This window comes from Wolbachia endosymbiont (group A) of Norellia spinipes (assembly GCF_964273535.1).
The window spans coordinates 1-57,671 of sequence record NZ_OZ187006.1 but is presented as its reverse complement, the minus strand read 5'-3'; the positions used below and the strand labels follow the sequence as shown (position 1 = coordinate 57,671).

49 protein-coding genes, 3 tRNA genes, 1 other RNA gene and 6 pseudogenes (1 of these 59 running past the window's edge) are annotated in these 57,671 nt (G+C 35.6%); 25 read left to right on the top strand and 34 right to left on the bottom strand.

Features of this window, described 5'->3' with window-relative positions:
* Positions 1 to 63, bottom strand: the 5' end (the start) of a protein-coding gene (trxA, locus tag ACFZP3_RS00295) for a thioredoxin (RefSeq protein WP_253309585.1). It extends 261 nt beyond the left edge of the window; the window shows 63 of its 324 coding nt (coding positions 1–63); its start codon is at positions 61 to 63; its stop codon lies off the left edge, out of view.
* 125 nt (positions 64 to 188) lie between these two features.
* Complete coding sequence (locus ACFZP3_RS00290) at positions 189 to 809, bottom strand: ribonuclease D (protein WP_264687899.1); 621 nt, start codon at positions 807 to 809, stop codon at positions 189 to 191.
* Positions 810 to 989: 180 nt separating this feature from the next.
* Between ACFZP3_RS00290 and ACFZP3_RS00285 the strand changes: the two genes are divergently transcribed.
* The 4 genes and pseudogenes from ACFZP3_RS00285 to ACFZP3_RS00270 all read left to right on the top strand — a co-directional run bounded on the left by ACFZP3_RS00285 (position 990) and on the right by ACFZP3_RS00270 (position 4,875).
* A tRNA-Gly gene (locus ACFZP3_RS00285) sits at positions 990 to 1,062 on the top strand.
* A gap of 620 nt (positions 1,063 to 1,682) precedes the next feature.
* Positions 1,683 to 2,819 (top strand): ankyrin repeat domain-containing protein, encoded by a 1,137-nt coding sequence (locus ACFZP3_RS00280; protein ID WP_386086520.1) that lies wholly within the window; start codon positions 1,683 to 1,685, stop codon positions 2,817 to 2,819.
* Positions 2,820 to 3,178: 359 nt separating this feature from the next.
* Complete coding sequence (gene era / locus ACFZP3_RS00275; protein WP_386086518.1) at positions 3,179 to 4,063, top strand: GTPase Era; 885 nt, start codon at positions 3,179 to 3,181, stop codon at positions 4,061 to 4,063.
* Positions 4,056 to 4,875: pseudogene (locus ACFZP3_RS00270) on the top strand (3'-5' exonuclease). Before era ends, ACFZP3_RS00270 begins: the two are co-directional and overlap by 8 nt.
* Before the next feature lie 43 nt (positions 4,876 to 4,918).
* On the opposite strand, the gene ACFZP3_RS00265 reads toward ACFZP3_RS00270, so the two are convergent.
* The gene (locus ACFZP3_RS00265) at positions 4,919 to 6,259 is read right to left on the bottom strand and encodes a lipase family protein (RefSeq protein ID WP_265016682.1); all 1,341 of its coding nucleotides are present in this window, start codon (positions 6,257 to 6,259) and stop codon (positions 4,919 to 4,921) included.
* Positions 6,260 to 6,596: 337 nt separating this feature from the next.
* Here ACFZP3_RS00265 and ACFZP3_RS00260 point away from each other — a divergent pair, with 337 nt between their 5' ends.
* The 4 genes from ACFZP3_RS00260 to ACFZP3_RS00245 all read left to right on the top strand — a co-directional run bounded on the left by ACFZP3_RS00260 (position 6,597) and on the right by ACFZP3_RS00245 (position 10,103).
* Positions 6,597 to 8,609: a porin gene (locus ACFZP3_RS00260; protein ID WP_353270886.1), complete on the top strand. Its 2,013-nt coding sequence runs from the start codon at positions 6,597 to 6,599 to the stop codon at positions 8,607 to 8,609.
* A 127-nt stretch (positions 8,610 to 8,736) separates the two neighbouring features.
* Positions 8,737 to 9,027, top strand: a complete 291-nt coding sequence (locus ACFZP3_RS00255; protein WP_253309591.1) for a GIY-YIG nuclease family protein — start codon at positions 8,737 to 8,739, stop codon at positions 9,025 to 9,027.
* A 151-nt stretch (positions 9,028 to 9,178) separates the two neighbouring features.
* Positions 9,179 to 9,985 (top strand): DUF2163 domain-containing protein, encoded by an 807-nt coding sequence (locus tag ACFZP3_RS00250; RefSeq protein WP_264687893.1) that lies wholly within the window; start codon positions 9,179 to 9,181, stop codon positions 9,983 to 9,985.
* 31 nt (positions 9,986 to 10,016) lie between these two features.
* Positions 10,017 to 10,103, top strand: a tRNA-Ser gene (locus tag ACFZP3_RS00245).
* 260 nt (positions 10,104 to 10,363) lie between these two features.
* Here ACFZP3_RS00245 and ACFZP3_RS00240 read toward each other — a convergent pair.
* Positions 10,364 to 11,407 carry a class I SAM-dependent methyltransferase gene (locus ACFZP3_RS00240; RefSeq protein WP_386086515.1) on the bottom strand — a complete coding sequence of 348 codons (1,044 nt, stop codon included), beginning with the start codon at positions 11,405 to 11,407 and terminating at the stop codon, positions 10,364 to 10,366.
* Between the two features lie 101 nt (positions 11,408 to 11,508).
* Here ACFZP3_RS00240 and ACFZP3_RS00235 point away from each other — a divergent pair, with 101 nt between their 5' ends.
* A complete protein-coding gene (locus ACFZP3_RS00235; RefSeq protein ID WP_353273101.1) occupies positions 11,509 to 11,880 on the top strand; it encodes a hypothetical protein in 372 nt (123 codons plus the stop codon).
* Positions 11,881 to 12,165: a DUF2610 domain-containing protein gene (locus ACFZP3_RS00230; protein ID WP_007549418.1), complete on the top strand. Its 285-nt coding sequence runs from the start codon at positions 11,881 to 11,883 to the stop codon at positions 12,163 to 12,165.
* A gap of 6 nt (positions 12,166 to 12,171) precedes the next feature.
* Here the strand turns inward: ACFZP3_RS00230 and dapD are convergent, their stop codons facing one another.
* The gene (gene dapD, locus ACFZP3_RS00225) at positions 12,172 to 13,002 is read right to left on the bottom strand and encodes a 2,3,4,5-tetrahydropyridine-2,6-dicarboxylate N-succinyltransferase (RefSeq protein ID WP_386086512.1); all 831 of its coding nucleotides are present in this window, start codon (positions 13,000 to 13,002) and stop codon (positions 12,172 to 12,174) included.
* Between the two features lie 73 nt (positions 13,003 to 13,075).
* On the opposite strand from dapD, the gene ACFZP3_RS00220 reads away from it, so the two are divergent.
* Together ACFZP3_RS00220 and rpe are read left to right on the top strand one after the other, a co-directional pair.
* A complete protein-coding gene (locus tag ACFZP3_RS00220) occupies positions 13,076 to 13,504 on the top strand; it encodes a zinc-ribbon domain-containing protein (protein WP_264731275.1) in 429 nt (142 codons plus the stop codon).
* Between the two features lie 117 nt (positions 13,505 to 13,621).
* A complete protein-coding gene (gene rpe / locus ACFZP3_RS00215) occupies positions 13,622 to 14,302 on the top strand; it encodes a ribulose-phosphate 3-epimerase (protein WP_386086509.1) in 681 nt (226 codons plus the stop codon).
* 202 nt (positions 14,303 to 14,504) lie between these two features.
* Here rpe and pnp read toward each other — a convergent pair whose 3' ends face one another.
* Genes pnp through truB form a run of 3 tightly spaced genes read right to left on the bottom strand, consistent with a single transcriptional unit; the run spans position 14,505 to position 18,016 of the window.
* The gene (pnp, locus tag ACFZP3_RS00210; RefSeq protein ID WP_253309920.1) at positions 14,505 to 16,778 is read right to left on the bottom strand and encodes a polyribonucleotide nucleotidyltransferase; all 2,274 of its coding nucleotides are present in this window, start codon (positions 16,776 to 16,778) and stop codon (positions 14,505 to 14,507) included.
* A gap of 14 nt (positions 16,779 to 16,792) precedes the next feature.
* Positions 16,793 to 17,065 (bottom strand): 30S ribosomal protein S15, encoded by a 273-nt coding sequence (gene rpsO / locus ACFZP3_RS00205; RefSeq protein WP_386086506.1) that lies wholly within the window; start codon positions 17,063 to 17,065, stop codon positions 16,793 to 16,795.
* A 12-nt stretch (positions 17,066 to 17,077) separates the two neighbouring features.
* Complete coding sequence (truB, locus tag ACFZP3_RS00200) at positions 17,078 to 18,016, bottom strand: tRNA pseudouridine(55) synthase TruB (protein WP_386086504.1); 939 nt, start codon at positions 18,014 to 18,016, stop codon at positions 17,078 to 17,080.
* Between the two features lie 130 nt (positions 18,017 to 18,146).
* On the opposite strand from truB, the gene ACFZP3_RS00195 reads away from it, so the two are divergent.
* Positions 18,147 to 18,866, top strand: coding sequence for a hypothetical protein (locus ACFZP3_RS00195; protein WP_265045367.1), 720 nt, complete (start codon positions 18,147 to 18,149; stop codon positions 18,864 to 18,866).
* Positions 18,867 to 18,923: 57 nt separating this feature from the next.
* On the opposite strand, the gene ribD is transcribed toward ACFZP3_RS00195, so the two are convergent.
* Together ribD and ACFZP3_RS00185 are read right to left on the bottom strand one after the other, a co-directional pair.
* Positions 18,924 to 20,174 (bottom strand): bifunctional diaminohydroxyphosphoribosylaminopyrimidine deaminase/5-amino-6-(5-phosphoribosylamino)uracil reductase RibD, encoded by a 1,251-nt coding sequence (ribD, locus tag ACFZP3_RS00190; protein WP_386086502.1) that lies wholly within the window; start codon positions 20,172 to 20,174, stop codon positions 18,924 to 18,926.
* Entirely contained in the window at positions 20,174 to 21,355 is a 1,182-nt protein-coding gene (locus ACFZP3_RS00185) for a deoxyguanosinetriphosphate triphosphohydrolase (protein WP_386086500.1), read from the bottom strand. The genes ribD and ACFZP3_RS00185 overlap by 1 nt, the downstream gene beginning before the upstream one ends.
* 47 nt (positions 21,356 to 21,402) lie before the next feature.
* Between ACFZP3_RS00185 and ACFZP3_RS00180 the strand changes: the two genes are divergently transcribed.
* Together ACFZP3_RS00180 and ACFZP3_RS00175 are read left to right on the top strand one after the other, a co-directional pair.
* Positions 21,403 to 21,864, top strand: coding sequence for a HesB/IscA family protein (locus ACFZP3_RS00180; RefSeq protein WP_386086498.1), 462 nt, complete (start codon positions 21,403 to 21,405; stop codon positions 21,862 to 21,864).
* Positions 21,865 to 21,903: 39 nt separating this feature from the next.
* Positions 21,904 to 22,578 carry an ABC transporter ATP-binding protein gene (locus ACFZP3_RS00175; RefSeq protein ID WP_386086496.1) on the top strand — a complete coding sequence of 225 codons (675 nt, stop codon included), beginning with the start codon at positions 21,904 to 21,906 and terminating at the stop codon, positions 22,576 to 22,578.
* A 246-nt stretch (positions 22,579 to 22,824) separates the two neighbouring features.
* Here the strand turns inward: ACFZP3_RS00175 and ACFZP3_RS00170 are convergent, their stop codons facing one another.
* Complete coding sequence (locus tag ACFZP3_RS00170) at positions 22,825 to 23,523, bottom strand: alpha/beta hydrolase (RefSeq protein WP_386086494.1); 699 nt, start codon at positions 23,521 to 23,523, stop codon at positions 22,825 to 22,827.
* 155 nt (positions 23,524 to 23,678) lie between these two features.
* On the opposite strand from ACFZP3_RS00170, the gene ACFZP3_RS00165 reads away from it, so the two are divergent.
* Together ACFZP3_RS00165 and ACFZP3_RS00160 are read left to right on the top strand one after the other, a co-directional pair.
* Positions 23,679 to 24,815, top strand: coding sequence for a cysteine desulfurase family protein (locus ACFZP3_RS00165; RefSeq protein WP_253309913.1), 1,137 nt, complete (start codon positions 23,679 to 23,681; stop codon positions 24,813 to 24,815).
* A gap of 697 nt (positions 24,816 to 25,512) precedes the next feature.
* Positions 25,513 to 25,804, top strand: a pseudogene (locus ACFZP3_RS00160) (IS4 family transposase); the annotation flags it as partial.
* Between the two features lie 81 nt (positions 25,805 to 25,885).
* Here the strand turns inward: ACFZP3_RS00160 and fumC are convergent.
* The 5 genes from fumC to ACFZP3_RS00135 all read right to left on the bottom strand — a co-directional run bounded on the left by fumC (position 25,886) and on the right by ACFZP3_RS00135 (position 30,723).
* Positions 25,886 to 27,280, bottom strand: a complete 1,395-nt coding sequence (gene fumC / locus ACFZP3_RS00155) for a class II fumarate hydratase (RefSeq protein ID WP_253309912.1) — start codon at positions 27,278 to 27,280, stop codon at positions 25,886 to 25,888.
* A gap of 342 nt (positions 27,281 to 27,622) precedes the next feature.
* Positions 27,623 to 27,964 carry a hypothetical protein gene (locus ACFZP3_RS00150; protein ID WP_264687880.1) on the bottom strand — a complete coding sequence of 114 codons (342 nt, stop codon included), beginning with the start codon at positions 27,962 to 27,964 and terminating at the stop codon, positions 27,623 to 27,625.
* A 111-nt stretch (positions 27,965 to 28,075) separates the two neighbouring features.
* Positions 28,076 to 29,356, bottom strand: coding sequence for a flavodoxin-dependent (E)-4-hydroxy-3-methylbut-2-enyl-diphosphate synthase (gene ispG / locus ACFZP3_RS00145; RefSeq protein ID WP_386086491.1), 1,281 nt, complete (start codon positions 29,354 to 29,356; stop codon positions 28,076 to 28,078).
* 25 nt (positions 29,357 to 29,381) lie between these two features.
* Complete coding sequence (locus tag ACFZP3_RS00140; protein ID WP_253309909.1) at positions 29,382 to 30,002, bottom strand: TRP75-related protein; 621 nt, start codon at positions 30,000 to 30,002, stop codon at positions 29,382 to 29,384.
* 196 nt (positions 30,003 to 30,198) lie between these two features.
* Positions 30,199 to 30,723: a GAS domain-containing protein gene (locus ACFZP3_RS00135; RefSeq protein ID WP_253309908.1), complete on the bottom strand. Its 525-nt coding sequence runs from the start codon at positions 30,721 to 30,723 to the stop codon at positions 30,199 to 30,201.
* 111 nt (positions 30,724 to 30,834) lie between these two features.
* Here ACFZP3_RS00135 and ACFZP3_RS00130 point away from each other — a divergent pair.
* A protein-coding gene (locus tag ACFZP3_RS00130; RefSeq protein ID WP_386086489.1) for an IS630 family transposase occupies positions 30,835 to 31,696 on the top strand; the annotation gives its coding sequence in 2 pieces (ribosomal slippage) (positions 30,835 to 31,160 and positions 31,159 to 31,696; 864 coding nt in all).
* Between the two features lie 123 nt (positions 31,697 to 31,819).
* On the opposite strand, the gene ACFZP3_RS00125 is transcribed toward ACFZP3_RS00130, so the two are convergent.
* The 6 genes from ACFZP3_RS00125 to ssrA all read right to left on the bottom strand — a co-directional run bounded on the left by ACFZP3_RS00125 (position 31,820) and on the right by ssrA (position 35,888).
* Positions 31,820 to 33,943 (bottom strand): FtsK/SpoIIIE family DNA translocase, encoded by a 2,124-nt coding sequence (locus ACFZP3_RS00125; protein WP_386086487.1) that lies wholly within the window; start codon positions 33,941 to 33,943, stop codon positions 31,820 to 31,822.
* Positions 33,944 to 34,222 carry a YggT family protein gene (locus ACFZP3_RS00120; protein WP_006279515.1) on the bottom strand — a complete coding sequence of 93 codons (279 nt, stop codon included), beginning with the start codon at positions 34,220 to 34,222 and terminating at the stop codon, positions 33,944 to 33,946.
* A 142-nt stretch (positions 34,223 to 34,364) separates the two neighbouring features.
* Positions 34,365 to 34,676 carry a type II toxin-antitoxin system RelE family toxin gene (locus ACFZP3_RS00115; RefSeq protein WP_264687877.1) on the bottom strand — a complete coding sequence of 104 codons (312 nt, stop codon included), beginning with the start codon at positions 34,674 to 34,676 and terminating at the stop codon, positions 34,365 to 34,367.
* The gene (locus ACFZP3_RS00110; protein ID WP_386086483.1) at positions 34,657 to 34,878 is read right to left on the bottom strand and encodes a hypothetical protein; all 222 of its coding nucleotides are present in this window, start codon (positions 34,876 to 34,878) and stop codon (positions 34,657 to 34,659) included. Before ACFZP3_RS00110 ends, ACFZP3_RS00115 begins: the two co-directional genes overlap by 20 nt.
* 214 nt (positions 34,879 to 35,092) lie before the next feature.
* Positions 35,093 to 35,530 (bottom strand): ClpXP protease specificity-enhancing factor SspB, encoded by a 438-nt coding sequence (locus ACFZP3_RS00105; protein ID WP_265016675.1) that lies wholly within the window; start codon positions 35,528 to 35,530, stop codon positions 35,093 to 35,095.
* Between the two features lie 22 nt (positions 35,531 to 35,552).
* Positions 35,553 to 35,888: a transfer-messenger RNA gene (ssrA, locus tag ACFZP3_RS00100) on the bottom strand.
* Between the two features lie 311 nt (positions 35,889 to 36,199).
* Here ssrA and ACFZP3_RS00095 point away from each other — a divergent pair.
* A pseudogene (locus tag ACFZP3_RS00095) lies at positions 36,200 to 36,387 on the top strand (hypothetical protein); the annotation flags it as partial.
* 125 nt (positions 36,388 to 36,512) lie between these two features.
* Here ACFZP3_RS00095 and ACFZP3_RS00090 read toward each other — a convergent pair.
* Entirely contained in the window at positions 36,513 to 37,154 is a 642-nt protein-coding gene (locus tag ACFZP3_RS00090) for a hypothetical protein (protein ID WP_264687874.1), read from the bottom strand.
* A 211-nt stretch (positions 37,155 to 37,365) separates the two neighbouring features.
* On the opposite strand from ACFZP3_RS00090, the gene ACFZP3_RS00085 reads away from it, so the two are divergent.
* Positions 37,366 to 37,563 carry a hypothetical protein gene (locus ACFZP3_RS00085; protein ID WP_253309883.1) on the top strand — a complete coding sequence of 66 codons (198 nt, stop codon included), beginning with the start codon at positions 37,366 to 37,368 and terminating at the stop codon, positions 37,561 to 37,563.
* 346 nt (positions 37,564 to 37,909) lie between these two features.
* Here the strand turns inward: ACFZP3_RS00085 and ACFZP3_RS00080 are convergent, their stop codons facing one another.
* Entirely contained in the window at positions 37,910 to 39,343 is a 1,434-nt protein-coding gene (locus ACFZP3_RS00080; protein ID WP_386086481.1) for an ankyrin repeat domain-containing protein, read from the bottom strand.
* A 100-nt stretch (positions 39,344 to 39,443) separates the two neighbouring features.
* On the opposite strand from ACFZP3_RS00080, the gene priA reads away from it, so the two are divergent.
* Positions 39,444 to 41,447 carry a primosomal protein N' gene (priA, locus tag ACFZP3_RS00075; protein WP_253309901.1) on the top strand — a complete coding sequence of 668 codons (2,004 nt, stop codon included), beginning with the start codon at positions 39,444 to 39,446 and terminating at the stop codon, positions 41,445 to 41,447.
* Between the two features lie 9 nt (positions 41,448 to 41,456).
* Here the strand turns inward: priA and petA are convergent, their stop codons facing one another.
* The 4 genes from petA to ACFZP3_RS00055 form a co-directional block, all read right to left on the bottom strand.
* Positions 41,457 to 42,056: a ubiquinol-cytochrome c reductase iron-sulfur subunit gene (gene petA, locus ACFZP3_RS00070; protein WP_253309900.1), complete on the bottom strand. Its 600-nt coding sequence runs from the start codon at positions 42,054 to 42,056 to the stop codon at positions 41,457 to 41,459.
* Between the two features lie 86 nt (positions 42,057 to 42,142).
* Positions 42,143 to 44,851: a DNA gyrase subunit A gene (gene gyrA / locus ACFZP3_RS00065; RefSeq protein ID WP_253309899.1), complete on the bottom strand. Its 2,709-nt coding sequence runs from the start codon at positions 44,849 to 44,851 to the stop codon at positions 42,143 to 42,145.
* Positions 44,852 to 44,903: 52 nt separating this feature from the next.
* Positions 44,904 to 44,976: transfer RNA gene (locus tag ACFZP3_RS00060), tRNA-Val, on the bottom strand.
* A gap of 81 nt (positions 44,977 to 45,057) precedes the next feature.
* Positions 45,058 to 45,933, bottom strand: coding sequence for a tetratricopeptide repeat protein (locus ACFZP3_RS00055; RefSeq protein WP_253309898.1), 876 nt, complete (start codon positions 45,931 to 45,933; stop codon positions 45,058 to 45,060).
* Between the two features lie 459 nt (positions 45,934 to 46,392).
* Between ACFZP3_RS00055 and ACFZP3_RS00050 the strand changes: the two are divergent.
* Positions 46,393 to 47,408: pseudogene (locus ACFZP3_RS00050) on the top strand (IS110 family transposase).
* Positions 47,409 to 47,636: 228 nt separating this feature from the next.
* Here ACFZP3_RS00050 and ACFZP3_RS00045 read toward each other — a convergent pair.
* Positions 47,637 to 48,339 (bottom strand): annotated as a pseudogene (locus ACFZP3_RS00045) (transposase); the annotation flags it as partial.
* Between the two features lie 501 nt (positions 48,340 to 48,840).
* Positions 48,841 to 48,996: a hypothetical protein gene (locus ACFZP3_RS00040; RefSeq protein ID WP_253309621.1), complete on the bottom strand. Its 156-nt coding sequence runs from the start codon at positions 48,994 to 48,996 to the stop codon at positions 48,841 to 48,843.
* Positions 48,997 to 49,249: 253 nt separating this feature from the next.
* Here ACFZP3_RS00040 and ACFZP3_RS00035 point away from each other — a divergent pair, with 253 nt between their 5' ends.
* Both ACFZP3_RS00035 and ACFZP3_RS00030 read left to right on the top strand, forming a co-directional pair.
* A complete protein-coding gene (locus ACFZP3_RS00035; protein ID WP_386087090.1) occupies positions 49,250 to 49,894 on the top strand; it encodes an alpha/beta hydrolase in 645 nt (214 codons plus the stop codon).
* 5 nt (positions 49,895 to 49,899) lie between these two features.
* The gene (locus tag ACFZP3_RS00030; RefSeq protein WP_253309623.1) at positions 49,900 to 50,715 is read left to right on the top strand and encodes an SDR family oxidoreductase; all 816 of its coding nucleotides are present in this window, start codon (positions 49,900 to 49,902) and stop codon (positions 50,713 to 50,715) included.
* A 291-nt stretch (positions 50,716 to 51,006) separates the two neighbouring features.
* On the opposite strand, the gene ACFZP3_RS00025 is transcribed toward ACFZP3_RS00030, so the two are convergent.
* From ACFZP3_RS00025 to carB, 3 genes are all read right to left on the bottom strand, one after another.
* On the bottom strand, positions 51,007 to 52,281 hold the full coding sequence (locus ACFZP3_RS00025; protein ID WP_386086479.1) for a hypothetical protein: 1,275 nt from the start codon (positions 52,279 to 52,281) through the stop codon (positions 51,007 to 51,009).
* Positions 52,282 to 52,310: 29 nt separating this feature from the next.
* On the bottom strand, positions 52,311 to 52,472 hold the full coding sequence (locus ACFZP3_RS00020) for a hypothetical protein (protein ID WP_264688451.1): 162 nt from the start codon (positions 52,470 to 52,472) through the stop codon (positions 52,311 to 52,313).
* 129 nt (positions 52,473 to 52,601) lie between these two features.
* Positions 52,602 to 55,904, bottom strand: coding sequence for a carbamoyl-phosphate synthase large subunit (gene carB, locus ACFZP3_RS00015; RefSeq protein ID WP_253309625.1), 3,303 nt, complete (start codon positions 55,902 to 55,904; stop codon positions 52,602 to 52,604).
* A 384-nt stretch (positions 55,905 to 56,288) separates the two neighbouring features.
* On the opposite strand from carB, the pseudogene ACFZP3_RS00010 reads away from it, so the two are divergent.
* Positions 56,289 to 56,914: pseudogene (locus ACFZP3_RS00010) on the top strand (IS110 family transposase); the annotation flags it as partial.
* A gap of 243 nt (positions 56,915 to 57,157) precedes the next feature.
* Here ACFZP3_RS00010 and ACFZP3_RS00005 read toward each other — a convergent pair.
* On the bottom strand, positions 57,158 to 57,671 hold a 514-nt coding region (locus tag ACFZP3_RS00005), incomplete at its 5' end, for a transposase (RefSeq protein WP_386086476.1).

Sequence of the window (57,671 nt, the reverse complement as noted above, 5' to 3'; positions counted from 1 at the left end):
TTTATAGTCAGTGACTTCAGATTTGAAATTTTGATCATTTACTGATATAATGTCATCACTCATAAAATACCTAAACTTAGAACGATTGCTTGTAAAATATAGCGCATCAATCAACAGTTAATCAACTAAATTCTTCTGAAAAATTGCCCTAAAGTGTCTTGCACAAACAAAAAACTTCTCACAAATGGTTATATCTGATGATTAAAGATATCCACGTTTTCCCAACCCATTAAGTCTAACTCAATGCGAGTAGGAAGAAATTCAAAGCACTTTTGGGCCAATTCTTTTCTATTTTCACGTTCCAACATTAAATCTAGCTTTTCCTTTATCTTATGGAGATACAAAACATCAGATGCAGCATAATTTTTTTGTTTGTCTGTCAAATTTTCATTTCCCCAATCAGAAGATTGCTGCTGCTTATTTAATTTGGTATCAAGTAGTTCTAAGCACAATTCTTTTAAGCTATGATTATCTGTGTAAGTGCGAACTAAACGTGAAGCTATTTTTGTGCAATAGCACGGAAGTGCCCAAATTTCCAAGTAATAACGTATTATGCTTACATCAAATCGCGCGAAGTGAAATATTTTAGTTATATTTTTATCCTCTAATATTTTTCTCAAATTTGGCGCTGTGTAATCGTTCTTGAGTTGAACTAAGTGAACGTTGCCATCATTAAAAGAGAGCTGCACAAGGCATAATCTATCTCTGCTATGAAGTAGCCCCATTGCCTCGGTATCAACAGCTATAGAACTTATATCATCTGGTATTGAACTAGCTGGCAAGTCGTCTTTATATAAAAATATTCCCATAAAATTAATACATTTTTTGGCACAATTGAAAACCTATGATAATCAAAAATGAGCCTTAAGTATACGAAAAGATCATAGAAGGAACCACGCAAATTTATGGGCTCTCACATTTTTCGTGTACACGGGGTTTACAAATCGCTGTATATGCCTATAATTAAGTAAATTTAGGTTAATTTAATTGCGGGAGTAGCTCAGTTGGTAGAGCGCAACCTTGCCAAGGTTGAGGTCGAGGGTTCGAACCCCTTCTCCCGCTCTTTACTTTCAAAATCATTTCGTCAAAAATCCCTTGACATATTTCGCCAGCGCCCTTATTATGACAATAAGGGTATTTATGACTCAAAACTTGTTTTTGACCTGCAGGCTCAATGACAAAATTCAGTAAAAAACTTAGGGTATTTATTGGCGGATTACATAAAATTATAGCGGCTGCATGTCTTTTTTATTTTTTCTACATTCAGCCAAATCGCGCTTATTTTAAGCGTTAGCACATTATTACAGCGCCACTTACAGTAATATAGAGTCAAAACTCGCTACTCGGGGCTTCTTTTGCCTTTTTTTTCATTTGGTAAATTTCTTAATGTTTATAGCTCAAAGAGAGGTGTCATTCCAGCACTTGATGCTGGAATCCAGGAATTTTATCAAGTATAAAAGTTATGTTAAAATGCACCATTTATGAAAAACTAGATCCCCAGTGTCTGGGCACTGGGATGACATCATAGGGGCGCTGGGATGACACCCTTTCCTAGATGGAGATAAATTACAATGTTTGTACAGTTATGGGATTGCGCAGTGGATGCAGTTTAACATAAAAAGCTTTGCTTTTTGAAATTTTGGGTTATACTTAGCTTAAGATATTCCAGTAGGAGGTTTATTGTGAATAGAAAGGAAGCTTTAAAAATATTAGGCTTTAGTCCAAGTGATAATCCAAGTGAATACGAAATTAGAAAAGCATATAGAAAATTAGCTCTTGAATATCATCCTGATAAACATTCAAGTGCAAGTGAGGATGTGCAAAAATACAACGAGGAGAAATTTAAAGAATTAGGTGCTGCATATGACCTTCTCACTGGAAAAGATACGGAAGAAGTTACAAAACTGACTGATGAAAATTTAGATGAAATTAATTCTCCTGAAGATTTAAAGTTTTATCTATATGAGGCTATCTCAGAGGGAAATACAGCATTTCTGAAAAAACTTTTTTCCAAGTTCAAGAGCAGTAAAGATGGAAAATTTGGTGATTATATTAATGATAATATATATGCCTATCCAGCACTGATACTTGCTATAAAAGAAGGAGGGAACATTGAAATTATAAAGCTATTCTTGGAAAATGGTGCTAATTGTGACACGCAGGACAAACAAGGTTGTACTGCGTTACACAAGGCCTGTAATAAATGTTATAATGAAATCATAGAATTACTCCTGGAGCGTGGTGCTGACCCTAATAAAAGAGATCAAGAAGGTAAATCACCACTTCATTATGCTATTTATAGTTGTTATGGCATTGCTCGTCATAAAGCTGTGGAATTACTTTTGGGTAAAGGCGCTCATCTTAATATGCAAGATAATCAAGGTAAGGCACCACTGCACTATTTGTGCAGTGGACATTTTTTCGGCGGTAGCGTTGAAATTGCGAAATTACTTCTAAAAAAAGGGGCTGATCCAGGTTTGAAGGATAAAGATGGCAAAAAACCAGTGGACTGTGTTGCTGGTGCTAGCAGTGATGCTGGAGAAATGTTTGGTGCTATTAATTATGAGAAAGCATTCTGGATTGGGTGTGCTACGCTATTAACTACAGCAGGTAGTATTGCCTTGATTTCTGGGGTTGCAGACGCGTACATAGGTAAAGTTTGGTGTTCTACTCTTGCAGTAGGTATGGCTGCTGTTGCATTATGTAGTGCGTGCTGTGCAATAAAAATTATGTTCTTTTCAAGACCCTCAACTGAGTTTACTGAAGCTAGGGCAGAGTTTCTTAATAGTCAATCACCAAATCCAGCAGGTGCAGCTTAATAATTATAGCTAAAGTAATCTAGGTTTACCGTCATTCCGCTACTTGTTAGCGGAATCTATGCTGGGATACCGCGAATGAATCGCGGTATGACGGTTAAGTAATTCGTCATCCCGCTACGTGTTAGCGGCTAAGAGATACCACGGCGGTATGACGTAGAATTGCTGTCATCCCGCTGCTTGTTAGCGGATGAGATACCGTGACAGTATGACGGTTCGCGGCGGTATGACGTAGGATTGCTGTCATTCCGCTACGTGTTAGCGGGATCTAGAGATACCGTGACGGTATGACGTAGGGGTTGCCGAGAACTTGTCATTCCAGTGCTTGACACTGGCATCCAGTTTTCTTTATAATTTCCTTTGTGAAAGAACAAAAGTGCTTATTTGTAACCATAGCTGGCTTACCAAATGCTGGGAAGTCTACATTAATTAACAGCATCATAGGCAAGAAAATTGCAATTGTTACACCCAAAGTGCAAACAACAAGGACGCAAATAAGGGGTATTGCAACATGCAACAACACACAAATTGTCTTTACTGACTCCCCAGGAATTTTCTCAGCAGAAACAAAACTTGAAAAAGCTTTAGTCAAATCTGCACGGTCAGCAATCAAGGGTGATGACATCACTTTGTTACTTGTTGATGTAAGCAATTATTTGAAAAATATAGAAAGAATTAAGACTATATTTACGCGGCTGCAGCGCACAAAAGGCAGATGCATTTTGGTTATCAATAAAACTGATTTGGTAAAAAGGCCAGAACTCAAGATGGCGCATGAGCATCTGAATTTGCTTTATAAATTTGAAAAAGTTTTTACGATATCAGCATTAAAGAATGATGGACTTTCTGATTTGATGAATTACTTGTCTGAAGTTGCACCGGTGAGCCCTTGGTTTTATGAAGAAGATCAAATAACCGATTCCTCGACAAATTTTTTATCAGCAGAAATTACGAGAGAAAAATTATTCTTGAACTTGCGTGAAGAATTGCCATACTCTACAGCTGTTATAACTGAACAATTTGAGGAAAAAAAAGATAAGAGTTTAGTCATCAAACAGATCATATTCGTGTTGAAAGATAGTCATAAAAAAATAGTGCTAGGGAAAGATGGCAGTAATATTAAAAAAATTAATATCGAAGCACGTGCTGAACTAGAAAAATTATTTGAGTGCAAGGTTCACCTCTTTTTGTTCGTAAAAGTGCGACTTTGGATCGACCGTCCTGAGGAGTATATAGGCAATGCTTAATTCTTTGTTAGTATTTGATATTGAAACTATACCAGATGTAAATTCCTGCAAAAATTTACTCAATATTAGTGATGATAGTAGTGTAGAAGAGAAAAGGGATGCATTAACAAAATACCACCTGGAAATAACAAACGGGCAAAACTCTTTTCTGCGTCAGCCCTTCCACCAAATTGTAGTTATCAGTTTTTTACTTTGCAATATAAGCCACCAGAGCGGTTATGAGGTGTTCACACTGCAAGAAATAAGATCTGGAGGCACACTAAATTCCAGTGAAAAGGAGCTAGTGAAAGGATTTTTTAACTACATATCAGAGAAAAAGCCAAGATTAGTTTCGTTCAACGGACGCACTTTTGATATACCAGTACTGAAGTATCGTGCTATGGTCCATGGCATTCAAGCAGAATACTTTCATAAAGCTGGTGATAAGTGGAATAGTTACAATCAGAGATATAGTAGTGATTGGCATTGTGACTTACTTGAAACCCTCTCTGATTTTGGAGCCTCTGCAAGAGTAAAAATGAACGAAGTTTGTGCAGCATTTAACCTTCCTGGCAAGATTGGAGTTGATGGGTCACAAGTTATGGGCTTATATGATAGCGGCAAGATACAAGAGATTCGAGATTATTGTGAAACAGATGTGATTAACACTTATTTGATTTACTTGAGGTTCATGCATCATCAGGGAAGGATTACTACTGAAAGCTACAACAAAAGCGTGGAAGAGCTGCTTTTAGAGTGCGAAAAAAAAGAACATCTAAAAAAATTTAAAGAGGAATGGTTGTGGTGGAAATTTTTATATTGAATTTAAATGAATAGATGTTATGGAGCAATCTAATAATTGCTCCATAGTAATAGTTATAAACTCCTTGCAGTAGACAAGTAATTCTCATATGCTATCTTGCTTTGCACAACTTCTGCTTGTTCAATCTGAGAAGAATTTTTATTTTTTACTTCTTCGAAAAAATTTGACCCACCAAAAATATAATTTACTGCATTGGCAGCGTAATATTGAGCATTACCTAAAACTGCAGAGTTAATTCGATTTAATATCCTAACAGGATAGTAAAAGAGAGATACGTTATTATTTGATCGAAAATCACTTTCATCCATCCTATAAACGGCCTCATGATAACCATCTATTCCATGCAAATAACTTACTAGACTAGAATATCTTTCTGGTGTCGATACTCTTAATTGTGCACCTACGTGAGCATAACCAAACGAACCAGGGCACAATGCTGGCACTGGATCTCGCTGATGGTGAGTGACCCTTATGGTTTTTTCCTGAAGAGCGTCATTATAAATTTCACTGGCAGTCAGGTCAAAAACCCTTGGATCAGCAAAAGTTGCAACATGAACATCTTCAGCGCCTTCTGTTTTGTTGAGGCATAAAGCAGCTATCTTAGCAATAGCTCCTCCCATACTGTGACCTGTGAGATTGATTTTAAAATCTTTGATTTCTGATCCTTGTTTTTCAGCATGAGATTTCAAAATGCCATAAAGATTAGGCCATGAATCTGTAAATGAATTATAAAAACCACGATGAATTCTTCCACCGTCAGGTAAAAGTTCTGAAGTAGTAAAAGATGCATTTAGATCAGTGATTGCATCATTTAAGCCACGAGTACCGTGGTAAGCTATTGTTATTTCTTCACCTTTTATGAAAACATACCCAGCATCTTCTTCGAAACTATTACCAAATGGAATGATTTTATAACCTTCGCTAAAAAGTTCAGCTCTAGTTTTATACATTTTTTTAAATTCAAAAATAATATCCTCAGAAGGATTAGTTTCTTTGTGCATTCTCCCATCTGCTTCAATAGCTATAAAATCTTCCTCACTTACATTTTTACAAGTTAATATATGATGTTTTTTTTCATCTAACTTATCGTCACTATCACCATAGCTTATTTTACAGAAATTACTCATTTCCAATAATTTCTCTTTATCAAACCCTGCAATTTCTGCGATACTTTCATCTATCTGGTAAGCAGAAGGTAAAGAATGTGGTTCATTTGGGTCAGCAGGATTTATAAATTCATAATCTTCAATGATCTCAAACTCATCATCCACCTTATATTTGCCGTTATCTGCTAAGATGGAGCTTGATTGTTCAACATCACCTAATTGTGAATCTATACTACTTGCACTAGTACCTGTGGTGCTAAACCAATTGCGTAAAAAACTAAAATCCATAACTACCTCAATCTACTATCAGCTAAACAATTTATTTAACTATAATGTAGATTGATATTATTGTCAATAGTATTTTCTATAATCTTTTTATTGCTAGAATAAAAAAATTTTACTTCCATAGAATAAATAGTAGAGTTATAATGCACTAGCAAGCAAAAAATATTAACCTTTGTGCTAAATTTTGGTTAATATAAACGTTAGGCATATTAAGAAAGTTGTTTTTAAGGTGTTGCACTTTACTTTTGTTTTCGCTATAAGATTGCTTTAAGTTGAATTTTCAACATTTTTATATATTTACATTTAAGACAATGATTTCGAAATTTTTTGGGGGCACTTCATGAAAAAATCTATTTATACTAGAACTGCTCTAGTTTCTTTATTAACTTTATGTTCTTTCAGCAGTTTTGCAGCTGACTTTCCTGATGAGAGTATGAAGGAAATAAAAAAGCAAGAGAGCACAAAAACTTCTGGAAAAACAGAAGTTATGAAAACATCAAATAAAAAACTGAAAGAAAAGATGGACAGAATATGTAATGCTGATCCAAGAAAAAAAGCTGAAGAGCTTAAGAAAAAAGAGGAGCTAAGATTAGCAGCCGAGCAGAAGAAAAAAGAGGAGATCAGGCTAGCAAATGAGAAAAAAGCAAAGCTTATAGAGGATTCAAAAGCGAAAGCTCTAAATGCTAAGAATTCTAATATAGAAAAAGGTAAAGTTTCAAAAACTAAGGCTTCTAAAACTAAGAATGCTAAAATTAAAGCTAAAGATGTAAAGAAGGATGTAAAAGTTGTTAACAAAAATACAGAGGAAAAAGGTAAGGCAAGTCCTGTTGTTTCAGTTGGTGGAGTTGATATTATCGACACCAACCAAGGAAAAGATGGCTTAAGAATAACTTTTGGTGGTGTTGTTGATGCTCAAAGCTATGGCAAAGCAGGGCCAAGTGGTGAAGAGTATAAACGTTACAACGTTATGCCAAACAGATCTATAGAGTATTATACTGCCCCTCAGGATAAGATACAAGGAGCAAATCCCGTATTCCCTAGTGGAATAGGAAATATTGGTGATTACAGCAACGATATGGGTATGACTGCTGATGCGATATTACACCTCAGAGCAGAAAATAAAAATGAAGATTTAGGTCTTCTTTATGGTGCTGACGTGCAATTTCACGTCCCAGTTACAGAAGGCAAAGGGGCTTCACAGGGTGTTTACGCTGCAAGGAGCAGGAGTGCACATGTATTTTTAAATTCAAAACATGGTGATCTAAAGCTTGGTTATCAATTTGGTCCTGAGGCTCTGATGAGACTTGATGCAACAAGAATTGCAACTGTTGACGGAGCTGCAGATAGTGACTGGTTCAGAAAAGTGAACTTAGAAGGAAGCGCTGCGAGCTTTCCATTTTATGTAACACCACGTCTTTACACTGAAAGTTTTTCGAGTGAAAGTGAAAAATTCTCTTTCCGCATGGCAGGGAAATACAACAAAGATGTTATGACTACACTGCCATTTAGAGTTGCTTACTACTCACCAAATTATATGGGCGCAAGATTTGGTATCAGCTACTCACCTCGTTATGATAGTAGCTTGTTTACTGTAAAAGAAACAGTTCCTTTCAAGGATAGTACAGATAATGATAAAATAAAACATAAGGAAGAGATAAAACATGTCGGTCCAGACTATGAGCACATAATAAGTGCTGGTGCATCATATGAATATGACTTTGATAAATATAAGGTGAAAGTTAAAACTTCTGCAGTTGGTGAGTATGGTCAAGCGAAAAAACCAAGTAAAGATAAGCATCTTTATAAGGAATTTGTAGAGTACAATGACCTTATGGGTGTTAATTTGGGTGTAAGCGCTGATTATAAGATTAATGAGGATCAAGGCATAAAATTTGCTGCCTCTTTTGCATATCTGGGCAAATCTGGTCAACCAAAAGGTATTGAAATACTGACAAAAGATGCTAATAATAAAATTGAAAAATATGAACTGCTTCCTGATGCTAACAAAAGAATGGAAGGGCTGAAAGCTCAATTTGGTGAAGATAGTATGGACACCATGTATTGGACTGTAGGAGCTGGCTATCAATATGAGAATATCTACACAAGTTTGACGTACTTTGGTAGCAGAATGAATGATGGAGATATGCTTCACGATGGCGCACTTGGCGTTCAATATGATCTATCTCCTGCATGCAGTAAGAGCAAATTTGTTCCTTACGCAGCTCTCCATTATTTTATGACTAACGAGAAACAAAACGCAAATCATAAGATTACAAAAGCAGGTAGTACCACAGAAGAGGCACCTTCTAACCAAGGAATTCTCCTTCTTACTGGTGTGAAGTTTTCTTTCTAACCAGCTAGTACACACCACAATTTAATGTGGTGTGTATCTTATTTGTTAGTGTTTATTTGTCAATCAAATAAACATATAGTGTCCTCTCTCCTGTCATCCCAGTGCGTGACACTGGGATCTAAGTTATATGCAAAATTATTACGTTTACATACTTGCAAGCAAGAATAATCGAACTTTATATACAGGTATAACATCAAATCTGATTAAACGAATCTGGGAACATAAGAGTAAAGTTATTTCTGGCTTTACATCAAAATACAATGTACATAAATTAGTTCATTTTGAAGAATTTCAAGATATAAATTCAGCTCTTAATAGAGAAAGACTGTTAAAAAGTTGGAAAAGAAAATGGAAGACTGATTTGATCGAAAAAGAAAATCCAAATTGGGTAGATTTATATGATAACATAGTCAGGTAAAATTAGATCCCAGTGTCACGCACTGGGATGACACCCTATGGTTACTGGAATGACACTCTATAGCTACTCAGATGACGGGAAAAGAACACACTGGCTTATCTACTAGCCGTATAGCTACTTTCAAATTCAATCAATTAAACAGGAGGCCCCTATGCAAACCACACTAAAAAATCATTTAGCTGGAGAATTACTTACCACTGCTACGTGCTGGAAATTAACGCTTGCAGGTGGAGAAGTAATGGGATTCACTGACTATGATGAAGATTTAAATATTAATAATATACTCTATAAATCTTCAAGTGGATTTACAGCCAGTAGTATAATATTAAACAGCGATTTAAAAACTGATAATCTAGAAATTGAAGGGATATTAAATAGTGGTGATATTAAAGAAGAAGATGTTTTATCAGGAAAGTACGACTTTGCAAATATTGAAATATTTCTTGTGAATTATAAAGACTTGACCCAGGGAACAATGAATCTACATTCAGGAACTTTTGGTAAAGTGACATTAAGTAGTGGAAGATTTATTGTTGAAATTAGAGGGCTCTCAGCAAAGCTTGAGAGAAGCATAGCAGAATTATACTCTCCTGCATGCAGAGCACAATTTTGCGATGATAAATGCAAAGCCGATACTAAAAAATTTAGTAAAATAAGTACAATCACTAAAGTAATAGACGAAAGAAGATTTGAAGACACGAATTTAGCTGAGAGTGATGAATATTATAAGCACGGAGTAGTAAAATTCTTTGGCTCAACAGCATTTGAAGGTGTAGTAAAAGAATATAAAAATAAAGTAGTTACGTTGTTTACTTCGCCTCCATACCAAATTTCTGCTGGGGATAAATATTCAATACTCGCAGGTTGCGATAAAACATTTCCAACTTGCAGAAGCAAGTTTAACAATACTGTAAATTTTCGTGGTGAACCCTATATACCAGGTTTTTATATTGTTTAGCAGCACAATTTTCAATATTATGAATATGCATGGAAAGGTGGCTGAGTGGTCTAAAGCACACGCTTGGAAAGCGTGCACATATGAAAATATGTCGGGGGTTCGAATCCCCCCTTTTCCGCATATTACTTCTAGAATGGTATAAAACCCTCGGTCGCGCGCGCAACTCTATTCCTATAGTGAGTAGCTCCCTCTTATCTCATTTATATCATATTTTTAACTTACCCAATAACATAAATTACTTTAGCTATGCTATAGCTAAAGTGACTTAGGTTTACCTACAATTTGAAAAACAACAAATTCGTCATTCCGCTACTAGTTAGCGGCTGAGATACCGCGAATGAATCGCGGTATGACGTAGGGAAACCTTTCTTGGGCTAGCTATATCAATAGCATTGCTTTAAAAAGAGTGCCCATATTTTCAGTCAACCTTAAGAATTCACTAAAGATCCTATTCCTTTGTTCATCACTTGCGCTTTTCATTAAAGCCTGGGTTCTTTCTTTTATGCCAAAAAGATATAAAAATTCTCTTTGAGTTAAAATCTCGCAATCTACGTGTTTTAATGAATCTTTTAATGCTTGAAAGTTCACAAGTGCAGTAATATCACTATTACCAACATTCTCAAGAAAATTAGCATACTTATGTTGTTTTATCGATTGCAAAGTGCTCTTATACGCGGGATATACATAACCGTAATCTATAATCAAAGCAGCTCCTTTATTATTATGTATCTTCTTCTCAAGTTTTTTTAATATTTCAACCCCAGTTGAACATATTTCCACCACTGCACCATCGAAACTCCCTGTCATGCAAGTAGCTGACACTGGAATCCATGATTCTTTTTTTCTGGATTCCAGTGTCATGCACTGGCATGACACCAAGAGACTGCCATCATCTTGTTTTGTCACCCTATTTTCATACCACCCCTCATCACGATATACAAACTGATCTATCGGAAGAGCGTCAAAGAACTCATTTGCTAAAAAAATGGTTGGTTGTTCTGGTAGGTTGTCAATATCTTTGTGCCAATTAACACCTAAGCCTTTTAATTTTTCCTTTTGTATCTTCCGTAAAGTAGGGCTTATTTCAACTAAGTGGATCAACATTGAATTAAAAAAGCTGCTGTATTTTTTAGTGACTCTTATTATATCGTGAATGAGTGTTCCTTTGCCTGGCCCAAGTTCAACTAGAGAAAATTTTGATGGCTTTCCTAATTTTTCCCATGTATGCATTATCCAAACTGCAATTACTTCACCAAATAATTGGCTGATCTCAGGTGCAGTAGTAAAATCACCATCCTTACCAAGTGGTAATCTACTCGTATAATAGCCGTATTTTTCATGGTACAAAACGGCATTCATGAAATCACTGATGGATATTGATCCTTGACTTTTGTCAATTAATTCGTGTATATAAGTGAGCATGTTATTAATAAATGTTTAACTATAGCGTGCCATAATATAAAATAGTAGAGTATTTATATATATAGTATAAACTTAAGTTTGTGAGTAATAGTGCTTCAGTTATGGACGACAAAAACACCGATTATGTTGCCCTTATACCTCAAGATGATAGTATTGAATACAAATTTGAAGAAGCTGTCAATTTTATAGAAAACAAGGTTATAAATGCTGATGGACTAACTTTAGCGGAAGTGTTTCAAGTGCTAGTTCAAATGCTAGATGGTGATCTAGAATTGGTAAAAAAAGTACTAGCATATGCTAATATTATGGCAAAGCATGGAATGAAGGTAGCAAAAGAGTCGCAATTAAGCAGAGCTGATGTTCGCCGAGCTTTGGAAGGTAAAGAAAGTGTTGTCAATAGACAAGATTTTATAAAGAAACCACCTCTTCCACCTGCTATAAAATCGACCAAAAAGAAAAGTAGAGGTCTTTAGATGGCTGAATCTATAAAAAAATTTACTGTACAATGTGACTTCAAAGGACAAAGTTCACCTTTTGCAATATATATAGGAAATCCAAAAAGTGATGCTCATCCAATTCATCATCAAGATTCCTGGCTTGTAAAAGAACGTGGAGGGAATATCCCTAATAAAGTAAAAGAAAGTCTACAAAAATTATATAAACTATCTCAAGAAAATGGAGTCTCTTTCTCAGAGTTATGTGCGTATGCCATTACTGTGGTTAGTAATAATGATAAAAAAAGTGACGACAAGCAGTGAGATAGTTTAATCCCTCAATATTTCATTTATAGAGATTTTCGATCTCGTCTTTTCATCCACTTTTTTTACTATAACTGCACAATAGGTTGAAATGTTATTTTTAGATGGAATAGACCCTGGTACCACTACAGAATAAGGTGGCACTTCGCCATAAAATACCTCGCTAGTTTCTCTATCAATAATCTTTGTTGATGCTCCAATAAACACACCCATGCCAAGGACTGATCCTTCTCTCACTACCACACCCTCGGCTACCTCGCTACGTGCTCCAATAAAGCAATTATCTTCTATAATGACAGGTGAAGCTTGAATAGGCTCAAGGACTCCACCTATTCCCACTCCACCGGAAATATGGCAGTTTTTTCCTATTTGCGCACAGCTACCAATCGTTGACCAGGTATCTATCATTGTTCCTGAATCAACATATGCACCAACGTTGATAAAACTTGGCATTAGAACAACATTTGTACCTATATAAGCAGATCGGCGGACAAAACACCCAGGAACTGCTCTAATTTTTAACTGGCGAAATTTCTCCTCATTCCATTCACTAAATTTGTTACCGATCTTGTCAAACCAGCAATTGGTATTGTCTATTATTTTGTTTTCTTCAGTGAGAAAATGTAATAATATTGCCTGCTTTATCCACTTATGTACTACCCATTCTCCACTTGATAGCTTTTCTGCTACTCTAATTTTGCCACTATCAAGGAGCTCAATTACCTCTTTAATTGCTATTCTTGCTGTTTCCTTTAGGTTACAGTCATTAAATTTTTCTCTATTTTTCCAAATATTTTCTATCTCACTTTGTGTTTTTTTTAGTTGCAAACCTTCCATTTGTTATATATATTAATATTAAATTTATAGCTCTGTATCATTTGAGCTTGTTACCACTTTATATGTAAGTGCTATGAAAATACAATGTAATAGTTGTACTAAAACTTACTTAGTATCTTCTGAGCAAATTGGTGCATTTGGAAGAAAGGTAAAGTGTACGAACTGCAATCATATATGGCATGAACATCTAGAAGAAGCGTCAAACAAATCGCACTCTGCTAATATACAGGAAAAAAAAATTAGTGGAAGGAATTTTTTACAAAATCTAGCATTTACCACTCTAGCTTTTGCAACAGCTACAGGGTTATGCGTCGTAATTGCTAATGGCATCTTTCCTAGAGAGATGAACAAAGCATACAAAACGATCAGTTCATATAAGGATTCAATAAGCTATAAATTAGGGTACAAAAAAGAACAAACAGAAAATCCAAATGTAAAAAAACTTGTTGTAAATAAGTTTTATCAAGACTACCTTTTTTTATCTAATTTAAGATCTAGTTAAATAGGCATAAATCATCGCCGATATCGGTATCCAGTTCCTATAGCTACTCAGATGATGCAAATAGTATTAGGGTGATAGAGTCTTAAAAATAAGTTATTTTTTAGTAAAAAACAGCTCATGAGTATTAAAATTGCACCTTCTATACTTTCAGCAGACTTTGCAAAATTAGGAGAAGAAGTAAGAAAAATTAGCGATTTAGGTGTAGATTACATACACATAGACGTTATGGATGGGAATTTCGTTCCAAATATTACAATTGGTCCTAGCGTTGTCTCTGCAATACGTAAATATAGCAATCTTCCTTTTGATGTGCATTTAATGGTCAAATCTCCTGGTAACCACATTGAAAGCTTTATAAATGCTGGTGCTGATATTATCACTGTACATGCAGAAGTAGAGATACACCTTGAGAGGTTGATAAGAAAGATAAAGTCATACAAAAATGTAAACGACGCAAAAAAAACGATTCAAGCTGGAGTCTCAATTGTTCCTTCAACTTCCCCAAGTGTGCTTGAATACATAATACATGAGCTAGATATTGTGCTGATTATGACAGTCAACCCTGGCTTTGGAGGGCAGGAATTTATTCATTCACAGTTGAACAAGATATCTACTATAAAAAAAATGATACAGGAGCGTAATCTTAAAACACAAATTTCAGTAGATGGTGGAATTAACTTTTCTAACGCAACTGATATAATAAAAGCAGGTGCTGATATTTTAGTTGCGGGATCGGCGATATTCAAGGCTGAAGATATTAAGAAGGCCGTAAATGATCTTAAAAATCCATCGTGGTAATCCTATATAGCTAGTGCAGCCCTACGTCATACCGCGATTCATTCGCGGTATCTCAGCCGCTAACACGTAGCGGAATGTTGGCAAACCTAAGATCTTTAGCTAGTTAACACAAATTATTTCTATTATCTACCAATTTGAAAAAGTCTCTGGTCCAAGTAGTCAAGCTACTTGGATGACAAGAGGTAACGCAAGAAGTTTACTTTTAATAAAAGCCTGATGATGAATCATTATTACCAAATTTCGGCTTATTTCTGTTGCTGAAACCAGAACGAGGACGAGAAGGCTTCTTATGGTAACTTCCTCCAGGTTTTCTATTAAATGAATTATTGTAATAATTATCCCTGTCATTTGGACCATCTTTCCTTTCCTCGTTGTAAAGCTCACCTTCAAAAAACTCTCCCGTCTCTTGATCAACTCGACGTCTTGACAACTTTGGACACCCACCTTTTTCGAAGTCAATTACTAGTGCTTTGAAAGTATCATCTTGTTTAAGTATGCTCTCTATAGAATCTATGTGTTCATTAGCTACTTCACTTATGTGCATTTTTCCTTTTCTGCCATTAAGAAATTCAAGCTCTACAATAGACTTCTCTATTTTTACAACTTTGACATCAACTATAGAACCTTGTTCTAGTTCTGTTATTGAATCAATCATCATACTCTTTGCAATTTCAGCTTCAGTGCCACTCGTGGCAAAAACAGAAACTTTACCATCATCTCCTATTTCAATTTTTGCATTACTTCTTTCACACACACTGCGTATATTTTTTCCTTTAGCACCAATAGCTGCAGAAATTTTGTCTTTATCTATGTAAAATGATAACATCCTTGGTGCATGGTCTTTGACGTCATCACTGTGTTCTGAAATCACTGCATTCATTTTTTCTAAAATATGTAATCTTCCAGCTTTTGCCTGTTCTAAAGATTTTTCAACAATTTCAAAGCTTATACCAGAAATTTTCATATCCATTTGTAGTGCCGTAACCCCTTCACTAGTTCCTGCTACTTTAAAGTCCATATCACCAAGATAATCTTCATCACCCAATATATCGGAAAGTATCACATACTCGTCTTTATCTTTAATAAGGCCCATAGCAACTCCAGCAACAGGGGCCTTTATTGGCACACCCGTATCCATTAAAGCAAGAGAAGTCCCACAAACTGTTGCCATAGAAGAAGAACCATCAGACTCCAAAATTTCGGACACTACTCTTATTGTATAAGGAAATTCAGATTTATCGGGTAAAACAGGATGAATTGCTTTCCAAGCAAGTTTGCCATGACCGATTTCTCTTCTTCCTGGTGCACGTGCAGCAGAAGTTTCTCCAACAGCAAATGAGGGAAAGTTATAATGCAACATGAAATGCTCACGTCTATCCCCTTCAATATCATCCACAATTTGCTCATCTTGAGTAGTACCAAGAGCAGTAACAACCAATGCCTGAGTGTTGCCTCTTGTAAACAGCGCAGAACCGTGAGTTCTGGACAGAATATCAACTTCAACTTCTATCTGACGTATCTCATCATGCTTACGACCGTCTATCCTTACACCTTTCTTCCTAATTATTTCACGTACTAAAGATCTTTCAAAGTTTTTTACTGCATACGTAATTAACTTTTCATCTTTTCCAGTCTCTTTAAGAGTATTCAATATATTCTCTCTGACCGCTTCTAGAGCTTGAACTCGCTCTTGTTTTACTGTTTGCGAATATGCTTTTTCAAAATCTTTACCGTATTTTTCGAGCTCTTGTGTTATATCTGATGTATCAACAGGAGCAAAGCTTTCAGGCTTATTGCCAACTGTATCAGCAAACTCTTTTATGAGCTTAATGACAGGTTTAAGGTGTTCATGGCCAAATTTTATTGCATTAAAAACATTTTCTTCAGAGAGCTCTTTCACTTCTGACTCAACCATTAAAATCGAATTTTCATCACCAGACAAAAACAGATCCAAGCTGCTTGCTTTCATCTCTTGAACAGAAGGGTTGAGTATATAGTTATTATTTTCATCACAACCAACTATCACTCCAGCTATAGTAAAGTGAAAAGGAACACCAGAAATCGCAAGAGCTGCAACAGCACCAATCAATGCTGGCACTTCAGGAGGATTGACTGTATCATAAGTTAATAGATTACACATCACACTAATTTCATCATGAAATCCTTCTGGAAAGAGTGGCCTTACACTCCTATCTATTACTCTTGAGATTAAAGTTTCTCTATCAGATGGCTTGCCTTCCCTTTTAAAAAAACCACCAGGGATCTTACCCATGGCATAGCTTTTTGCGATAAACTGCACATTTAAAGGTAGGAAATCAACGCTTTCTTCCTTCTTTTTACGTACAACAGTTACTAAAACAGAAGTATCACCGTAATTTACAACTACTGAACCATGAGCTTGGCGTGCTATTTTTCCTGTTTCTAAAGATAAGGTACGACCACCCCACTCTATAGATTTTTTTATAATTTTAAACATACTAAATTCCTCGATTATTTTCTAATGCCTAACTTCTCTATTAATTCCTGGTAGGCTTCATTACCAAATTTACGCTTTATATAATTTAAGTGTTTGCGTCTTCTACCTATCAATATAAGTAAACCACGCTTAGAGTGATGGTCATGCTTGTGCACTTTAAAATGCTCAGTTAAGTTACTGATCCTCTCGGTCAAAATTGCACATTGTACAAAAGATGAACCTGTATCATCCTCTTTAATCGCATATATATTTATCAAACTCTTTTTCTTTTTGGATATTATCGACATCTAAACCTCATTTTAAATATTAAAAACACGAATAGGTTTCACACAACCATAAATAAAACTGCAGATTGCAATAGGTACACTACCCACTATCGTACAACAAATATCATAATTCTTTAAATTACGCAAGTTATTTAATACAACTTCCTGACCTTTTCTGATTTTCCCCGCATCTTCTGGGGAAATTTCAATTTTGAACATCGATTTTAAAGCCGATTCAATGGGAATGATGAAACTTTTTGCATTACTCCCTGTACCTTCTATTACTCCAGTATCACCTTTTGTTATCGGAGAGTAAGTTATTGTGTTTCTTTCAGCGAGCTGTTCAATTGTCACTGATTCGTTTTCTCTAAAGTCACCTACCATAGTTCTTCTTAATTTCGTAATGTGTCCAAAACAATTTAATGCAATGCCAAGATCCCGAGCAATTGATCTCACATATACACCACTACCGCACATCATAGAAAAATTTGCACTATTATTTATGGTGTCCACAGATATCAATTTCAGCTCATGTATTTTGACTTGTCGGGGTTTTATATTTACCTTTTGCCCACTTCTTGCCAATTTATACGCCCTTGCTCCTTTAATTTTTATTGCTGAAAATTGAGGAGGAGTCTGCTTGATCTCACCAATAAAATTTTTAATTGCACAATTTATTTGATTATATTCGGGTTTTATATCGCTAGTTCTAATGATATCACCACCCAAATCATCCGTTGTTCTTTGTTCGCCCCATTTTATTGTAAAATCGTATGCCTTTAAGTCACAAGATAAATACGGTACAGTTTTTGTTGCCTCGCCAAGAGCAATTGGCAACACATCTGAAGCTAAAGGATCAAGTGTTCCCAGATGAACAGCTTTCTTAATTCCAAAGATCTTTTTAACTTGGGTTACAGCTTGTGCAGAACTAATTCCTATTGGTTTATCGAGATTCAGCCAGCCGTGTATCATATGTGAATTATATACAGCTGATGACAGTTTAGGAAGCAGCTTGAAATATATACTTTAAATAATAATGTAAAAAATAGCTTGACTAACATGCATCTATTAACACATACTTAATCCTTTTAAGGGGACTATTATGACTATAAATACAAATAAAAGCATATTGAAGTGGGAAAACACTGCACATATAACAAAAATGAGTATTGAAGGTTTAGTTGCACTTGCATCTTTAGCGGGAGCAATAACGGCAATATTAATTGCTACTAAAGTAATTGCTGGACCTGCATCTTTAGCACTTGTTGCTAGCCCTGCTGGAATTGCAGTTCTATTTATTGCCGCTGTATATTTTGCCGCAGCAGCTTATGCTTCATATCAGCAAATGCAGAAGAATGAAGAAATAGGAGTGAACGGTACAAATGGTAAGGATGGTAAAGATGCAAACTTTGCTACTCTTGTCAAAGATGTGGTAAAGAGTGGTACGATTGTTGAAGAAACAGTTAAAAAAGACGGCGATAACGATGTTCAGCAATTATTCCTGACACTTCCAATTGCTGATTACAAAGAACTAGCAAAAAATAATGAACCAGTTCACATATTATTAGCAGATGGGAAAGTTGTTAAGCTTGCACACGTAGCTCCTGAAAATAATGCTACTGAATATAAGGTGCAAATAACTAAAGTTGCTGAAAAAACAACTGTTGCTGACATGAAAGCAGAGTTAGGTATGACTACTGATTCTAAGCCATCAAAAGTTGCGGTGAGTAATGAAGCTTTGGAAGCTTTAAAAGGTAAAGTAGCAACTAACTTAGCAGATGTTGCATTAGAAAATGCTATATCAAACGCTAAAAAAGTTTAAAGTTAATGAAAGAAGAGGTAGAGGTGGTTCTGCCTCTTTTTTTTCATTTGAGAAGAGTTACGGTAATCTATCCCACATCTCAACTACATCCTTACTAAACTCTATTATCTCTACTTTTTTAAATTGGTAACAGTTGTTGATGGATTGAATTCCTAAATTCCCTATAAAGGGGATGGCATCATTACCTAAAATTTTACCACTGCGGCAGATTATCAGCCTGTCGATTAAACTATGCTTCAGTAGCTCTGTGATTAACACTCCTCCACCTTCAACTAATAGCCTTGTTATACCAATTTCTGAAACAAGTTTTAATGCCATGTCTTTTAGGCAGACTTTATCGATAATGTCAGGCTCCGATGTCATTCCAGCGCGTGACGCTGGAATCCAGTTTTCATTATGCAATTGCTTGAAGTTTTCTGGATCCCAGTGTCTGGGCACTGGGATGACAGGAGAAGGCGTTAGAATGACAGGAGAGTGTGTTGGGGTGACATCTGGAATAACAGGAGGTTTGTGATTTGAATTGACTATCAAATAATTAATGTTTTTTATTTTTCTCTCTATTTCTCTGTTTGTAATCACCCAAGTTATTACTTTATCTGCAGTCTTTGCAATATTATGCTCTTCCTGCAATTTTTCCTGGCTATCAATAATTAGCCTTATTGGCGATCTACTTCCGAGTTCTGGTAATCTGCAAGTTAAGAGTGGATTATCGTTAATAAGAGTATTGCTGCCAATCATAATTGCATCATATTTTGCTCTGAGCTCATGCACCCAATTTTTCGTATCTTCACTTGTTATCCATTTGCTATCGCCTGTAAATGTTGCGATTTTTCCGTCAAGAGTTGTTGCAATTTTGCAAGCTATAAATGGTCTATGAAATTCTTTAGTGGTGAAAAAACCGACATTCAGTTCTTCTGCCTCTTTTTGCATAATACCTTGCTCAACTTCAATTCCTGCTTCTTTCAGAGCTTTAATGCCTCCACCTGAAACTCTGCTATCTGGGTCAATAGTTGCAATTACTACCCTTTTTATTCCAGCTCTTATGATTTCCGCAGTACATGGTCCTGTAACTCCAAAGTGGCAACATGGCTCGAGCGTGATATACATAGTTGCACCATGGGTTAAACCTTCTGCACTTTGCAAAGCAACCACTTCTGCATGTGGGCGCCCACCTACTCCTGTATATCCCTCACCAATGATTATACCATCTTTTACAATAACACACCCGACAGTAGGATTTGACGCAACATTCCCAAGATTTTTTTCTGCAAGCCTTAATGCAATTGACATGAAATGATCATCAGTCATTAGAAAGAAGTCATTTCATATGAAGTGTCGAATATTCTCCTGTGCTCATGTATAGCAAATCTATCTGTCATTCCCGAGATATAGTCGCATATTACTATTGAACGCTGGGATTCACAAGCAAGTTTGCTCCACTCTGTGGGAAGTAATCTTGGATTTTCATAAAAATATTGAAAAAGTTCCTGTATTATGCGTTTCGCTTTGTTCATCGTTCTACTCAGTTTATAGCTTCTGTATATTTTCTCCATGTTGAATCTTTTCATTTCTTTTGTAGCATTCGCAACTTCTGGTGAAAATGTGACTAGCATTTTATTTAGACTTCTTACGTCTTCTACACTTTTTATTTTATGATCTTCAATATTTCTTTCAGTCTGAGAAACAACATCACTTATCATAGTTCCTATAGTTCCACTCAGTGATTCATGTATGAGTTTGCTCTGAGGTAATTCTGAATATCTGCTCCTTATGTCTTTAAACATTTTTTCAATTAAAGGAACATTCAGCAAATCTTCGATGGTTACTAAATTTGCTCTGAGTGCATCATCAAGATCGTGAACACTGTAAGCAATATCATCGGCAATTGAAGCAACCTGCGCTTCAATGCTTGAAAATTCCTCAAGTTTTAGATCATATTTTTCATTATATTCTAATAACAGCTGATTATTTGTAGAAGACTCCGCGTTTTGACCAAGCAAGGGACCATTATGTTTTGCAACCCCTTCAATCACCTCCCAACTTAGATTCATACCATCAAAATCAGCATGTTTTTGTTCAAGATAAGTTAAAATCCTTATAGCTTGAACATTATGATCAAACTCATACTTCTCACTATCAACTTGAACTAGAGCATCCTCACCTGTGTGACCAAATGGGGGATGACCAAGGTCATGTGCAAGCGCTATGCATTCAGTGATGTCCTCATCTAAGCTGAGCCTGCGTGCGATGGATCTTGCAATTTGTGCAACTTCAAGGCTATGAGTCAGCCGAGTGCGATAGTAATCGTGCTCGTAATTGATAAAAACTTGTGTTTTGTACCCCAATTTCCTAAACGCATTAGAGTGAACAATGCGATCCCTATCACGCTGAAAGCAGCTGCGATTCTCATCTTCTGGCTCTTTGAAGTATCTCCCTTTTGTTTTGCTTGGAAAGCATGCATAACTTAATAGAAAATTATTGTTTGACATGTAAAATTTCTACTATAATAAATTATCAATAATAAACGGTGGTTACTATGTCAACAAATTACAACATCAACTTAACTGATAATGCACTAAAAAAAATCCACTTTCTTGCAGAGCAGGAAGGGGATAAGAGTTCCGTTTTGCGGGTTGCAGTTTCAGGCGGTGGATGTTCTGGCTTCAAATACAATTTTCTTATGGATCAAATGAATAAAAATCTATCTTTGGATGATGAAGATGATGATTACGATGATGAGTTTGATGACGAAGACGAAGATGATGACTATGAAGAAAGCGAGGACTATAGAAGCCACTCCAATTTTAGCAAAAAAGGTAAAGATATAGTAATTAATGATGAAAATGGAAACCCTGTATTAATGGTTGATAATTGTTCAGCAAAATTTTTAAATAACTCAGTTATAGATTATACTGAGGATCTCAGTGGTTCTGGTTTTCAAATAAAGAATACCCTTGCTAAGTCTCAATGTGGTTGTGGTAACAGTTTTTCGGTTTAATTATTACCAAAATTTAGATGCCTTCTGGGTCTTTTAAACATGGGTGATAATGTAGCTCTAGAACTAACTTCTGTAGATAAAAGCTTCAAGGACAATTCTGCTGTTATAAAAGACATTAACCTAAGTGTCACAAGAGGGCAAGTAGTAGCGCTGATTGGCAATTCAGGTGCAGGAAAAACAACTATATTGCACATCGCAGGCTTGTTGGACAAGCCAACTTCAGGTATAGTTACGATAGATGGAATAAATTGCACACAAGCCAATAATAAGCATAAAACCCATGTAAGAAGAAATTTTCTTAGTTTTGTTTATCAATTTCACTATTTGTTACAAGAGTTATCGGTGTTGGAAAATATTATGCTTCCTCAACTTATTGCAGGAAAAAGCAAAGCTGAAGCAAAAAAAAATTCGCAAGCAATGTTGGAAAAATTTGGTCTGGAAAACAAAGCAAGTAGCATGGTATCTGAAGTTTCGGGTGGGGAAAGGCAGAGAGTTGCAATTGCAAGAAGCATTGTAAATTCTCCAAAGCTTTTACTTGCAGATGAGCCAACAGGAAATTTAGATCCAACAAATTCTTTTAACGTGTTTTTACTGCTACATTCATACGTAAAGGAAAATAACAGCTCTATGCTTATAGTAACGCACAATTATCTCCTTGCAGAAAAGGCAGACTGCATTTTCCAATTGAGAGATCGATCATTAGTGAAGTTGTGAATAGGAAAAATAGCACAATTTAAAACTACCTATGCCTTATACTTATCTAACCAATGATCATTAACAGAGTACAACTCGCATGAAACGCTTTCATTGCTTTTTATACACGGACTTTTTAACTTACGCTGTTTACTTAGGGAACACCCCGATAACATAAACACAGCTAAAACAAAAAATAATAGCTTTTTAAACATAACAAAACCTTTTCATTTATATTACTACACTCATTTCTCTTGTTTGTAAAGGTTAGGCATATTCTTTTACCCTTACCTCTTTTTTGACCTTTTGAGAAGAAATAGCTGCACTGTTTAAGCGCAGTTTTATATAACCATCTACGATTTGAGTCACTTCCTCTTCTTTATCCCTTAGAAAGTGATTAGTATCGTCTATTATATGGTATTTCACGTGATCACTTTTTACTGAATTTATTAACCTTTTTGCTAATTCTGTTACATCGCTTTCTTCTGAGATTGTATCGTTACTGCTTTGTATTATAAGCCCAGAAACTGGACAGGGAGAAAGAAAAGAAAAATCGTACTTAGTTACCGGAAGAGAAAGAGCAATAAAACCCACTATCTCAGGGCGACGCATTGTTAGCTGCATAGCCACCCATGCTCCAAAAGAAAAACCAGCGATCCAAATTGGAACGTTGCTAGGATTATGTTCCTGAAGCCAATCAATAGCTACCGCAGCGTCAGTTAATTCTCCTATACCCTTATCAAAAGTTCCGGTAGATTTTCCCACACCACGAAAGTTAATTTTCAATGCAGAAAAATTGTTATCGATAAAAGACGTATATATACCATGTACAATTTTACTACCCATATTACCACCATATTGAGGGTGATGATGTAAAACCAGCACAACCGGCGCGTTGGCATCTTTGCTTTGGTGGTATTCACCTTCTATCTTTCTTGTTGCATTATTCAAAAAAACTTCTACCACGGTAACTCCTAATAAAAACCTGCTTGACAGGTATTGATGACATGAATTATTAATTATGTATTAATTTCGCTGTTTTTGCAATAAATTTTTTATCGTGTTAAAGCTAACGTACATAGTTATGGCTATAGTTGATGGTAAACTTATTTAAGTGACAGATGAGTCCATTCTCTTTAGAAAATAGTGGTTACGTATATGCTGATTACAATGCAACTGCTCCAATTAGTGAGAATGTAAAAAAAAGTATATTTGAGGTCTTGTTAAAACAAACGCTCAATCCATCATCACTACATAAAAGAGGACAAGAAGCGAGGAAGATTCTTCAGGATGCAAGAGATAACATACGTGATGCTCTTGGTGTTCCAAGTGATAAAGAAATAGTTTTTACGTCTGGTGCGACTGAAGCGAATAACCTTGTTATGAGAGGAATAGCAGGCTATCTGCATGTAATTTCAGCTATAGAGCATCCTTCAATTCTTAATTCTGCATGTAATCCATATATAATACCCGTTAATCAGGAGGGCATTGTTGACTTTTTAGAGCTAGAAAAAATTCTAAGCGAACTTAAAGGAAACAAAGCAATAGTTTCAGTTATGATGGCAAATAACGAAACCGGAGTTATTCAGCCTGTTAAGGAAATAGCTGAAATAGCACACAAATTTGGAGCAATTTGCCACACTGACACTGCTCAAAGTGTTGGAAAAATTAAAGTTAATATGGAAGATTTAGGAGTGGATTTACTCACTTTATCCGCCCATAAATTTGGCGGTGTAGCAGGCAGTGGAGTTTTAATATTCAATAAAGAACTTGCGATAGAACCTATTATAATAGGTGGTGGACAAGAGAAGGGATTTCGTGGTGGTACGGAAAATATTGTTGCGATTGCAGGCCTTTCTGCTGCACTGCAAAATATTCCAGACCTTCTATTAAAAATGGATGAAGTAAAGGAGCTACGTGATCAATTAGAGTGTGAATTATTAAATCTTGCCAGTGATATAAGAATCTTCGGTAAAAACTCTAAGAGGCTGCCAAACACAAGTTTTATTTATATGCCAGGAGTAAAGAGTGATGTGCAGCTCATGCATTTTGACTTGAATCATATTGCAGTTAGTAATGGTTCTGCATGTTCTTCTGGAAAAGTTGAGCCTTCCCATGTTTTGCTTGCAATGGGGGCAACAAAAGAGCAAGCAGAGTGTTCAATTAGAATCAGTATAGGTCCAGAAACTAAACCACAAGACATAAAAAAAATAGTGGATTGTTGGTATAATATCTACAAGAAGAACACCTTGGTATAGATAATACGTGGTATCATGCAGGGAGCTATAAATTAGATGTAAAAACTTACTTGACACCCTTCGCCAGCCCCCTTATCATAACAGTGAAGCTATTTATTTATCTTCGCAATCTCTGCAGTGGATTAATGACAAAAAACTTAATGTATTTGGCGTAAATCATGCTTAATTTTTGCACTATGTGCACCTCATGTCTTTATAAAACTTCTAGGTTTCTACCTATATAAGCTGAAACGCGCTTATAAAGCATTTAAGACAGTAAAAGACGTCAAATAGACAAGGGAGAATTTGAATACTAGCTACCCTGGGGTTTTTTTGCCTTTTTTTCCGCTCAGTAAATTTCTTAACGTTTATAATTTAGGTTAATAGCATTTAAAAGCGGCTGAATCGTAGCGTTTAGAATAAAAAACGCCAATATTTTGAAGTACATATAAATAACTAGTCACCAACGGGGCTTCTTTTGCCTTTTTTTTCGTTTGGTAAATTTCTTAATATTTATGGCTTAGGTTAGTTACAAATTAAGAGCAATATTCACGGAAATGGTGTCATTCCAGTGCTTGACACTGGGCACTTTAGACAATGTTACAAAAATAATATCATAGAATTCAATAGGATAATTCCTGGTGTACAGTCCCAGAGTGTGATGGTATGATAAAATATGAGAAAAAAATACCATCAAAGGAGGAATTATGGGACCATACACCTAGAGGCTGTATTACAAGAATTTTGGGCGAACTTAGTTATGTGTAATATATTATCGCTTCATATGTGTGATGCACAAGGGCCTTGGAACCCAGATCAAATTACTGAGTATCGTTTAAATTTTTCAGTTTTGTTTGGTGTAATGAGCAGAAACTCTATCAAGTACTTATTGCACCAAAAAACTTTCAAGCCCTTTTTAAGCATGCGTGCTAAAGTTAAAATTCGACCAGGGCAGCCACAATAAGGTAGATAAGCCCAAACGCCATCATGTTTTTAGGAGAGTTTGCTAATGGAGGCTCTTAAGTTGACGCCATTGGCTGAACGGATACCTCTTAACTTGACGCGTATGGTTTATTTAACACTCCCAACGGTTACAAATAATTCACCATTTCTTCTGGTTTCACTATCCTTTCAAACTCCTCCTCAGTGAGCAGTTGAAGTTTTGCTGCTGCTTCTTTTAGAGTGATATTTTCTTTATAAGCAAGCTTCGCTATTTTTGCTGCATTGTCATACCCTATATGCGTATTTAATATAGTGACCAACATTAACGACTGATTCAGTAAATCTTTTATCCTCTCTTCATTTGCCTTAATACCAACTACACATTTTTCTGTAAAATTTAAACTTGCATCAGCTAAAAGTCTTATAGACTGCAAAACATTGTAAATTATCACTGGCTTAAACACATTCAATTCAAAATGACCGTTTGAACCACTAATGGTCACAGCAACATGATTTCCCATAACTTGAGTGCACACCATAGTTACTGCTTCACACTGAGTTGGATTCACTTTACCTGGCATAATTGAAGAACCAGGCTCATTTTCCGGTAACATTATTTCCCCAATTCCACATCTTGGACCAGAACCAAGCAACCTTATATCATTTGCAATTTTCATTAAACTGACTGCTACTGTATTGAGTGTTCCACTGAGCTCAACTAAAGCATCGTTTGCTGCTAGCGCTTCAAATTTATTGCCTGCTGAAGTAAATGGAAGATTAGTAATTTCTGCAACTTTGCTTGAAAAACCTTCAGCAAAACCCTTTTTAGTATTGAGTCCTGTGCCAACCGCAGTGCCACCTTGTGCAAGCTCGTATATACCACTTAAAGTTAATTTTACTCTCTCTATCCCCTTTTTAATCTGGGCTGCATAGCCAGAAAACTCCTGTCCCAGTGTTAGGGGCGTTGCATCTTGTAAGTGAGTACGTCCTACTTTTATTATATTTTTAAATTCCTGAACCTTATTATCCAGCACCTTATGCAATTTTTCAAGATTTGGAATAAGCAAGCAGTTTATTTGCTCTGCTGCTGCTATATGCATTGCTGTTGGAAAGGTGTCATTTGATGACTGACCATAATTCACATGGTCGTTTGGATGTATCGGAGATTTACTACCCAAATTACCACCTAAAATCTCTATTGCGCGATTGCTGATCACTTCATTCATATTCATATTAGTCTGCGTTCCGGATCCGGTTTGCCAAACAACAAGCGGAAATTCATTATTAAATTTGCCATCTATTACTTCCCTTGCGGCTGCGCAGATTGCGTCCCCTACCTTATTATCTATGCTACCCTGCTTCATGTTAACACGTGCTGCTGCAAGTTTTACTATTGCTAATGCTTTAATCAGAGGCTCTGGCATTTTTTCTGTGCCAATCTTAAAATTTTCTAAAGAACGTTGAGTCTGCGCTCCCCAGTAATGTTCACTTGGTACTTTTACTTCCCCTAAGCTGTCTGATTCTATTCTCGTTTTTCTATCCATATTTTCCTTCTTAGCGTCATGCAAACTGGTTCACTACATAATTTTTTCATGTCTACTTCTTGGTTAATTAAATCATACTAGATCCAAGTAGTCAAGTGTGACCTTACCCAGAAAAAGTAGAGAGAAAGTTAAGACGTTTTTGGAGTAAAATAAAACGTTTTTTCAAAATATGGCAAATAGTTTATTCTCTTTGTAAAAAACATTCCAAACTTTCTCTCCACTTTTTCTGGGTAAGGTCAGTTCAGCTATAGGCAGCAGTTTTCTGTATTTACTTTAAATTGAAGAAAGCTCAAATGAAAGATCGTGTTTTGCTAAAAATCACAGAATGCAGTCTGGTTACAATTATTTATCACTAGTGCCTAAAGTGATCTCCTTTATCCTCTCATCTGCTAGTATTTTTAATTCCTCACCGTATCTATAATAATTTCGCTTTATAACGTGTAACTCATCAGCAGAAGAAGAATCTAATTTAGGGTAATATTCGTAATCGCAATTTTCTTCGATGTCCTCAATGCTTATAGATGATGCTAAAAGTGGAAATAGAATTAATAGTAAAGTTAGTAGGATTCTTGTACACCACGTCCTGGGTAGCGCGTGACCAGAGAAAAAAAGATATGGATCCAAGTAGTCAGGGCACTGGGATGACAGAAGATAGTGCAAGAAATTTCGTAAAAAGCTTTTCATACCAACTATTTAAACTCAATTGTGTTATAAATATATTAATAGCGAAAAAAGAAAAACAAGGTTTAATTTTCTTTTTTATTTGCGATTTATCTATTAATTAACCGTGAAAGGTTACGTGTAATGCTCCTTCACATAATTATCAATAATTACCTTAAATTCTTCAGAGACATTATCACCTTGTAAAGTTTTGAAATATTTGCCGTCTTTGTAGACTGCTGAAACAGGTTTTTCTCCATATCCAGGAAAGCTGATTCCCAAATTTGCGTGTTTGCTTTCTCCAGGACCATTTACTATGCATCCCATAACAGCAATGCTCATATGCTCTACACCTGGATTTTTTTTCTTCCACATCGGCATATGAGTTTTTATATAGCCATTCACCTCTTCAGTTAATATACGAAAACGATCGCTACTCGTGCGCCCACAACCAGGACATGAATTAACCTGAGGGTTAAAGTGTCGCAAGCCTATAGACTGCAATATTTCCTGACACACCACCACTTCATTAGTACGCGATTCACCAGGACGTTGAGTCAAAGAAGCCCGTATTGTATCTCCAATGCCATTTTGCAATAAATAAGTAAGCCCTGCTGCGGTATTTACCACACCTTTATTGCCCATACCAGCCTCAGTTAAACCCAAATGTAGTGCATAATTGGAAGATTTTGCAAGTGCCATATAAACTAAAATTAAATCTTGTACTTTGCTAACTTTACATGAAATGATTATTTTGTTTGAATTTAGACCAATTTCTTCAGCTTTTTTTGCACTATCAAGAGCAGACATTACAAGTGCTTTGCGCAGTATAACGTCAGAAGGCCTTGAATTACTAAGCGAAGAGTTTTCATCCATCAATTTTTGCAAAAGGTATTTATCAAGACTACCCCAATTTACTCCAATTCTAACCGGAAGATTGTGCATTATTGCATACTCTATAACCCTTTCAAACTTCTCATCACGTTTGTCGCCAAAGCCTATATTGCCTGGGTTTATCCTAATTTTACCCAGCATTTTGATGTTGTCTGGATAATCTTGAACTAATTTATCTAGCTCATACTGACCACAGCCTACCAATATTTTACCGTCAAAACCTTCTTTATTTATCTCTTCTACTATATAAGGTATTGCCCTTGCTACTTCCTCTGAATTCAAGGCAATTCGCACCAATTCTGAACCTGTACGCGCTAGTTCTGTTATCTCTTTTGCATAATGTTTTGCGCTACTTTTTATATTATCAGAATCTATATGCACGCCAAGCGCCATAGATTGTACAACTATAGGATTATTTCCACCTATCTTTACTTTTCCAACTTCCACAACATGAGTTTTGTGCCTGGAAATCGGCAATAATTCATATGCATCATCATTCAATATCAGGTCTTTATCTAGCATATTATTAATGGCCAATATTGTGATACTATTTTACTGTGTCAGCTACGCTGCCAAATGAACTCGAACCATTCAAACTATAAGCATCTACGTTATCCAAATTAGCAATAGAATCATGTGAGCACGTTTTTCTTGATGGATTTTCTTTTATAGTGACATTTATAGGAGAAACTTTTTTTTCTCGTGTTGAAGTAACTTTCTTCCCTTCTTGTTGTTCACTTTCATGCTGCTCGCTTTCATACTGGGAAACTGGCTCTTGATCTATAAATACAGCACCCTTTAAACGTGCGATATTAATACCATGCTGATTTATCATAGCGCTCTCTTCATCGTCGACTATGCACGCTTCCATGTCATTTGGCTCATTATCAAGACTAGCAATTTTTTTCTCTTTTAATTTTTTGATTAGATCTTCTTTATTTATAGCTCGATCTTGTGACTTTTTTTTCTTGAGCAATTCCCTACGCTTCTCATACAGTTTATATGACTCAGCAAAATCCTCATCTGTATGAAAGTTTGCACCACCAGGGTTACCAGGAGGTATGTATCTCTTACTGAGCTTAGATTTAGCTTCAGCACTATGCACAGTAAAAAAGCTAGAAACCAAAAACATTAATATAAACAAAACTTTAGAAAAAACCCTAAGCATATGGTGCTATAGTAAATATCGTGTTTTAAAAGATAGCAATTAACAAACTTTAAGTAAACCAGAATCTTTACTAACTTTACAATACAAATATTTTTCTAAAAAGTGATATACTTACTATCAAAAACCTACATAGGCTAAGAGAAGAGTAAGGTGCTACAAGTTGCGTAACACCTTCTCAAGAAGAGTGTTATGCAACTTAGTCTGGCATTTGCATATGCTTCTTTTCATTGCCATCGATAGCATCTACATTATTAAGTTTTGCGTCTGGTGTATCTTTAGACAAGTTCTTTTCTTTCTCCCTTTCACACTTAACTCCCTGATAGATACAGAATGCAACAAAAGAAGTTATCGCTATTGCGGCAACAGCACTGACTATGGCACAAATTAGTAGTGTTTTTTCTTGATCTGCTACTGCTTCTGTGAGTGTTTCCACTTTTTCTTCTAAACCTGTGAAGTTTTCTTGCAAGCCTGTAAACTTTTCTTGCAAACCATTGAATTTATCTGATAGATCTGTTGACAAACCGTCAAATTTACCTGACAACTCTGTAAATCTTTCTGATAAACCACCGAATTTATCTGACAGTTCTGTTACTTGTTCTGGCAAACCTTTGAAGTTTCCTAATAGCTTCTCTAGTTCTTCTACTTGTTCCTGCAATTTTGTTATGTCTGTTATGTCATTGCCAGACAAACTATACCAAGCATTACTCAAAATATTTGACATTTTTACCCCCTAATTAATTAATATATTACTATTGTACGTTCTCAGTACTTATAGCTCTTCTCATAATAATCCAAACAAGTTAAGATATGGATTTATGGTAGTGGGGTTTGTATGCCAGCAGCGTATAGTTACGATTTAAGGAAAAAAGCAATGGAGGCATTGGATGAAGGAGAAAGTAGAGCAACTGTTGCAGAGAGATTTAAAATTGGAAAAACGACTCTATATGAGTGGCAGAAAAGGCGTAAGGAAACGGGAGATTTTCAGTCAAAAAAGCCTGGAAGCGTAGGATATAACCATAAAATTACTGACTGGAATGTTTTTACCAAATTTGCAAAAAACCATGGTGGCAAAACTCAGTCAGAGATGGCTAAACTCTGGGGTAATATCAGTCGACAAACGATTCACCGCGCACTTAAAAATATTGGATTTACAAGAAAAAAAGACCTACGGATATAAAGAAAGAAATGAAGGAAAGCGAGCTCAATTTTTAAAGGTTATAGCAACAAAACGTCATGAAAATCTTGTATATATTGATGAATCTGGAATAGATAATACAGAAGACTACCCATACGGATATTGCAGAAAAGGAGAGAGGTTTCATTCATTAAAATCAGGTAAAAAAACTCAGCGTGTCAGTATGATTGCAGCTCTAAATAAAAGGAAGATCATTGCTCCATTGACCTTTGAAGGATACTGCAATAAGGATGTTTTCGAGGCTTGGTTTGAGCAGTTTTTAACTCCAATTTTAAGGTCTGGCCAAACTGTAATTCTTGATAACGCTACATTCCATAAATCTAAAAAAATAGATAATCTTGCTAGAGGAGTTGGTGCTGAAATTCTTTATCTTCCTCCATATTCTCCAGACTTTAACGAAATTGAGCATAATTGGTTTGCTATAAAGAATAGAGCTAGAAAAAATATCCCTATTTTTAAGTCTTTCCGTCAAGCTGTTGATTCTGCTTTTTTATTCTGACTATTATGAGAAGAGCTATAAATTAGTATTAAATCAATTGTCATTATGTATTGATCTTTTAATAATTTTGTTTTACTTGCTTTTTGAAAGTGCAAAAACTTAAGTTAATGTATTACAAGGTTGCTATTCAACCAATATCTCTCTCTTTCCTGAGTAATTTGGAGAGCTGACAATTCCTTCTTTTTCCATTCTTTCAACAATATTTGCAGCTCTGTTATAGCCTATTCTAAGTTGTCGCTGAATGTAACTGGTTGAAACTTTTTGATCTCTTTGAATGATGGCCACTGCTTGATTGTAGAGGTCGTTTTCTTCATCCTCTGTTTCACCTTCTGATTCCACAGAAGAATTTTCATCTTCTTTGGTGATTTCCTCCATATAATTTGGCTCACCTTGCATTTTTAGATGATCAACTATATCTTGCACCTCATTATCACTTACAAATGGGCCGTGAACTCGAATGATCTTACCACCAGAGGCCATATAGAGCATATCACCCATACCGAGCAATTGTTCAGCTCCTTGTTCGCCAAGTATTGTACGGCTATCTATCTTAGAAGTAACAGCAAAACTGATTCTCGTTGGAAAGTTCGCCTTTATCACACCTGTGATCACATCCACAGATGGGCGTTGTGTTGCCATTATGATGTGTATTCCTGCAGCACGAGCCATCTGAGCTAAACGTTGAATAGAGCACTCTATCTCTTTGCCAGCAACAAGCATCAAATCTGCCATTTCATCCACGATCACTACAATATACGGAAATGTCTCCATCTTGATTGGTATTTTTTCAAACAAAGGTTTGCCTGTTGTTGAGTTAAAGCCAATCTGCACAACGCGCTCCAATTCTATTCCACTATTCATCGCTTCTGTGATTTTTTGGTTATAGTTTATTACATTGCGTACATTTAAATACGACATCATGCGATAGCGATTTTCCATTTCTTTCACTATCCACTTAAGAGCGATAACAGCCTTTTTTGGCTCTGTTACTACTGGCGCCATTAGGTGCGGTATTGCATCATATATTGAAAGCTCAAGCATTTTTGGGTCGATCATTATCATCTTACATTCATCAGGACTTAATCGATAAACGAGCGAAAGAATCATAGTGTTAATCGCAACTGATTTACCCGACCCTGTGGTTCCAGCAACGAGCAAGTGGGGCATTTTAGTCAGATCTGCAATAACTGGTTTTCCACTTATTTCTTTGCCAAGGGCAATTGGGAGATTTAAGTTTGCATTCTGGTATTCTGGTGATTCAAGCAAATCACGCAGCATTACAATTTCTCGTTCCTTGTTCGGCAACTCTATTCCCATAGCATTTTGCCCACGAATTATTGAAATACGTGCAGAGAGTGCACTCATCGAACGTGCAATGTCATCTGCAAGGCCAATTACTCTTGCAGATTTCGTACCAGCTTGTGGTTCAAGTTTGTATAAAGTCACAATCGGCCCATAGCATACACTGATAATTTTTCCTTGCACGCCAAAATCACTCAGGACTTGTTCCAGCAGAGATAAATTTTTATTGCTCTCCATTTCATTCAGCTGCTTTCTCTGCAAAGACTCCTCTGCTTTAGAAAGTAAATGAATGCTTGGAAACTCGAACTCACTGGAAGGTTTAAAAATTTCTTCGGTAGCTTTTTTCTGTCTTTCTTTTGGTTGTTGTTTAGTAGTGATTTTAGTTCTATGTTTTTCTTCTACTACTAATGGTGCAACTGAATATTCAGCAGTTTTATGTGATCTGAAGAATGGAACATTTACAAATAAGCAAGCTATTTTTTTACATAAGAAGAATAGAGAGTAAATTGCTCTCTTCCAACCAACCGATCCTACAAGACCTATTGATGTTACTATCACAAATACATAAAATGGGCAGTTATTAACGAGTGCATTCCCTATTATTCCACTGTGTCTGTACCTTGCAGTGATGCCTAGCGAAAGTTGTGGTAATATAGCACATACCCCTAAATTGATTAATATTAAATAGAGAATTTTCAGCAGTATTTTTGCTGGCCTGAAGATCAACAAGTAAACTATGGTTGTAGCTATTGTAACACTAGTTAATCCAAGAAATTGAACCAATATATCAGCTAAATATGAACCTACTATTCCACCTAAATTTGTCACTTCCTTATTTGTAGCCGTGTTTAAGGAAGGATCTTTATAGTTGTAGCTAAAAACTGATATATATACATATATTAAAAGGGATAGATATATTGCTGATTTTAGATATTTTTTTAACATCTACCTAAAGTAGTAAGCTACTGTATATTTTACAAAGTGAATTGTTATTAGCAATATCATTATAGATAAATCTAATCCATTGAACGGTGGTATATATCTTCTAATAATCTTTAGTGGTGGATATGTCAATTGGTTCAAGATGTGCATTATGCTACTGACAGTTTCATTATATATGTTCACCATATTAAGTTTAACCAGCCAGTTTAAGACAACCCAACATATTAGAATGAAGCTATAAAGATCAAGTAACGTGTTGAGTAGATATATAATTGGATGCATGCATATCTATTACACGAAAGTTATAATAAAGACAAGTATTTAGCCTTTTCAAACTCAAAATGTTGTTTTTGCTGAACCAAAAAAAACTTCATTTTTTGAGCTGCACCTAAGGTAGGAGGAAGGAGGGCTGTATAAAATATATTTAATGTTTCAGTAGGTCCAATATTGCCTGCTTGTAAATATTGTCCCTGTGTCCTATTGAAACAATAATTACTATACGTTTTGCAGTATTTACACGATAGACAATACGGTAATCATCAGCAACTTTTATTCTTCTATGTCCCTTTAATCTCTTGCGTAGCAACACACCGTTACCAATAGGATCAATCTCAAGATACTTTTTTATTGCGTCTTTAATACTTGGCTTTACATCTTTCGGCAAGAAAGGCAAATTTCTTTTAAGAACATGCTTTAGATATTTAATGGTGTATCGCTTATTTCCAGATGTCTTCACTATCCTCTACTTCTTCTGCATCATCAGCATTTAACTCCCTAATAATTTTGGAAAATGCAATATCTTCCGCTTCAAGTTCGATTGCTTCCTTGACTAGCTTTTCTGTTAATTTTTGAATAGACTGCTTAGTGGCTCTAGCTAGTTCAACAAGATGCTGCGAAGTTTTTGGGTCAAAAGTTATACTAATTCCTGAATCTGCCATAAGTTTTACCGAAGCCTACTACCACAACTATTTTACAACATTTTTCTGAATTTTTCAATAAAGAAAGTTGATGATATGTAAGAAAAATTTTGCCACCTGCGTTAATAAACAATTAAAGATTTAGCATATTTGTCTACGATAGTATTCCTCTATTCTATTACTTAAGTTAGACCACTTTTTTCTATTAATATTTTTTGTTTACAAAGATGAGCAATTACTCATCACGCAGTTGATCTATGGATATAATACTACCGTTTGATAATTTTTCAGTACATTTTTCACTTTTGTATTCTTTATCAGAATCGATACTGATTTTGTCAAATATTAAAACATCTCCTGAAATTTTATCACGAAACTCACTAATAGCAAAAAACGGTATAGTAATTCGCTCTTGTTTTCCTTGAAAACTCAAACTGACACTAAATTTATCCTCAGAAACTTTTAAATCATAGAATTGATGCTGTAATATAATAAGCATTTGAGTGGGGTATGACTTTTTCAAATGATCTGGCATGGTTACACCATTAAAATATGTGAAAAATAATATTTCTAAATGAGGGATAAAACCATTACCTGATATAACATCTAAAGTCTTTTTGATAACTTGAAACTTAGCAGAATTAAGCAATTTTTTGTAATCTGTTTGCTCCATATAACTTTCACATACATAAATTTTTGGGGAACTTCTGTTACCCGGCGTTCCCTGAACCGTGCTTATAGCAATAAAGTTATAGTGCTTAAATTAAGCAGCTATTGCAACATTGTCTTCAGCAGCAAAATTATCGTTTGCATTTAAATTATGAACTCTTAGCGGTGGTGTCTAACCGAGCAAAACTACCATCTTTACTATGCATGTCGATCCTTATTCGCCCCCATATAAATTAAAAATATGGTGGAGGCGCCGAGTACTGCCCTCGGGTCCAATACACCTATTACAGGGTGATTTTATTGCTATAGTACACAAAATGTACATAGCTATTATATAGCAACATTAAATAAATGTCAAGATATTATGACCTTAAGTTGATTTATTGCTAAGACAAAATTAAGATTTCCAGTAAAAAATTCTGTGACCTTACCCAGAAAAAGTGGAGAGAAAGTTAAGAAAATTTTTTACAAAAAGAATAATGAATCACAATGTTCAGGAATGCAATAATTAATAGCAGAATGCCTACGCTGTTTTTTGTAAAAATTTCTATGTATTCAAATATAGCAGTTCTAGCTTGTTGAACAGAGTGCTTAGGTCCAAAGTGTGATGGTATGATACATAAGAAATTGCCATCGAAGGAGGAATTATGGTTACACCTTTACAACTTTGTTATATTACGCAAAAAGACTCAAAACTCTCAAAACCTTATGAATTTATATGTAACCAGTGGACACAAGCATCCTGAATTATTTATACTAAATCCATACCATCACACTTTGGACCTAGTTCCTTATTCATTCTCACAATCCGTGAACGGTTACAAATACTGGAGTTTACCCTTTTTCTTGTTATTTTTTTAATCTATAGTTAGCATTCAAAACCATATTCGAAAAGTATCTCATATATTTCCAGATTTTTTCAATGCTGTTTATTTCATCCTCAACATTGTCTCTACCTTTATGAACTAAGTTACAATTTAGCAGCATTAAAAATTATAACGTATTCCTACCTCCAGAGTTGCATCTGGTATTTGTAATGCTTTTATACCACTTAGTTGCCCGCCTGCAGCAATACCAACTGCACCAACTATCTGTGGAGCAATTTCATAATCAACACCGACCTTCAGTTTATAGGAAATAGAACCCAGTATTTTATCTACTACAGATGCCTCCTCTGCAGCAGCTCCAGTAACCTCACCTGCACTCGAAGTAGTGGTAGCTCCTGGATCTTGAGGTTTTGAATCTTTGCTTTTACCACCTTCACCAAAGCCAAAAGGTATTACTTGTAAGTATCCTCCTAAACCTCCACTGACATATAGTTTAACGGGATCAATATCAAGGTCAGGGTAATAACGATAATTTGCCAATAAGCTAGCCCCTATTTTCCTTGTATCCTTATTAGCAATATCACTCATGTTAGCAAGAACCTCAAGTTCAAACTTAGAGTTTTTGTCATGATGATAACCAAAAACAACGCTAGGTTTCATTACAAAGCCACCACCCCATCCAGCACCAAAGTTTAAACCTGCATAGTACTGATCTTCTGACTTACTTGCACTATTATTAGCTGCACCTGCTAGAGATGAAGTAAGCAACACAGCCAAAACGCATAATCTCTTCATTTTCATATAACTCCTCATACAAAAAAATATATAATGCATAAGTATATATCCTTTATATTAAAAAAGATATAACCGCATGTCAAAAAAAGTATACCTACAAAGTAAAGGATGTGCTACTCGGATGTATCCGTTCAGCAGAATGGCAAAATAGGTAGACAAGCTAACGTATTTGTTAAGTTATGTGTAAACAGGAGGTTATGAGAAACTTGTAATAAAGTTGTATAACATAGCTGTTCATAGAGCTCACCCAAATCGGGCATATGCATTTGCAAAAGCCTGCAATCACTTTGCAAAAACCGATAAATTAGATGCAAAACTGTTGGAAAAATATGCTGAATTCATCGCAAAAAACGATGGGGTAAAAGACTTACTATTACCCACAAATAAAAACATAGTATTGTATTTACTCAAATAATTTAATTTTATTAACCTGAAAGCTTATTGGATTAAAATTATTAAACTAAGAGTTATAATTTTAGCAACTAAAAGCTGTAAATTGCACCATATAAACAGTTATTTCAAGCAAAAGTTATGCCATTAAGAGCTATGCAACAAACATTTATATTTGTGGGTAATAGTAAGATCTAAATCCGATAGAGCATTGTTGGCACACCATCAAAAGTCGCCTCAGACCTCTAATGCATCAATGTACAGACTTACACCTTTTAGTTGGTAATACCATTTTAGACGTTTATCATTCGTTTTAGAAAATACTATAGAATCCAGAAAAAAACATGCCTAGACGAGCTATTTGAATGACATTAGTTGTTAGTTATGCAGCTAACAGCTTCACTATTACAACATTTGTTTACTGTTATGTCTGTAAGATACCCTACTATACCACCTAATGCTGCACCTGCAATTCCTAATAATACAGCAGTTGCAACTACTCCAATAGCAACAATCTCAGGTATAATTCCTATTGCAGCTAGTGTGGCTCCTACAGCACCAAATAATAATGCTAAGCCTATAACTCTTGGGGAAATTCCTGAAGCTTGTTTTTGTGGAGAATGATGATTCTTATTATCTGTTATAGGTGGCTGAACACTTTGCTTTTCCACTGTATGTAAGTTATTGTTAGTTGCTTTTTCTTTGTGTTCATTAAATAATTTTACAAGCTTACTTTTCTTTTTAAAGTCGGCCCAACATGATGCACTGGCGTTTGACTCCCCCTTTTCTTCTTGACCACAAAATTTAGGGTCAGCGTCTGCCTTCAATAGTAATTTTGCAATTTCAATATCATGATCAGTTTCCACACTATCACTGTAAGCAATACATTGTAACATCTTACTTTTTTGCCTATTAGATGCATACGGTAAAAGCATTTCTACTGTACTCTGACTATATTTTGTAATATTGCCGATAATTAACTTTTCTTCTACAGAACCTACACCAATTTCAGCACCGTGTTCAAACAGTACCTTAACAACATCATTTTTGCTTTTTTCTAGAGCATAATACAGCGGTGTAAATTCAGATACACTACATGTATTAGGATCTGCTCCATGCTTTAGAAGCATACTTATGACATCAAGATTACCTAGATCACATGCAATATATAAAGGGGTGCCAATACCTTCCATCAAAATATTAACATCTATTGCGTTAAGTTGTGAGCATAGCTCGACACTGCTATTATGAGCTGATATTGAATTGTTAGCGCTATACTTTGATAAAACTTCTTCAAGTAGCTCTATCCAACCTGATTCAAAATTGCTGCAGGAATTTTTTACAATGTAGTGCAATATTGACTCCCCAGTCCATGAATCAAAAGGTCTGGTTTGTGAATTGATATTTTTGACTTTTTCTAACAAAATTTTTGTCTTGGCTAGATCTTTATCATCAAGAGCCTTAAATAAATCAACCTCTTCTTCACTTAGATGTGAGCCGTAGCGCTCTCTAAGAAATTCTTTTGCCAAGTTTTCAAAATATTCAGCCAAGTTGTCAATCCAATCATCATTAGGCTGTTTGCTAATGAATTCTTCAGTCATCTCGCCTATTGATATTTTATATGCTACTGATATTTCTTTAAACTTTTCTGTTGCTGTCTTTTGCTCTTCTTGGCTTTTATCTGACCATTTGTCGGGATGCCATTTCAATGCAAGCTTGCAATATGCCTTCCTAATCTCTTTTGTGCTTGCACTCTCTGACAATCCTAATACTTTGAATGCCTCTTTACGTATTTTTGGAATCATACTCACTCCCCCAATCAAATTAATTTAGTATAATACTATACCAGTTTAATCCACAAAAATCAAACGAATATTTTCAAAACAGTGCTAAACTTAGGCTGCTATGACAAGAACAGTTGATGTATTACTACCACTTCCAATTGATCAGTTATTTTCGTATGCAATTGAGGAAAATACTGAGATTTTACTTGGAGATTACGTAGTGGTGCCATTTGGCAAAAAACGCTTGATCGGAATAGTTTGGAAATATAGTGACAAGAGTGGTCGAGCATTAAAATTTATTGAGCAAAAAATCGATTTACCAAATATTAGACCAAAATTGATTACATTTGCAGAGTGGGTTGCGCAATACAACTTAATACCTATTGGTATGCTTGCCAAAGTGATAATGGGAGGAGTGTTAAAAGTAAACCAAATAGATAAATTGGTTTGTGCTAAGCAGAAGCAGGAAATAAGTGAAATAAGTTGCCAATTAAACCCTGAACAGCAGATAGCTAGCGATAAAATAATAAGCAGTTTGAATGAGTATTCAGTGACTTTGCTTGACGGTGAGACAGGATCTGGAAAAACGGAAGTTTACTTATCCGCAATTGCAAAATTGGTAGAAACTGTAAACAGTGCACAAATTTTAATCCTCTTGCCTGAAATTGTTTTAACTTCACAATTGGTAAATCGTGTTCGCGGTCAGATATCAAAAAACTTAGCTGAATGGCACTCAGGGCTCACTCCAAAAACTCGCCGGAATAATTGGCTCAATATAGCAAGTGGAAATGCGCAGATAATTATTGGTGCACGGTCAGCGCTTTTTTTGCCTTATAAAAACCTAAAATTGATTATCATTGATGAAGAGCACGACTCATCTTTTAAACAAGAACAGGGAATTATATATAATGCTCGAGATATGGCGATAATCTTAGCCAAATTTGAAAATATTCCGATTATTTTATCATCAGCAACTCCACTGCTTGAAACGATTCATCATGTTAAAAGCGGGAATTATAATCATGTAAAGCTAACCAAGCGATTCGGTGGTGCAGAATTGCCACTCATTAAAGTAGTAGATATGAGGAACAACAAGCAATGGATCTCCTCTGAGCTTTTTGAAAGCATCAAACAAACCATAGAGAAAAAACAGCAGGTTATGCTCTTTTTAAACCGCCGAGGGTATGCACAACTGGCAGTTTGTAAAAAGTGTGGATATAAAATTTCCTGCTTAAATTGTGCTGTTTGGCTTACATATCACAAGAAAAAAAATGCTCTTTTGTGCCATCATTGCTCTTATCAATTAAAACTCCCAGAAAAATGCTCTGATTGCCAGAGTGAACAGTCATTTTCCCTTTATGGCGTAGGAATTGAAAGGTTACTTGAAGAAATGGTGAAATTAATACCAAACGCAAAAACTGCGATGATAAGCAGCGATCAGAAGTCGGTTAGTAACGTAATTGACTTGGTACTGAAAGAAGAGGTGAACATTATAATCGGCACACAAATAATTGCTAAGGGGCACAATTTTCCTAAATTAACTTTGGTTGGAGTAATGAATGCAGATTTGAGTCTCGAAAATTCTGATTTAAGAGCAGCAGAAAAGACGTATCAATTGTTGCACCAAGTTGCAGGCAGGTCAGGAAGGTTCAATGAAAAAGGAATGGTAATAGTGCAAACCAATAATCCTGAAAGTTCAATAATAAAAGCATTGCTACATCAAAAAAGGGACTCATTTTATGAAATTGAACTTAAGTCAAGACGCGAAGCCAAAATGCCACCATTTAGCAGATTAATAGCGCTTATAATTTGTGGTAAGAATCAGATTGCGACACAAAAAGCAGCGAATGAAATAGTAAAATCTCTTCTCTGTCATACAAGTAGCTCAACTACTTGTATTCAGGAAAAAAATGTAAGTGCAGACAAAAAGGAATTTGAAATTCTTGGTCCATCACCAGCAGCAATAAATTTCTTAAATAATAAGTATCGGTATAGGGTGTTGCTAAAAATACACAATAAGCACAGTCTATCTATACAAAAGAAGCTGAAATGTTGGATTAAAAATTGTAACTTGAATTCGAGTATTGCAGTGATAATAGATGTTGATCCTGTGAGTTTTTTTTAACGAGTTCCGTTAAGCCTTCTTGCCAATTACCACAACATTCTCACTGGGAAAAAAATAATCAGGTACAACCATATTTTTTGGTGCAGGTCCCCCAATTACTCGGCCTGATGTGTCATAATATGAACCGTGGCAAGGGCAGAACCAACCGTTACCATCTTTTGTAGCGTGATCAATCGGCACACACCCAAGATGTGTACATATTCCGATCATGATTAACCATTCATCTTTTCCTTCGTATACTCTCTGCTCATCTAATTGAGGATCCCTCAAGCTCTTCACATTCACAGCTCTTGCAGCCTCAATTTCTTGCTTTGTGCGTCTACGAATGAATACTGGTTTACCTTGCCACTTTACTTTTACTCCGTGTCCTTCCTGAATTCCAGACAAATTCACCTCCACTGTGGAAGTTGCTAAAACTTCAGCAGAAGGATTCATAGACTTAACCAGTGGCCAAAGTCCACTTGCAGCTCCTATACCTGCCATAGCGCATGTAGTTAATGTTATAAAATCTCTCCTACTCTTATTTTTAGTAAGATCTTTAACAGGAGGTGTTTTTTTATCCTCTTTATTTGCCAGTGGTTTTTTATTTTTAGTTAAATTTTTGTCCATTGATCTCTACTTAGCCATAAGTATATATTTTAAATTAAATACTGTGTATTAATCAACAAAAACTTGCGCTTTTTGTTTAACCTGTACTACAGTTGAGAAGAGATAGAGTTTTCAACTTCAGAAATACTATCTTCAGTGGAATCAGGATCTTCAATTTTCGCTACTGACACCACCTTTTCTCTACTCTCTGTTTTAAACAGAGTGACTCCTTGAGTGCTACGTCCTGCAATTCTGATATCATTTACTGAAATACGAATTAACTTTCCTTTATCTGTAATAAGCATGATATTATCACCCTGCTCAACTGGAAAACTAGCAACAACATTACCGTTTCTGTTGGTAGTAAGAATATTGGTGATACCAACACCACCCCTGTTAGTTATTCTATACTCATACGCAGAAGTTCTTTTACCAAAGCCATTTTCGGTAATAGTTAATATAAACTCCTCATTCACTGCAAGTTTTAAGAACAATTCGTTATCTATTCCTAAATCATTCAAAGTCTTTTCCAATTTAGAATCAATGGAGTTATTAATTGCAGTCCCCAGTCTTTTTGCAAGTGGAACCTTTAAGTAAAGTTCTTTTGTTTCTGTTGCTACACCTATCCCATTTAATATGGTCATGGATATCACGCTGTCATTCTTTGCAAGTTTGATACCTCTTACGCCATCTGAATTGCGACTTTTAAATTGACGCACATCACTTACAACAAATCTGATACTTTTGCCGAATCTTGTTGAAAGAAAAACATGATCAATTTCATTGCATACTTTAACTGATATTAACTTATCTCCTTCATCGAGCTTGATTGCTATTTTTCCATTGCTTGGAATATAGTGAAAATCCGCTAAAGAGTTGCGCCTTATGTTCCCATGAGCAGTAGCAAAAACTATGTTTTGATTTTCGTCATTTTCACTTGGTAATGGCATTATATTAGTTATAGTTTCACCATCGCTAAGCGGGAATATATTAACAAGTGCTCTTCCACGTGCAGTTGGCTCTGCAAGAGGTAACTTATAAACTTTTAATCTATAAACTCGGCCAATATTAGAAAAGAATAAAAGGCTAGTGTGGGTATTCCCAACAAATAATTTTGTGGTTACATCCTCTTCTTTTAATCCTTGTCCTAGCTTTCCTTTTCCACCACGACGCTGAGTTCTATAATGAGAAAGCTTCACACGCTTGATATAACCATTCATAGTTACGGTTATCACCATATCCTCTTGTGGAATTAGATCTTCAGCTTCAATGTCCGTATCTGATTCCTCTATTGAAGTTTTTCGCGGCACAGCAAATCTGTTCTTTATTTCTTGTAGATTGTTTTTTATTTCTTTCATCAACTTCTCTCCTGAGCCAAGAAAAGCGATATATTCTTTTATCAGGTTGATCATTGAACTTAGCTCAGCTTCTAATTTGTCTTTTTCAAGGCCTGTTAAACGTTGCAATTTCATGTCAAGAATAGCTTTCGTTTGCAGCTCAGTTAATCTATACACTCCGTCTTTCAAAAAGCTTGTGCTGTCTGAGATTAATCCAATAATTGTGTTTATCTCAGCTGAAGTTTTCCATTCTTTATTTAAAAGTTCTCTACTTGCTTCCGCAGGATCTTTTGCACCACGGATGATTTTTATCACTTCATCTATGCTCAAGACCGCAATGTAGAGCCCTATATATATATGAGCTTTTTCCCTCGTTTTTCTTAGACGAAATTCTGTTCTCCTGATTAATACTTCTTTTCTAAAATCAACAAAAGCAGCTATGATTTCTTTTAATGACATCAAAGCAGGCCTGTTGTTGTTGAGGACTAAAGTGTTAACACTAAAACTACTTCTTAGTGGAGTTAGTCCCAATATTTGATTAAGTATAAAACTTGCTTCAGCATTTCTTCTGAGGTCAATTACTACTCTAATACCAGACTTATCAGACTCATCCCTAATTTCTGTTATGCCATCAATTCTTTTTTCTTTTACAAGCTCACCTATCTTCTCAATTAATTTTACTTTATTTACCTGGTAAGGTATTTCATCAATCACTATTGCTTGCCTATCTTGTGGCAGGTCTTCCATGTGAGTCTTGCCTTGCACAACAATTGATCCACGACCCGTTGCAAATGCTGATCTTATTCCAGACCTTCCAAGAATCGTTCCCCCAGTTGGGAAATCCGGCCCTGGCATCACTTCAAGTAACTCATCCAAAGTAACTTCAGGATTATCTATATATAACATACAAGCATCTATTATTTCTCCAAGGTTATGAGAAGGAATATTGGTTGCCATACCAACTGCAACACCGCTTGCACCATTTACCAATAGATTCGGAAATTCTGCAGGCAGTACAACAGGCTCTGTTTCATTTCCATCATAGTTTGGCCTAAAATCAACTGTATCTTCGTCAATATCATTTAGTAAGAAGTGCGACACTTTGTGAAGCCTTGCTTCTGTATATCGCATCGAAGCGGGTGGATCTCCGTCTATCGAACCAAAGTTACCTTGTCCATCAACAAGTGGTAAAAGAAGAGAGAAATCTTGGGCCATTCTAACCAAGGAATCGTAAATAGCTGCATCACCATGTGGGTGATATTTCCCCATTACATCCCCTACTATACGAGCCGCCTTTTTATATGGCTTACCAGCATCGTATCCAGCCCTTGACATTGCATATAATATGCGCCTATGAACAGGTTTAAATCCATCTCGCACGTCAGGTATAGCCCGGCTTATGATAACGCTCATTGCGTAGGAGAGATAAGAATCTTCCAGCTCTTTTACTATTGAGATTGGTACTATATTATCCTGCATTTTCTATATTTTGATTGAAGTAATTAATAATATTAACATTCAGTTAAGCAAATGGGCAATGACAGACTTGAACTGCCGACCTCCTCGGTGTAAACGAGATGCTCTACCAGCTGAGCTAATTGCCCCTTTAGATGTAATTCTATAGCTCAATATTATTATTGTAAACAAAAATAGCGATAAATTAGATTTAGGTAAGCTATAAGCTTTTATGAAATCTTTGGGTGCGTGCTGTGGAGTTTTATAAATTTTAGTCTTGCTGTCACTTTGTATAAAGGTATTTTTTCACTCACATCTTTCGAAGTTGTAGCCATGTTCAACAACTTTAAGTAGAATATTGTAGCATTTTTAAAATCTGAAAGTTTATCTAGAATAACAGCTAAATTATAGGTATAAAAAATATTGTTTTCATCAAGGGAAATAGCAGTTGTCATATACTCTTTACCTTTTACATAATCCTCCTTTTTCATATAAATCAGACCTAAATTTGCTAATAAAGGAGCATAATTTTTATGTATATCATACAATTTCAACATTTCACTCAACGCCAGATCAGGATCATATTGTGAGATTATCGTCAGAAAATTTTTTAATATGTAAGGGTTACTAGGGTATTCTTTTAACAGTCTTGTGTAAATCTCTACAGCTTTTTTGTATTCTTTATTAGCGTAATAAATATTTCCCAATCCAATTAAAGCATTTTTATGATAAGGAAACTTTGTGATGATCTGATTAAGGAGAGAAATAGCTGTTTCATTATCTCCTGACTCAAAGGAATCTTTTGCTTTTTTTAAAGTAGAGTATATGTCAAAACTCTTGCCAGAATTCTGCGCAATTTTGATATTAAATTTGTCACTTTTTCTCTCAATAACATCAAGATCTTTATACTTTTTATCAGCTTTTATATGCTTGACAACACTATCAAAGGCCTTCTGTATCTCCAAATTTTCACTAGCATAGGTAACAGAAGACCTCCATAAAATCACAACGCAAATTAACATGCAGACAAACATAGATCCTAGTGTTGTGGCATTGGCTGCAGCGTGTAACCAGTAAACCTTATTTCTTTGAGCTATGCGTAACACATTACAAATTCATAAATGCTAAATTACCTATCTCATACAATAATAAAGATATTATTAATTAGCGATGCTGCGTAGAATGCACTTATCTTTTGTCTTCCATATTTCGCTCTATTAGACTTCTTGCATAACCCAAACTTAAGTAGAAAAAAGGCAAATAGTTATTATGGCTCTAAGTTTACCGACGATAAGAACCGTCATTCAAGTAGCTCCTCCCTGCCATCCAAGTAGCCTTCTACTTGTATCTTGTCAAAAGCATCTAATGTTTTAAGCTTAAGCATTAGGTGGAGAAGGGAGGAACTCTGTGCTTCTTCTTAGATATAAAATCTGTAGAGGAGATAAGAATTCCCTTCTCAAAAGTATAGGCTGGAAGGTATCGTAGAAAGACCTGAATGGTTCTAATTCTGTATTCACAAGACTAGCCTTACTTTTCATTTTTAATGGTAACGTATGGGGTTATATATGATCAACAACTTTTTGGGCATAGATATATCAAAAGATCGCTTTGATGTTTTTCTCTCATTTATAAGCAAAAAAGGAAAGCGTGAAACTAGAAAAAGAAGCTTTAAGAACGATGGTTTCAAAGTCTACTGAATTTTCTACACAAACATAATGTAGAAAAAGTAAAAACCTGCATGGAATCTACTGGTTGTTATAGCGAAGCACTGGCTGAATTTCTACACAATGCTGGACATTTTGTAAGTGTTGTAAATCCTTATTGCATAAAATCTTATGCAAGGAGTAAGCTGATACGACAAAAGAATGATCAGACCGATGCAGAAGTTATTGCTGATTATTGCCAAAGACAGGAACCTTCTAGTTGGACACCACCTTCTCCTGAAATGAAAAAATTAAAACATCTTTATCGTTGCTCAGTTGCGTTAAAAGATGAGTTAACATTAGTAAATAACCACTTAGAAAAAAAAGAGAGACTGCCTAAAGAAGTTGCAAATGCTTGGGAAGACCTTGCAATGAATATAGCTCAAAAAATAGAAACAATAAAAAACTCCGTACGTGAACTATTAAATCAACACAAAGAATTGTTGGAAAATTTTCAACTTCTATTGACTATTCCAGGCATAGGAGAAGAATCAGCAATAGCTATTTTAGCTGAAGTTTCTGATATAGAGGTTTTTAGAGATGCCAGGCAATTGGCAGCATATACAGGAGTTATACCACGAAATATGACGTCAGGTTCCTCTGTATATGCCAAACCCAGATTAAGTAAATCCGGTTCACAAACATTACGTAAGGCACTTTTCTTTCCTGCCATAGTAGCTAAGAATCACAATCCTATCATTATGAGCTTTTGCCAAAGATTAAAGGAAAAGGGTAAGCATAATATGGCCATCGTTGGTGCTGCAATGCGTAAGCTACTCCATATCATTTTCGGTATTCTGACATCCAAAAGTGCTTTTGATCCTAACCATATCAAAAACTACAGGGCTAGGAGGTTGACTGAAGGTTTAGTACTTTAAAATCAAAAATGCTTCCTATCTATCTTATGTAAAGTGGTATCTTACACAAATTTATTGAATGTTGTTGGTTAGTGGATATGTTGATAAGTAAACTTCATCTGTTTTGTGCGTATAAAACTAATTTACTTATCAACATATCCACTAACTATAATCTGTGTACTGTTACACAATTGGAAGTATTTTTTGATTTTATGATGCAACTTGGGAAATTTTTATAATTTTTTTGTTGACTAACAAGACGGTATCTCCTCTTTCTTTGAGGTCATTTAGCACTCCCAACCAGAAGTTAGCTCCTTCACTTTCAGCCAAATAAAAACCTAATACTTCTTTTTTGCCATTTTGATCTATGCCTAATATGTTATACATGCATTTACTTACGCAATGCCCGTCCTCTTTGACTTTAAAAAACCATGAAAACTATCGGATATACAGACTGCAGCGGGCGACTACGCCATTCGTTGATTACTGGTAGCAATTTGTCAGTAATACTTGATATCTCTGCCACCGATATTTTGTGATCATAAATTTCCTCAACATGTGACACTATATCTCTATAGCCCATACCACTGGCAAATGTGCTCAAAATCTTCGTTTCAAGCTCTGGATGTAAGTTTGTTTGCCTTTTTTTGACTATTTGTGGTTCGAAACTTCCTTCCCTATCTCTTGGCGTCAAAAGCTCAAATGACCCTGCGCTTGTACGTAAAGTCTTTGCATTCCTCCCATTTCTTCGATTATTCTCTTCGCTTTCAGCCGACAAGTGGTTTTCTATTTCACCTTCCAGGCTTACCTCCAGCAACTTTTTTATAAACGGTGTTAATGCTCCATCTCTTCCTGTCAACGGTCTTCCTTCTCGTATAGACGACAGGATATTTGTTTCTAATTCTTTATAATCTACCAAACCGGTAGTTCTGTTTACTACTTTCTGACTCATTGTCAAACCTCCATTTTTTTATATCAATTTATTACTTTTTTTTCGGTTTGACACAGTTTATTTAACACTCCCTTTCTATTAATTCTTTCGTCTTGTCAGACTTATGAAAACTCGCATTGTCAAACCTAGCCAGGTTTTAATATTGGCATAAGCCTATTTTCAACATACGCTTCAAAAAGCTCACTGTTGCAATATCCCTCATGGTGCCTCTTCACTTAGGGCTCCAATTATTTCTTCCTTTGTATCCTGGTTTCTCCGCAAATAGCCCTTTTCCTCTTCGAGACCATCCATATTCATAAAATTCGTTGTCTTCTATACCTGATTCATCTATGAATACTAAATTTTCTTCATTTATTTCTGCTACCTTTTGTATGACTTCCTTTCGTTTTCCTTCATCCCTTTCCTGGTAGAGAAAAGTTTTTTTTATACATATAGTTCACTTTTTTAAGGTAGTTATATACTTTGTCTTTGCACATATTGCTAAATTTTTCAATTATCTTTTCAACTCTGATTTTCATCTAGAAATTCGACAAAGCTATCTAAGTCTTTAATTTTATGACTATGCCCCTTTTGATAGCCTGAAGATGGTTTTATGCTTCCTGTTTCTTCTCTTCTTTTCCTCCACCAATATATTGTTTTTCTATCAATTTTGAACATCTTCCTCCATAGTCATTTTTTTCTCGTCTACTACTTTCAAAACACGTTCCCTCAGATCCTCACTTTGGCATCATTCTACCTTATCCAAAGCCATTTTATACCTTTTTATCCCTTCTGAGGTAACCTTTTTTCAGTTAGCTATAGGTATAAAATAATGGAGTATGTCTCTCCATTATTCAACAGCAATCACAGTATGTTTTTACAAATTTGAAAATTAGTGTTAAATAAAAATATAAATGCAAAAGGAAAAGAAATGATTGAACTTAAAGGCCAAGAAATTTGTGCAGGCGGAAATAAGAAAAATTTGATTATTTTTTTACATGGTTGGGGCTCAAGTGGCGATAATTTCATTCACCTTGCTAAAGTTATGAGCAAGTTTTTACCCGAGTCATATTTTGTAGCACCCAATGCTCCGTTTGAAAGAGAAATAAGTGATGGTTATCAGTGGTTCAGCTTGGAAGATCGTAGTGAGGAAGCGCTATATAATGGAGTAAAAAATGCTACATCAATTGTAAATCATTTCATTGATACAAAATTAAAGGAGCTTAATTTAAAAGATACGCAACTTTCTTTGGTTGGATTTTCTCAAGGAGCAATGCTTGCAATACATACAGCTCTCACCCGCTCTCAATCCTGTGCATCAGTTGTTGCATACTCTGGTAGGTTTCTTTCACCTTCAAAAACTGCACCAGAGATCAAGTCAAAACCTAACATATGTGTTATCCATGGTGATGCTGACGACGTGGTACCTTTTTCGTCCCTCGACTTAGCGGTTAAAGCTTTGAAAGAAAATGGAATAAATGTTGAAGGGCACCCAATTCATGCATTAGGGCATATTATTAATGAAGAGGGGATAAAATTAGGAGTAGAATTTATCAAGAAGAATTTTAAAAATTAATTTTCATGCACTTGTTTTGCTTTGGTTATGGATATGTGGCTAAATTTTTATCGAAAAAACTGCTGAACTTAGGTTGGAAAGTCAGTGGCACATCAAGAAGTAAAAATATACAAAATGTAATCCTCTTTAATTATGAGAAAGTTAGTCAAGATCTGCTTAAAAGCGCAACGCACGTTTTAATTTCTATTCCTCCAGATGGTGATGATGTTATGGAGAGATATGGTGATTGCCTGCAAAATGTTAAATGGTTTGGTTATTTGTCTGCAACTAGCGTTTATGGTGATTACTCTGGTAATTGGGTGAATGAGGAATCTGAAACAAAACCTATAGAAATCAGAGGAGAAAAGCGCCTTAGATCTGAAAAGAAGTGGCTGAATAGCAAACTGCCTGTACATATTTTTCGTTTAGCTGGAATATACGGTCCTGGTAGGAACGTGTTAATTGACTTGCAGCTTGGCAAAGCAAAAAATGTGAAAAAAGAAGGGCATTTTTTTTCTCGTATTCACGTTGAAGATATATCGAACATTCTATTTTCTTCCATGCAAAACATAAAACCTGGTGAAGTATACAATTGTGCAGATGATTTACCCACTACACAATCTGAAGTGATAATGTATGCAGCCAAACTCCTCAATGTTAGTCCTCCAGAGCCAATTGAGGTTTCTTCCTTACCAGATTATGCACAGAGTTTTTATTTAGGGTCAAAAAAAGTAAGTAATGTTAAAATTAAAAAAGATCTTAATGTCTCTCTAATTTATCCTAACTATAAGGTGGGATTAGAGAGTTTGCATGTAAAAAAAACTGAAATCACATTAGAATGAAGTAGATAGTCCTATTGTTTAGTTGTATCCGTTCAGCAAAGTGGCAAAATAGGTAGGCGAGATAAACCAAAAAATCAAGAAAAAAGTAAGTTTACAACAAATGGTGTCATTCCAGTGCTTGACACTGGAATCCAGCCTTTCCATAATCATCAAAACATTGTATTTTAACGTAAAACAGCTATTTTTATGCTCACCAACTTAATAAAATTCCTGGATCCCAGTGTCTGGGCACTGGGATGACAAAGGAGAGCAGTGTCAAGCACTGATCACTTTTGCTTCAATATTTGCACATTAGCCATGCCTTGAATCAATACGTTTAGTTCTGTAATTGTGTCCGCTCAGACTAATGTTCTCTAGGTAAGATTGTGGAGTATTCGTTGCAGCATTTGGCTGTTCAATTACGCTAGTTGGTATAATACTTCTATTTCTTTCAAAATTTCCATCTCGTATAGCTTCCAGAACGCTTTTTCCTCCTAAAAGACAGTTTTCTCCTAAACTTTTCCCCTTATCTTCTAACTCGTTAAGCCTTGCTTCGCTCTCCTTATCAATCTTTACTTCTATTTCATTACTATTTTCCTTAGGATTTAGATGAATACTGATTTTTCCTGCTTCACTATCAAAAGATAATGTTACACCTTGCTTACAAACATCCAGATAATTTCTTTTTCCGTTGTAGCTTTCAACTCTTACTATACTTTTCCCAATTTGCAGTATACCAACTCTTAAGTTTAAACCTTTATTCTTTTCATTGCTTAGGATTTTTGCAACTTCAACAGTACTATCTTGTGGATATTTTATACAAAAGCACTCATTATCTATCTCTACTTTTAATTCTAATTTGTCCTTTTGAGCTTGCTCATTTTTGTTTACAATACTTTCATATGCTGCATTTTTTAGATCGTTTTCAATTTCCTTACATTGTGCAAAGAGATCATTTACATAATCAGAAGTTACATGTCCTAGCTCACCACCATCGAAAAGACCTCTTTCTACTTTCCCACCTTTTAACAATAAATCCCTAATGGTGTTTCTTATGATGTCTAAATTACCATCTTCCAGTGCTTCATTCGTGTTGTCATCATCTTGATCTTCATTGTTACAGGAAACATCCTGACCTCTAAATGCATGCGCTTTACTGCTAGGGCATAGGCCTTCATTATTGATAACATCTATTATTTCTTCAAATATCAAATTTGTTACAGTTCTATAACGATCACCATAACATGAATTTAGTCTTATCCCTTTCCCTAAATATTTATTTGTTATGTCTCGAACAAGCCTTAAAGCACTTCCTTTGTTATTTTCTTCTTCCACCTTTTTCATCTCCTTACAAAATTCATCAATCAGCTTCTCTTCATTTTCAGTTAATGGTATTTCTAGATCCATTAAAAGTGAGCCACCTTCCGGAAAATAAGAATAATCTGAACTACAGCTCGAATTTGAGTCCCAATCACTTGGTTCAGTACAAGGCGTCTGATTACCATCAGCAGAACTATCATATGAATCATAATCACTAAAGTTCTGTAGTCGATTATCACTTTCGTGTTCATCTGTTTTGTTTGACAAATCACTGCGAGAGAACTCCATCGGATCTTTTATATTACTTCCAAACTTTGTTGATTATCACTTTCGCCTAACCTAATATCAGTTAGTGTTGGATCATATAATTCTTGGGTATTTTTTGCTTCTGTTTTCCTCGTCTTACGTAATGGATAAGGCTGATAAAATTGAGTTCGTTTCCTTTTTACCTTATTCATGTTGCATAACCGTTATTCAATAATTCTTTAACAAATACCATAATACATAGGCAAGTCAGTAAAAAAATTTGACTTACATTACTCTACCACAATTTTGAGATAGAGTAATGAATTATTTTCGTTTGGCATTTAAACGTTTTGTATCTGCTGTAATGATTTCACTTCCAATTTGCTATTCTTTACATATTGAATTGCAAGCACTAACGCTTTACTCCCAGAAGCTGTGGTGCTATAAGCTATATTTTGCAAAATAGCAGTTCTCCTGATATCTTTGCTATCTGAGACTGATTTCACACCTTTTGAAGTATTGATTACTAGATTTATTTTTCCATCTTTGAGCATATCAACTATGTGGGGTCTGCCTTCTCTCACTTTATTTACAGCTTTTGCAGCAATGCCGTTATTATTCAGATATAAAGCTGTGCCTTTGGTTGCATATATTTCAAAACTCAGTTCTTTCAACATTCGTGCAACAGGCAATATATACTCTTTATCATCATCTTTTACTGAAACCAGAGCTGTTCCTTCTATTGGTAACTTGTATCCTGCAGCCATGTGCGTTTTTGCAAGTGCAGCTTCAAACGATGAGTCAATTCCCATTACTTCTCCTGTTGATTTCATTTCAGGACCAAGTAGAGTGTCAATTCCCGAAAAGCGCGTGAATGGAAAAACAGCAGCTTTAACTGCAAAATGATTGAAAGGCTTGTTTTCCTGATTCAATTTTTTACCCAAAATAACCTGAGTGGCAAGCTTTGCAATAGGAATATTGATTACCTTGGAAATAAAAGGAACGGTTCGACTAGCTCGTAAATTTACTTCAAGTATGTATACATAACTCTCTTGAACAGCAAACTGAATGTTTATCAGACCTTTCACTTCTAGTGCAAGAGCTATTCTTTCAGTTTGGAGCTCGATCTCTTTTATTACTTCGTCACTCAATGTATTTGTCGGTATTGAGCATGTTGAATCGCCAGAGTGGATACCAGCTTCTTCAATATGCTCCATGACCGCTGCAATGAAAACTTTTTTCCCATCACACACAGCATCAACGTCAACCTCAACTGCATTGACTAAAAATTTATCAAGAAGCAGCGATCCGTGTTCAAAAATTTTGGTTTGATTCAAGACATACTCTTTAAAGCTCTGAGTATCGTGTCTAATCGACATAGACTGACCGCCGAGGACATATGATGGCCTGACTACTAGTGGAAACCCCACCTTTTCTGCGTTGGTTAACGCTTCTTTTACTGAATGGCAGATAGAACTTTCAGGTTGTTTTAAATTAAGTTGCAAAGCAAGGTTTTTAAACCTCATGCGATCTTCTGCAAGGTCAATAGAATCAAACGAAGTTCCCAGAATTTTGAAACCTCTCTCGTTAAGCACTTTGGCTAACTTTAAAGGTGTTTGACCACCTATTTGAACTATTACACCAACCAGTGTGCCATTTTCTTGCTCTTTACTTAGTATTTCAAGCACATCCTCTGCAATCAGTGGGGCGAAATATAAACGATCAGCGGTATCATAATCAGTTGAAACGGTTTCTGGATTACAGTTGATCATTATTGTTTCATACCCCATTTCTTTGGCGGCAGAAGCTGCATGTACGCATGCATAATCAAACTCAATACCTTGACCAATGCGATTTGGACCACTTCCTAAAATGACAACCTTTTCTCGGTCAGAAACATCTGCTTCGCACTCCATTCCCTCTGTCATCCGAGTAGCTGACACTGGGATCCATTCTTCCTTATCTCTGGATTCCAGCGTCACGCGCTGGAATGACATCATTGTGTTACCCTCATAACAGCCATACATATAAGCAGTGCTCGATTCAAATTCAGCTGCACAGGTGTCTACACGCTTATAAACTTGTTTAATGCCAAATTTTTTTCTTATTTCTTCAATTTGCTCTACTTTCTTATTGCTTAATTTTGCCAATCTTGCATCTGAAAACCCCATTTTTTTCAGCTCTAACATTTCATATGCAGTCTCAGGAAGGCCGTTTTCCTTGATTTTTTGTTCAGCTAATATAATTTGCTGTATATTCTGCAAAAACCATAAGTCATATCCTGTAATCGAATTTATTTCTTCTATGCTTATTCCATGACGCATTGCGTCAGCAGCAATCAGTAATCTGTTTGGCAGCAATTTTGCTAATTGAGATCTGATGTGATCAATATCAGTATTTTCAGGAAATACTTCATTAAGTCCCGTAAGCCCAGTTTCAAGCGAGCGAAAAGCTTTCTGCAGCGACTCATTAAAAGTGCGGCCGATCGACATCACTTCCCCCACTGATTTCATGGAAGTTGATAGTTCACAATTCGTCCCCTTAAACTTCTCAAATTCAAAACGAGGAATTTTAGTGACGATGTAATCAATCACTGGTTCAAATGCAGCAGGTATAACTGGAGCGCAATCATTACGTATCTCATCGAGTGAATAGCCGATAGCAAGTTTAGTTACAACTTTTGCAATAGGATAACCTGTTGCTTTTGAAGCAAGTGCAGAAGAGCGAGAAACCCTTGGATTCATTTCAATCACAACGAGGCTTCCATCTTCTTTAGGATTCACTGCAAACTGAACATTTGCACCACCGGCACTAACATCAATTTCTCTTAGCACTGCTATAGATGCATTTCTCATCTGTTGGTATTCTACGTCACGCAGAGTCAAAGCAGGAGCAACCGTGATACTATCTCCGGTGTGCACTCCCATTGGATCAATATTTTCTATCGAACAGACTATTATGCAGTTATCTTTACAATCACGGATAACTTCCATTTCATATTCTTTCCAGCCGATAATTGATTCATCTATCTGAACTTCATTTATTGGCGAAATTTTGAGAGCACTTTCTGCAATATTGAAAAACTCCTCTTTATTGTATGCTATGCCGCTACCTGCACCACCAAGGGTGAATGACGAGCGGATGATTGCTGGTAATCCAATGTAATCCAAAGCCTTTCTTATTTGTTCTTGATTTTTTATAATGATACTTTTGGGGTATTTTAGCCCTATTTTATCCATGGATTGACGGAATAACTCTCTATCCTCTGCTTTTTTTATTGCTTCTCTATTTACCCCTATTAATTCTACATTGTATTTGTCTAACACTCCATCATCTGCAAGTTTTATTGCGCAATTGAGTGCTGTTTGCCCGCCCATTGTTGGCAATATTGCATTTGGCATCTCCTTAATTATAATTTTCTCTATGATTTCAGGCAGTACCGGCTCAATATAAGTTGCATCAGAAAACTCAGGATCTGTCATTATAGTTGCGGGGTTGGAGTTAACCAAAATGACTTTATAACCTTCACTTTTTAATACTTTACAGCTTTGCGTTCCGGAATAATCAAACTCGCATGCCTGACCTATAACTATTGGGCCTGCTCCTATTACTAATATAGATTCTATATCTGTGCGTTTTGGCATAATTACAATAACGATTTCTGTTCAAATAATGTTACCAATCTTTCCTGTATATGTGAATTTTTATTAAACCTATTAGCTAACTGTTTTTAGGCTTGACGCATAACTGTACGAACATTGTGATTTGAGTCCACTAGGAGGGCGTCATCCAAGTAGCCTTCTACTTGTATCTTGTCAAAAGCATCTAATGTTTTAAGCTTAAGCATTAGGTGGAGAAGGGAGGAACTCTGTGCTTCTTCTTAGATATAAAATCTGTAGAGGAGATAAGAATTCCCTTCTCAAAAGTATAGGCTGGAAGGTATCGTAGAAAGACCTGAATGGTTCTAATTCTGTATTCACAAGACTAGCCTTACTTTTCATTTTTAATGGTAACGTATGGGGTTATATATGATCAACAACTTTTTGGGCATAGATATATCAAAAGATCGCTTTGATGTTTTTCTCTCATTTATAAGCAAAAAAGGAAAGCGTGAAACTAGAAAAAGAAGCTTTAAGAACGATGGTTTCAAAGTCTACTGAATTTTCTACACAAACATAATGTAGAAAAAGTAAAAACCTGCATGGAATCTACTGGTTGTTATAGCGAAGCACTGGCTGAATTTCTACACAATGCTGGACATTTTGTAAGTGTTGTAAATCCTTATTGCATAAAATCTTATGCAAGGAGTAAGCTGATACGACAAAAGAATGATCAGACCGATGCAGAAGTTATTGCTGATTATTGCCAAAGACAGGAACCTTCTAGTTGGACACCACCTTCTCCTGAAATGAAAAAATTAAAACATCTTTATCGTTGCTCAGTTGCGTTAAAAGATGAGTTAACATTAGTAAATAACCACTTAGAAAAAAAAGAGAGACTGCCTAAAGAAGTTGCAAATGCTTGGGAAGACCTTGCAATGAATATAGCTCAAAAAATAGAAACAATAAAAAACTCCGTACGTGAACTATTAAATCAACACAAAGAATTGTTGGAAAATTTTCAACTTCTATTGACTATTCCAGGCATAGGAGATACCGTCTTGTTAGTCAACAAAAAAATTATAAAAATTTCCCAAGTTGCATCATAAAATCAAAAAATACTTCCAATTGTGTAACAGTACACAGATTATAGTTAGTGGATATGTTGATAAGTAAATTAGTTTTATACGCACAAAACAGATGAAGTTTACTTATCAACATATCCACTAACCAACAACATTCAATAAATTTGTGTAAGATACCACTTTACATAAGATAGATAGGAAGCATTTTTGATTTTAAAGTACTAAACCTTCAGTCAACCTCCTAGCCCTGTAGTTTTTGATATGGTTAGGATCAAAAGCACTTTTGGATGTCAGAATACCGAAAATGATATGGAGTAGCTTACGCATTGCAGCACCAACGATGGCCATATTATGCTTACCCTTTTCCTTTAATCTTTGGCAAAAGCTCATAATGATAGGATTGTGATTCTTAGCTACTATGGCAGGAAAGAAAAGTGCCTTACGTAATGTTTGTGAACCGGATTTACTTAATCTGGGTTTGGCATATACAGAGGAACCTGACGTCATATTTCGTGGTATAACTCCTGTATATGCTGCCAATTGCCTGGCATCTCTAAAAACCTCTATATCAGAAACTTCAGCTAAAATAGCTATTGCTGATTCTTCTCCTATGCCTGGAATAGTCAATAGAAGTTGAAAATTTTCCAACAATTCTTTGTGTTGATTTAATAGTTCACGTACGGAGTTTTTTATTGTTTCTATTTTTTGAGCTATATTCATTGCAAGG

What these genes read in the sequence shown, in the direction of transcription:
- rpsO (WP_386086506.1), bottom strand. Translation starts at nt 17,065, where the DNA reads ATGTCGATAATATCCAAAAAGAAAAAGAGTTTGATAAATATATATGCG.
- ACFZP3_RS00260 (WP_353270886.1), top strand. Translation starts at nt 6,597, where the DNA reads ATGAAAAAATCTATTTATACTAGAACTGCTCTAGTTTCTTTATTAACT.
- ACFZP3_RS00135 (WP_253309908.1), bottom strand. Translation starts at nt 30,723, where the DNA reads ATGTCAAATATTTTGAGTAATGCTTGGTATAGTTTGTCTGGCAATGAC.
- truB (WP_386086504.1), bottom strand. Translation starts at nt 18,016, where the DNA reads ATGATACACGGCTGGCTGAATCTCGATAAACCAATAGGAATTAGTTCT.
- ACFZP3_RS00230 (WP_007549418.1), top strand. Translation starts at nt 11,881, where the DNA reads ATGGCTGAATCTATAAAAAAATTTACTGTACAATGTGACTTCAAAGGA.
- ACFZP3_RS00255 (WP_253309591.1), top strand. Translation starts at nt 8,737, where the DNA reads ATGCAAAATTATTACGTTTACATACTTGCAAGCAAGAATAATCGAACT.
- ACFZP3_RS00290 (WP_264687899.1), bottom strand. Translation starts at nt 809, where the DNA reads ATGGGAATATTTTTATATAAAGACGACTTGCCAGCTAGTTCAATACCA.
- ACFZP3_RS00040 (WP_253309621.1), bottom strand. Translation starts at nt 48,996, where the DNA reads ATGTTCAAAATTGATAGAAAAACAATATATTGGTGGAGGAAAAGAAGA.
- ACFZP3_RS00090 (WP_264687874.1), bottom strand. Translation starts at nt 37,154, where the DNA reads ATGAAAATGAAGAGATTATGCGTTTTGGCTGTGTTGCTTACTTCATCT.
- ACFZP3_RS00175 (WP_386086496.1), top strand. Translation starts at nt 21,904, where the DNA reads ATGGGTGATAATGTAGCTCTAGAACTAACTTCTGTAGATAAAAGCTTC.
- ACFZP3_RS00105 (WP_265016675.1), bottom strand. Translation starts at nt 35,530, where the DNA reads ATGGAGCAAACAGATTACAAAAAATTGCTTAATTCTGCTAAGTTTCAA.
- fumC (WP_253309912.1), bottom strand. Translation starts at nt 27,280, where the DNA reads ATGGATAGAAAAACGAGAATAGAATCAGACAGCTTAGGGGAAGTAAAA.
- ACFZP3_RS00235 (WP_353273101.1), top strand. Translation starts at nt 11,509, where the DNA reads ATGGACGACAAAAACACCGATTATGTTGCCCTTATACCTCAAGATGAT.
- ACFZP3_RS00110 (WP_386086483.1), bottom strand. Translation starts at nt 34,878, where the DNA reads ATGGCAGATTCAGGAATTAGTATAACTTTTGACCCAAAAACTTCGCAG.
- pnp (WP_253309920.1), bottom strand. Translation starts at nt 16,778, where the DNA reads ATGTTTAAAATTATAAAAAAATCTATAGAGTGGGGTGGTCGTACCTTA.
- ACFZP3_RS00120 (WP_006279515.1), bottom strand. Translation starts at nt 34,222, where the DNA reads ATGCATCCAATTATATATCTACTCAACACGTTACTTGATCTTTATAGC.
- dapD (WP_386086512.1), bottom strand. Translation starts at nt 13,002, where the DNA reads ATGGAAGGTTTGCAACTAAAAAAAACACAAAGTGAGATAGAAAATATT.
- ACFZP3_RS00195 (WP_265045367.1), top strand. Translation starts at nt 18,147, where the DNA reads ATGACTATAAATACAAATAAAAGCATATTGAAGTGGGAAAACACTGCA.
- carB (WP_253309625.1), bottom strand. Translation starts at nt 55,904, where the DNA reads ATGCCAAAACGCACAGATATAGAATCTATATTAGTAATAGGAGCAGGC.
- ACFZP3_RS00030 (WP_253309623.1), top strand. Translation starts at nt 49,900, where the DNA reads ATGCACTTGTTTTGCTTTGGTTATGGATATGTGGCTAAATTTTTATCG.
- priA (WP_253309901.1), top strand. Translation starts at nt 39,444, where the DNA reads ATGACAAGAACAGTTGATGTATTACTACCACTTCCAATTGATCAGTTA.
- ACFZP3_RS00185 (WP_386086500.1), bottom strand. Translation starts at nt 21,355, where the DNA reads ATGTCAAACAATAATTTTCTATTAAGTTATGCATGCTTTCCAAGCAAA.
- ribD (WP_386086502.1), bottom strand. Translation starts at nt 20,174, where the DNA reads ATGACTGATGATCATTTCATGTCAATTGCATTAAGGCTTGCAGAAAAA.
- ACFZP3_RS00035 (WP_386087090.1), top strand. Translation starts at nt 49,250, where the DNA reads ATGATTGAACTTAAAGGCCAAGAAATTTGTGCAGGCGGAAATAAGAAA.
- ACFZP3_RS00150 (WP_264687880.1), bottom strand. Translation starts at nt 27,964, where the DNA reads ATGAAAAGCTTTTTACGAAATTTCTTGCACTATCTTCTGTCATCCCAG.
- ACFZP3_RS00080 (WP_386086481.1), bottom strand. Translation starts at nt 39,343, where the DNA reads ATGATTCCAAAAATACGTAAAGAGGCATTCAAAGTATTAGGATTGTCA.
- gyrA (WP_253309899.1), bottom strand. Translation starts at nt 44,851, where the DNA reads ATGCAGGATAATATAGTACCAATCTCAATAGTAAAAGAGCTGGAAGAT.
- ACFZP3_RS00020 (WP_264688451.1), bottom strand. Translation starts at nt 52,472, where the DNA reads ATGAATAAGGTAAAAAGGAAACGAACTCAATTTTATCAGCCTTATCCA.
- ACFZP3_RS00140 (WP_253309909.1), bottom strand. Translation starts at nt 30,002, where the DNA reads ATGCTTAGGGTTTTTTCTAAAGTTTTGTTTATATTAATGTTTTTGGTT.
- rpe (WP_386086509.1), top strand. Translation starts at nt 13,622, where the DNA reads ATGAGTATTAAAATTGCACCTTCTATACTTTCAGCAGACTTTGCAAAA.
- ACFZP3_RS00125 (WP_386086487.1), bottom strand. Translation starts at nt 33,943, where the DNA reads ATGTTAAAAAAATATCTAAAATCAGCAATATATCTATCCCTTTTAATA.
- ACFZP3_RS00240 (WP_386086515.1), bottom strand. Translation starts at nt 11,407, where the DNA reads ATGCTCACTTATATACACGAATTAATTGACAAAAGTCAAGGATCAATA.
- petA (WP_253309900.1), bottom strand. Translation starts at nt 42,056, where the DNA reads ATGGACAAAAATTTAACTAAAAATAAAAAACCACTGGCAAATAAAGAG.
- ACFZP3_RS00250 (WP_264687893.1), top strand. Translation starts at nt 9,179, where the DNA reads ATGCAAACCACACTAAAAAATCATTTAGCTGGAGAATTACTTACCACT.
- ACFZP3_RS00265 (WP_265016682.1), bottom strand. Translation starts at nt 6,259, where the DNA reads ATGGATTTTAGTTTTTTACGCAATTGGTTTAGCACCACAGGTACTAGT.
- ACFZP3_RS00220 (WP_264731275.1), top strand. Translation starts at nt 13,076, where the DNA reads ATGAAAATACAATGTAATAGTTGTACTAAAACTTACTTAGTATCTTCT.
- ispG (WP_386086491.1), bottom strand. Translation starts at nt 29,356, where the DNA reads ATGCTAGATAAAGACCTGATATTGAATGATGATGCATATGAATTATTG.
- ACFZP3_RS00165 (WP_253309913.1), top strand. Translation starts at nt 23,679, where the DNA reads ATGAGTCCATTCTCTTTAGAAAATAGTGGTTACGTATATGCTGATTAC.
- ACFZP3_RS00180 (WP_386086498.1), top strand. Translation starts at nt 21,403, where the DNA reads ATGTCAACAAATTACAACATCAACTTAACTGATAATGCACTAAAAAAA.